This window comes from Streptomyces sp. NPDC101181, from assembly GCF_044767975.1.
Lineage (GTDB): Bacteria > Actinomycetota > Actinomycetes > Streptomycetales > Streptomycetaceae > Streptomyces.
On record NZ_JBIWOX010000014.1, the window covers coordinates 113,273 to 170,795 of the forward strand.

Annotated in this window: 45 protein-coding genes (2 of these 45 cut by a window edge); 13 read left to right on the forward strand and 32 right to left on the reverse strand. The window is 73.6% G+C overall.

The genetic code is table 11. The features are described 5' to 3' along the window. Nucleotides 1-962, forward strand: partial view of a DUF2254 domain-containing protein gene (locus tag ACIRRU_RS21135; protein ID WP_403682720.1) — the 3' portion only. Its footprint begins 343 nt before the window's first position; the window shows 962 of its 1,305 coding nt (coding positions 344-1,305); the start codon falls outside the window, past its left edge; the stop codon is at nt 960-962. Nucleotides 963-1,048: 86 nt separating this feature from the next. Here the strand turns inward: ACIRRU_RS21135 and ACIRRU_RS21140 are convergent, their stop codons facing one another. The 16 genes from ACIRRU_RS21140 to ACIRRU_RS21215 all read right to left on the reverse strand — a co-directional run bounded on the left by ACIRRU_RS21140 (nt 1,049) and on the right by ACIRRU_RS21215 (nt 22,871). Then, on the reverse strand, nt 1,049-2,116 hold the full coding sequence (locus tag ACIRRU_RS21140; RefSeq protein ID WP_403682722.1) for a sugar phosphate isomerase/epimerase family protein: 1,068 nt from the start codon (nt 2,114-2,116) through the stop codon (nt 1,049-1,051). A gap of 64 nt (nt 2,117-2,180) precedes the next feature. Next, nucleotides 2,181-3,611, reverse strand: coding sequence for a nucleotide pyrophosphatase/phosphodiesterase family protein (locus tag ACIRRU_RS21145; RefSeq protein WP_403682725.1), 1,431 nt, complete (start codon nt 3,609-3,611; stop codon nt 2,181-2,183). After that, nucleotides 3,608-4,783: a metabolite traffic protein EboE gene (gene eboE, locus ACIRRU_RS21150; RefSeq protein WP_403682727.1), complete on the reverse strand. Its 1,176-nt coding sequence runs from the start codon at nt 4,781-4,783 to the stop codon at nt 3,608-3,610. Before eboE ends, ACIRRU_RS21145 begins: the two co-directional genes overlap by 4 nt. A 4-nt stretch (nt 4,784-4,787) precedes the next feature. Continuing rightward, nucleotides 4,788-5,636 (reverse strand): TatD family hydrolase, encoded by an 849-nt coding sequence (locus ACIRRU_RS21155; protein ID WP_363200199.1) that lies wholly within the window; start codon nt 5,634-5,636, stop codon nt 4,788-4,790. Then, complete coding sequence (locus ACIRRU_RS21160) at nt 5,636-6,280, reverse strand: EboA domain-containing protein (RefSeq protein WP_403682729.1); 645 nt, start codon at nt 6,278-6,280, stop codon at nt 5,636-5,638. The genes ACIRRU_RS21155 and ACIRRU_RS21160 overlap by 1 nt, the downstream gene beginning before the upstream one ends. Then, on the reverse strand, nt 6,274-7,161 hold the full coding sequence (locus tag ACIRRU_RS21165) for a sugar phosphate isomerase/epimerase family protein (protein WP_403682731.1): 888 nt from the start codon (nt 7,159-7,161) through the stop codon (nt 6,274-6,276). The genes ACIRRU_RS21160 and ACIRRU_RS21165 overlap by 7 nt, the downstream gene beginning before the upstream one ends. Next, nucleotides 7,158-8,636 carry an SCO3242 family prenyltransferase gene (locus tag ACIRRU_RS21170; RefSeq protein ID WP_403682734.1) on the reverse strand — a complete coding sequence of 493 codons (1,479 nt, stop codon included), beginning with the start codon at nt 8,634-8,636 and terminating at the stop codon, nt 7,158-7,160. Before ACIRRU_RS21170 ends, ACIRRU_RS21165 begins: the two co-directional genes overlap by 4 nt. A 221-nt stretch (nt 8,637-8,857) precedes the next feature. Further along, nucleotides 8,858-10,006, reverse strand: coding sequence for an inositol-3-phosphate synthase (locus ACIRRU_RS21175; RefSeq protein WP_403682737.1), 1,149 nt, complete (start codon nt 10,004-10,006; stop codon nt 8,858-8,860). Between the two features lie 94 nt (nt 10,007-10,100). Further along, entirely contained in the window at nt 10,101-13,820 is a 3,720-nt protein-coding gene (locus ACIRRU_RS21180; RefSeq protein WP_403682741.1) for a ThuA domain-containing protein, read from the reverse strand. A gap of 287 nt (nt 13,821-14,107) precedes the next feature. Next, on the reverse strand, nt 14,108-15,112 hold the full coding sequence (locus tag ACIRRU_RS21185; protein ID WP_363200205.1) for a sugar phosphate isomerase/epimerase family protein: 1,005 nt from the start codon (nt 15,110-15,112) through the stop codon (nt 14,108-14,110). A gap of 13 nt (nt 15,113-15,125) precedes the next feature. Beyond that, on the reverse strand, nt 15,126-16,367 hold the full coding sequence (locus tag ACIRRU_RS21190) for a Gfo/Idh/MocA family protein (protein ID WP_403682744.1): 1,242 nt from the start codon (nt 16,365-16,367) through the stop codon (nt 15,126-15,128). A gap of 71 nt (nt 16,368-16,438) precedes the next feature. After that, entirely contained in the window at nt 16,439-17,473 is a 1,035-nt protein-coding gene (locus ACIRRU_RS21195; RefSeq protein ID WP_363200207.1) for a substrate-binding domain-containing protein, read from the reverse strand. Between the two features lie 64 nt (nt 17,474-17,537). Next, complete coding sequence (locus tag ACIRRU_RS21200) at nt 17,538-18,590, reverse strand: ABC transporter permease (protein ID WP_403682748.1); 1,053 nt, start codon at nt 18,588-18,590, stop codon at nt 17,538-17,540. Further along, the gene (locus tag ACIRRU_RS21205; protein ID WP_403682750.1) at nt 18,587-20,110 is read right to left on the reverse strand and encodes a sugar ABC transporter ATP-binding protein; all 1,524 of its coding nucleotides are present in this window, start codon (nt 20,108-20,110) and stop codon (nt 18,587-18,589) included. The genes ACIRRU_RS21200 and ACIRRU_RS21205 overlap by 4 nt, the downstream gene beginning before the upstream one ends. A gap of 268 nt (nt 20,111-20,378) precedes the next feature. After that, nucleotides 20,379-21,560, reverse strand: coding sequence for an ROK family protein (locus ACIRRU_RS21210; RefSeq protein WP_403682868.1), 1,182 nt, complete (start codon nt 21,558-21,560; stop codon nt 20,379-20,381). Between the two features lie 351 nt (nt 21,561-21,911). Then, entirely contained in the window at nt 21,912-22,871 is a 960-nt protein-coding gene (locus tag ACIRRU_RS21215) for a beta-ketoacyl-ACP synthase III (protein ID WP_403682753.1), read from the reverse strand. A gap of 245 nt (nt 22,872-23,116) precedes the next feature. On the opposite strand from ACIRRU_RS21215, the gene fdhD reads away from it, so the two are divergent. The 4 genes from fdhD to ACIRRU_RS21235 all read left to right on the forward strand — a co-directional run bounded on the left by fdhD (nt 23,117) and on the right by ACIRRU_RS21235 (nt 28,195). After that, nucleotides 23,117-23,971 (forward strand): formate dehydrogenase accessory sulfurtransferase FdhD, encoded by an 855-nt coding sequence (fdhD, locus tag ACIRRU_RS21220; RefSeq protein WP_403682755.1) that lies wholly within the window; start codon nt 23,117-23,119, stop codon nt 23,969-23,971. Nucleotides 23,972-24,246: 275 nt separating this feature from the next. Next, nucleotides 24,247-26,046 (forward strand): AMP-dependent synthetase/ligase, encoded by a 1,800-nt coding sequence (locus tag ACIRRU_RS21225; protein WP_403682758.1) that lies wholly within the window; start codon nt 24,247-24,249, stop codon nt 26,044-26,046. A 154-nt stretch (nt 26,047-26,200) separates the two neighbouring features. Continuing rightward, entirely contained in the window at nt 26,201-27,037 is an 837-nt protein-coding gene (locus ACIRRU_RS21230) for an aldo/keto reductase (protein ID WP_363200213.1), read from the forward strand. A gap of 195 nt (nt 27,038-27,232) precedes the next feature. Next, entirely contained in the window at nt 27,233-28,195 is a 963-nt protein-coding gene (locus ACIRRU_RS21235; RefSeq protein WP_403682760.1) for a LysR substrate-binding domain-containing protein, read from the forward strand. Between the two features lie 82 nt (nt 28,196-28,277). Here ACIRRU_RS21235 and ACIRRU_RS21240 read toward each other — a convergent pair whose 3' ends face one another. The 3 genes from ACIRRU_RS21240 to ACIRRU_RS21250 form a co-directional block, all read right to left on the reverse strand. Next, entirely contained in the window at nt 28,278-28,583 is a 306-nt protein-coding gene (locus tag ACIRRU_RS21240) for a 4a-hydroxytetrahydrobiopterin dehydratase (protein ID WP_403682763.1), read from the reverse strand. Between the two features lie 280 nt (nt 28,584-28,863). Then, the gene (gene secD / locus ACIRRU_RS21245) at nt 28,864-31,158 is read right to left on the reverse strand and encodes a protein translocase subunit SecD (RefSeq protein ID WP_403682766.1); all 2,295 of its coding nucleotides are present in this window, start codon (nt 31,156-31,158) and stop codon (nt 28,864-28,866) included. A 35-nt stretch (nt 31,159-31,193) separates the two neighbouring features. Further along, entirely contained in the window at nt 31,194-31,763 is a 570-nt protein-coding gene (locus ACIRRU_RS21250) for a hypothetical protein (protein WP_403682769.1), read from the reverse strand. A 548-nt stretch (nt 31,764-32,311) separates the two neighbouring features. Between ACIRRU_RS21250 and ACIRRU_RS21255 the strand changes: the two genes are divergently transcribed. Continuing rightward, the gene (locus ACIRRU_RS21255; RefSeq protein WP_403682772.1) at nt 32,312-33,364 is read left to right on the forward strand and encodes a LacI family DNA-binding transcriptional regulator; all 1,053 of its coding nucleotides are present in this window, start codon (nt 32,312-32,314) and stop codon (nt 33,362-33,364) included. 54 nt (nt 33,365-33,418) lie between these two features. Here the strand turns inward: ACIRRU_RS21255 and ACIRRU_RS21260 are convergent, their stop codons facing one another. Continuing rightward, nucleotides 33,419-35,686 carry a phage holin family protein gene (locus tag ACIRRU_RS21260; RefSeq protein WP_403682775.1) on the reverse strand — a complete coding sequence of 756 codons (2,268 nt, stop codon included), beginning with the start codon at nt 35,684-35,686 and terminating at the stop codon, nt 33,419-33,421. A gap of 230 nt (nt 35,687-35,916) precedes the next feature. Here ACIRRU_RS21260 and ACIRRU_RS21265 point away from each other — a divergent pair, with 230 nt between their 5' ends. After that, entirely contained in the window at nt 35,917-36,699 is a 783-nt protein-coding gene (locus tag ACIRRU_RS21265; protein WP_403682778.1) for an MBL fold metallo-hydrolase, read from the forward strand. Continuing rightward, the gene (locus ACIRRU_RS21270) at nt 36,696-37,352 is read left to right on the forward strand and encodes a VTT domain-containing protein (RefSeq protein ID WP_363200220.1); all 657 of its coding nucleotides are present in this window, start codon (nt 36,696-36,698) and stop codon (nt 37,350-37,352) included. The genes ACIRRU_RS21265 and ACIRRU_RS21270 overlap by 4 nt, the downstream gene beginning before the upstream one ends. A 69-nt stretch (nt 37,353-37,421) precedes the next feature. Here ACIRRU_RS21270 and ACIRRU_RS21275 read toward each other — a convergent pair whose 3' ends face one another. Beyond that, nucleotides 37,422-38,789, reverse strand: coding sequence for an aminotransferase class I/II-fold pyridoxal phosphate-dependent enzyme (locus ACIRRU_RS21275; RefSeq protein WP_403682781.1), 1,368 nt, complete (start codon nt 38,787-38,789; stop codon nt 37,422-37,424). A gap of 219 nt (nt 38,790-39,008) precedes the next feature. Here ACIRRU_RS21275 and ACIRRU_RS21280 point away from each other — a divergent pair, with 219 nt between their 5' ends. Next, nucleotides 39,009-40,517, forward strand: coding sequence for a bifunctional phosphatase PAP2/diacylglycerol kinase family protein (locus ACIRRU_RS21280; protein ID WP_403682784.1), 1,509 nt, complete (start codon nt 39,009-39,011; stop codon nt 40,515-40,517). A gap of 90 nt (nt 40,518-40,607) precedes the next feature. Then, complete coding sequence (locus ACIRRU_RS21285; protein WP_403682786.1) at nt 40,608-40,961, forward strand: VOC family protein; 354 nt, start codon at nt 40,608-40,610, stop codon at nt 40,959-40,961. A 31-nt stretch (nt 40,962-40,992) separates the two neighbouring features. Here the strand turns inward: ACIRRU_RS21285 and ACIRRU_RS21290 are convergent, their stop codons facing one another. From ACIRRU_RS21290 to ACIRRU_RS21320, 7 genes are all read right to left on the reverse strand, one after another. Further along, nucleotides 40,993-41,232 (reverse strand): DUF1049 domain-containing protein, encoded by a 240-nt coding sequence (locus ACIRRU_RS21290; protein WP_403682788.1) that lies wholly within the window; start codon nt 41,230-41,232, stop codon nt 40,993-40,995. Nucleotides 41,233-41,372: 140 nt separating this feature from the next. Next, nucleotides 41,373-43,130 (reverse strand): CocE/NonD family hydrolase, encoded by a 1,758-nt coding sequence (locus tag ACIRRU_RS21295; protein WP_403682791.1) that lies wholly within the window; start codon nt 43,128-43,130, stop codon nt 41,373-41,375. A 219-nt stretch (nt 43,131-43,349) separates the two neighbouring features. Next, nucleotides 43,350-44,312 (reverse strand): LD-carboxypeptidase, encoded by a 963-nt coding sequence (locus ACIRRU_RS21300; protein ID WP_403682794.1) that lies wholly within the window; start codon nt 44,310-44,312, stop codon nt 43,350-43,352. Further along, nucleotides 44,302-46,329, reverse strand: a complete 2,028-nt coding sequence (locus ACIRRU_RS21305) for a S9 family peptidase (protein WP_403682797.1) — start codon at nt 46,327-46,329, stop codon at nt 44,302-44,304. Before ACIRRU_RS21305 ends, ACIRRU_RS21300 begins: the two co-directional genes overlap by 11 nt. A gap of 23 nt (nt 46,330-46,352) precedes the next feature. Next, nucleotides 46,353-47,696 carry a M20/M25/M40 family metallo-hydrolase gene (locus ACIRRU_RS21310; RefSeq protein WP_403682799.1) on the reverse strand — a complete coding sequence of 448 codons (1,344 nt, stop codon included), beginning with the start codon at nt 47,694-47,696 and terminating at the stop codon, nt 46,353-46,355. Beyond that, a complete protein-coding gene (locus ACIRRU_RS21315) occupies nt 47,689-48,522 on the reverse strand; it encodes a M55 family metallopeptidase (protein WP_403682801.1) in 834 nt (277 codons plus the stop codon). Before ACIRRU_RS21315 ends, ACIRRU_RS21310 begins: the two co-directional genes overlap by 8 nt. A 58-nt stretch (nt 48,523-48,580) precedes the next feature. After that, nucleotides 48,581-49,483, reverse strand: coding sequence for a GNAT family N-acetyltransferase (locus tag ACIRRU_RS21320; protein ID WP_403682804.1), 903 nt, complete (start codon nt 49,481-49,483; stop codon nt 48,581-48,583). 160 nt (nt 49,484-49,643) lie between these two features. Here ACIRRU_RS21320 and ACIRRU_RS21325 point away from each other — a divergent pair, with 160 nt between their 5' ends. Continuing rightward, entirely contained in the window at nt 49,644-51,119 is a 1,476-nt protein-coding gene (locus ACIRRU_RS21325) for a DUF6351 family protein (protein WP_403682805.1), read from the forward strand. Nucleotides 51,120-51,151: 32 nt separating this feature from the next. Here the strand turns inward: ACIRRU_RS21325 and ACIRRU_RS21330 are convergent, their stop codons facing one another. Then, nucleotides 51,152-52,156 carry an aldo/keto reductase gene (locus ACIRRU_RS21330; RefSeq protein WP_403682807.1) on the reverse strand — a complete coding sequence of 335 codons (1,005 nt, stop codon included), beginning with the start codon at nt 52,154-52,156 and terminating at the stop codon, nt 51,152-51,154. Between the two features lie 137 nt (nt 52,157-52,293). On the opposite strand from ACIRRU_RS21330, the gene ACIRRU_RS21335 reads away from it, so the two are divergent. After that, a complete protein-coding gene (locus ACIRRU_RS21335; protein ID WP_403682810.1) occupies nt 52,294-53,187 on the forward strand; it encodes a LysR family transcriptional regulator in 894 nt (297 codons plus the stop codon). Nucleotides 53,188-53,244: 57 nt separating this feature from the next. Here ACIRRU_RS21335 and ACIRRU_RS21340 read toward each other — a convergent pair whose 3' ends face one another. The 3 genes from ACIRRU_RS21340 to ACIRRU_RS21350 all read right to left on the reverse strand — a co-directional run bounded on the left by ACIRRU_RS21340 (nt 53,245) and on the right by ACIRRU_RS21350 (nt 56,913). Then, nucleotides 53,245-55,743: an MFS transporter gene (locus ACIRRU_RS21340; RefSeq protein ID WP_403682811.1), complete on the reverse strand. Its 2,499-nt coding sequence runs from the start codon at nt 55,741-55,743 to the stop codon at nt 53,245-53,247. Between the two features lie 254 nt (nt 55,744-55,997). Then, nucleotides 55,998-56,441, reverse strand: coding sequence for an SRPBCC family protein (locus ACIRRU_RS21345; RefSeq protein WP_403682814.1), 444 nt, complete (start codon nt 56,439-56,441; stop codon nt 55,998-56,000). An 88-nt stretch (nt 56,442-56,529) separates the two neighbouring features. Next, on the reverse strand, nt 56,530-56,913 hold the full coding sequence (locus tag ACIRRU_RS21350; RefSeq protein WP_403682817.1) for a VOC family protein: 384 nt from the start codon (nt 56,911-56,913) through the stop codon (nt 56,530-56,532). A gap of 170 nt (nt 56,914-57,083) precedes the next feature. On the opposite strand from ACIRRU_RS21350, the gene ACIRRU_RS21355 reads away from it, so the two are divergent. Beyond that, a protein-coding gene (locus tag ACIRRU_RS21355; protein ID WP_403682820.1) for an Rv2578c family radical SAM protein crosses the window boundary here: on the forward strand, nt 57,084-57,523 show its 5' end (the start). It continues 598 nt past the right edge of the window; only the first 440 of its 1,038 coding nucleotides appear in the window; its start codon is at nt 57,084-57,086; the stop codon falls past the right edge of the window.

Below are 57,523 nucleotides of genomic sequence, written 5' to 3' on the forward strand. Positions count from 1 at the left end.
GCCGGATCAGCAAACTGACGCTGACGGTGTTCCTGGCGACGTTCCTGTTCTCGCTGCTGGTGCTGTCCTCGTACGAGGGCGAGACGGACCCGCGGCGGGTGACGTCGGTGCCGCTGTTGCAGAGCCTGCTGATCCTGCTGCTGGTCGCGGCGAGTCTGCTGCTCTTCGTCATGTACGTCAGCTCGACGCTGCGGCTGATGCAGGTCGGGCCGGTCGTCGACCGGATCGCGCGGGACTCCTTCCGGGTGCTCGGCAGGATGCCGTGGGGGCCGGAGGGCGACGACGACCCGGGGCCGGAGACCGCGCGGGTGATGTACGAGGGACCGGCCGGGGTGCTGCGGGACGTGAACACGGCGCGACTGGTGCGGGCCGCGCGACGGCAGGGCGTCGTGCTGCGGCTCATCCCCCGGATCGGCGACTTCGTGGTGGCGGGGACGCCGATGTTCGCCGTCCACGGCGGGGACGCACCCCCGCGGCACCGGCTGCGGTCCGCGGTCTCCGTGTCGGTGGAGCGCACCCTGCACCAGGACCTGGCGTTCGGGCTGCGTCAGCTCACCGACATCGCCCTGCGGGCCCTGTCGACGTCCGTGAACGACCCGACCACCGCCGTCCAGTGCCTGGACCGGATCGTTCAGTTCCTCGCCGTCGTGGTGCGGCTGCCGCTCGGGACGGTCCACCACCGGGACCGGGCCGGGCGGGTGCGGCTGGTGCAGGAGGGGCCGGGGTGGGCGGATCTGGTCGATCTGGGCTTCGAGGAGATCCGCTGGTGCGTGGCGGGCAGTCCGCAGGTGACGCGGCGGCTGATGGCGGGGCTGGACGATCTGCTGCTGCTCGCCCCTGCGGGACGCAGGCAGCCGCTGCTCCGGCATCGCGCGCTGCTGGTCCAGACCGTGGAGCGCGCGGTTCCGGTGCCCGCCGACCGGACGTTCGCCCTCCTCCCGGACCGGCAGGGCATCGGGTAGCGGCCAGGGCTTCTCTCAAGGGGTATCGGCTGCGGACGCGGGCCCGCGCCGCCGGTGGGTTCCGGCGACCCGGGCCCGCGGGGGTGTCAGCCGCAGCGGCCCTCGCGCAGCGAGTGCAGGTGCTCGCTGGACTTGCGGGCGAAGGCGAGCGAGTCCACCGGGTTGTCGTGCTCGGCCTGCCAGTGGTGGTAGCTGCGGCCGTGGTGGGTGCGCTTGGTGACCTTGGACAGGAACGTCTTGTAGTCGATGTCCCCGTCGCCCACGTCCGACATGCGGTAGCCGTCGCGGGTCGTCTCGTCGCGGACCCCGTCCTTCACGTGGAAGAGCGGGTAGCGGTGGGGGTGCTTGAGGACGTACTTCAGCGGGTCGAGCGGGGCCGGGGTGCCGTCGACGCGCTTGCTGAACCGGAACTGGGCGCAGTAGGCCCAGTAGATGTCCATCTCCAGGTAGACCAGGTCCGGGTCGGTCTCGGCCAGCAGCACGTCGTACAGGCGCACGTTGGGCTTGTCGGTCGCGAAGGAGAACTCCTCGGCGTGGTTGTGCTGGTAGAACTTCATGCCCCGCTTGCGGGCGGCGGCCCCGTAGGTGTTGAAGTCCTCGGCGGCCCGCTTCCAGCCGTCGACGGTGGAGCCGTAGCGGAAGGGGCCCGCGGCCGTTCCGATGTGCTTGAGGCCGAGGGCTTGGGCGTCGTCGAGGACCTTCTCCAGGTTCTGGGCGAAGGTGTAGGCGCCGGGGTTGTTGTCGTCGTAGTAGCCGACGTGACTGCCGATCGGGTTCAGGCCGTGGTCCTTGGCCAGCCGCTTGAGCTGGGCCAGGGTGATCGGGCCGGCCGAGCCCTGGGTGTAGCCCGCGAGCTCGATCTCGTCGTACCCGTACTTCTCCAGCTCGGCGAAGACGGGGGCGAAACCGAGCGTGGAGATCTTGTCGCGGAGGCTGTAGAGCTGGATGCCGAGGCGGCCGGGCGGCAGGACGGGCTTGCCCTTGCCGTGCCCGTGGTCATGCCCGTGTCCGTGGCCGTGTCCCTGGCCGCGGTCGGCGGCCTGCGCGCTCGTGGCGCCGATGATCGTGGCCGCGGTGGCTCCGGCGGCGACGCCGAGGACGTTGCGGCGGCTCAGTCTGCGGGCGAGTTCGGTGTCCTTGGAGGTGCGGCTCATGTTCGCGTGACTCCCTTGGGTGACATGGGTGTGCGGTGCGGTACCGGACGCGTGACGGGGAATGTCAGTGCAGTCCGGCAAGCTGGAGGAGCAGGGACTTCACTTCGGTGGCCCTGACCCGGTCGGTGAACGCGTGGGGGGTGGAGCAGAGGATGAGCGGACCTTCGTCGTCGCTCTCGGGGAGGCGGCCGTGGCTGCCGCGAATAGGTGAGGGGTCCAGCGGGACGACCGCCATGCGGTAGCGCATCCCGAGCTTCTTGCGGGCGACCGCCGAGACGGCCTTGACCCGGACGTAGGGGTCCTCGGGGTCCATGAACAGCTCGACGGGGTCGTAGCCGGGCTTGCGGTGGATCTCGACGAGCTGGGCGAAGTCGGGCGCGCGGGCGTCGTCGAGCCAGTAGTAGTAGGTGAACCAGGCGTCCTTCTCCGCCACGGCGACCAGCTCCCCGGAGCGGGGGTGGTCCAGGTGGTGCGCCTTCTTGCCCTCGTCGTCCAGGAGCTGGTCGATACCGGGCAGGTCCGCGAGGGCGGCCCGGGTCGCTTCCAGGTCCTCGGGGCGGCGTACGTAGACGTGGGCGAGCTGGTGGTCGGCGACCGCGAAGGCCCGGGAGGCCATCGGGTCCAGGTACTCCATGCCGTCCTGGGTGTGGACCTCCAGCAGGCCCGCCCGGCGCAGGGCGCGGTTGATGTCGACGGGGCGGTTCACCCGGGTGATGCCGTATTCGGAGAGCGCGACCACGGTCCTGCCCTCGGCGCGGGCGTCGGCCAGCAGCGGGGCGATCGCCCGGTCCAGTTCGGCGGCGGCCCGGTGGGAGCGCGGGTCGTCGGGGCCGAAGCGCTGGAGGTCGTAGTCGAGGTGCGGCAGATAGCAGAGCGCGAGGTCGGGGGTGCGGGTGGCGATGATGTGCCGGGTGGCGTCGATGATCCACTGGGAGGAGACGAGGTCGGCGCCGGGCCCCCAGAAGTGGAAGAGGGGGAACGTGCCGAGTTTGTCGGTCAGTTCGTCGTGCAGGGCGGGCGGACGGGTGTAGCAGTCGGGTTCCTTGCGGCCGTCGGCGTAGTAGACGGGGCGCGGGGTGACCGTCCAGTCGGTGTCGGCGCCCATCGCGTACCACCAGCAGATGTTGGCGACGGTGTAGCCGGGGTGGGCGCGGCGGGCGGCGTCCCAGAGTTTGTCGCCCTCGACGAGTCCGTTGTGCTGCCGCCACAGCAGCACGTCGCCCAGCTCGCGGAAGTACCAGCCGTTGGCGACGATGCCGTGTTCGGCGGGCATGGTTCCGGTGAGGAAGGTGGACTGGGCGGCGCAGGTGACGGCCGGCAGCACGGTGGACAGGGGGGCCTGCGCGCCCTGGCGGCCGAGCGCCGCGAGGTGGGGCATGTGGGCCAGGAGCTGCGGGGTGAGGCCGACGACGTCGAGGACGAGGAGGGGGGTGGGGCCGCCGCCGTCCTCCGCGCGCCGCGAGTGGGCCGTGCTGTCCGTGCTGTCCGTGCTCATGGCAGTTCCTTGAGACCGAGGTCGACCAGGAGGTCGCGGGCGAGGGTGAGTTCGGCGGCGATGCCGTCGGCGAGCTGGGTGCGGGTGCGGGGCCGCAGCTCGGGCGGGAGCGCCTGCCAGGTGTACGTCTCCACCTCCAGGTGGCGGGTCAGCGGCACGGGTCCGCCGACGAGCCGGGCGAGCGTGGTGCGGAGCACGGGCAGGGTGGAGGTGAGCGGCGGCGCGGGGGGCGCGTGCAGCGGTACGTGGAAGTGGGCGCGCCAGGGGGTGGAGTCGGGCAGCGCCCGGCCGCCGATCGCCTCGTCGAGGTCGTCGGTGCCGCGCAGCCCGGCGGCGGTGCTGGTGCGGGTCTGGTGCAGGAAGCGCGGTTCGGCGAAGGCGCCGAGCGCGGTGCGGACCTCCGGCAGGTGGGGGTGCTCGGCGTGCAGGGCCGCGGAGAGCTGGGACTTGACGACCCGGACCCCGGCGGCGTTGAGGGCGTCGAGCGCGGTGCCGGGGTCCTCGAAGGAGGTGGCGAGGTGGCAGGTGTCGACACAGATGCCGATGCGGTCGTGGGCCACGTCGGTGAGCGGGGCGATGGCGTCGGCGGTGGTCTCGACCGTGCAGCCCGGTTCCGGTTCGAGGCCGATCCGGATGGACTTCCCGGTCAGTTCGGAGAGGGCGTCCAGGCGCTGGGCGAGGGTGGTGAGGGCGGCGCGCGCGGTGCGGGCGGCCTCGGGGTCGCCGTCGTAGGGGGTGCGCCAGGCGAGCGGCAGGGTGGAGATGCTGCCCTCGGTGACGTCGTCCGGGAGCAGGGCGGCGAGGAGGCGGGCGAGGTCGGTGGTGTGGGCGAGCCGGTCCGGTTCGGTCCAGTCCGGGCGGTAGACCCGGTACTTGACCTCGTCGGCGCCGAATCCCTCGTACGGGAAGCCGTTGAGGGTGACCACTTCCAGGCCGCGGCTGTCGAGTTCGGCGCGCAGGGCGCGGAGTTCGGCGGGGTCGTTGATCAGGGTGCGGGCGGCGTCCCGGGCGAGCCACAGGCCGATGCCGAGCCGGTCCCGGCCGAGCCGTCGGCGTACGGGTTCGCAGTGGTCGCGGAGCTGGGCGCGGACGCCGGCCAGACTTTCGGCGGGGTGGACGTTGGTGCAATAGGCGAGGTGGACGGTGGAGCCGTCCGGGTGGCGGAAGCGCATCGCCTCACTCCCCGCCGCGCAGGATGGAGTTGCCCTCGTGGAGCGTGTCGGGGGCGGGGACGTCGAGCTGGAGGCGGCCGCTCTGGCCGTAGAAGGCGACGGGGTTGCGCCACAGGACCTGGTCGACGTCGTCCTCGGTGAATCCGGCCTTCAGCATGGCGTCGGCGACCTTGCGGGTCTTCAGCGGGTCGCTCTTGCCCCAGTCGGCGGCCGAGTTCACCAGGACCTTCTCCGTGCCGTGGTTCTGGAGAATGGTGACCATCCGGTCCTCGTCCATCTTGGTGTCCGGGTAGATGGAGAACCCGGCCCAGCAGCCGCTGTCGGCGGCGGCCCGCACGGTGGTCTCGTTGAGGTGGTCGAGCAGGACGAACTCCGGGGGGAGGTTCGATTCGCGGATGACGTCGATGGTGCGGTGCAGACCGGCCAGCTTGTCGCGGTGCGGGGTGTGGACGAGGGCGGGCAGCCCGTGGTCGGCGGCGAGCTGGAGCTGGGCGGCGAGGGCGTGGTCCTCGGCGGGGGTCATCGAGTCGTAGCCGATCTCGCCGACGGCGACGACGGAGTCCTTGACGAGATAGCGGGGCAGGGCGTCCAGGACGGGGGTGCAGCGCGGGTCGTTCGCCTCCTTGGGGTTGAGGGCGAGCGTGCAGTGGTGCGCTATGCCGTACTGGGAGGCGCGGAAGGGCTCCCAGCCGAGCAGCGCGTCGAAGTAGTCGTAGAAGCTGGCGGGCGAGGTGCGGGGCTGGCCGAGCCAGAAGGAGGGTTCCACGAGGGCGCGGACGCCCGCGTCGTACATCGCCTGATAGTCGTCCGTGGTCCTGGACGTCATGTGGATGTGGGGGTCGAAGATGCGCATCAGGACTCCTCCGTGGGGGCGGCGGGGGCGGTGAGGGCGAGGACGGTGCGCAGGTCTTCGGGGACGGCGCGTCCCGCGGCGGTGCGTTCGGCGGCGAAGTCGCTGAGCATCCGGGCGAGTTCGGCGTCTCCCCGGGCGCGTTCGCCGAGCCGGGCGACAGCCGCCACCGGCACCTCGGTGAACAGGCACTTCAGCACGGCGTGCCGCCAGGCGTGCTGGTCCAGGTGGGCGGCGGCGTAGGGGCCGACGGCCGCGGCGACCAGCAGGGTGTCGTTGGTGCGCAGGGCGTCCTCGACGAGCGGGAGGGCGGTGTCCCCGAGGTCGAGGAGGTGCAGGGTGAGCAGGACGGCGCGGCGTTCGGCGGCGGTGCCCTGTTCGTAGAGCCGGACGACGTCGGTGCGGGAGGGACGGGCCTCGATCAGGAGGAGCGCGCGTACGGAGTCGGCGTTTCGCTGACCGCAGTGCCGGCCCGCCGCGGCGTACCGCAGTTCCCACACCGGGGTGGCGGACCCCGCGGTGGCGGGCGCACCTGTCCCGGGCTCGGCGGGCGTGGCGTGGTCCGCGGCGGCGGCGAGGGCGTCGGCGAGCCAGGCGCGGGCGGGGGCGTCGAGGTCGGCGTCGAGGTCTTCCCTGGAGGTCAGCACGGGGCGCCTCCCGCCGTCGCGGCGCGGTGCGGGGCGGTGTCGCGGGTCATCGCGTCGCGGAGGAACGCGATGGATTCGCGGGCGAGTTCGGGGCCCGCGTGGGAGTGGCGGGGCAGTTCCACGACGGTGAGGCCCCGGTAGTCGGAGGCGGCGAGGGCGGCGAGCACGGGCGGGAAGTCGATCTCCCCGTCCCCGAACGGGAGGTGCTCGTGGACCCCGCGCCGCATGTCCTCGATCTGGACGTGGCGCAGCCAGGGGGCGGAGGCCCGGACGCACTCCACGGGGGTGGCGTCCTCCAGGCACTGGCAGTGCCCGATGTCGAGCGTGAGGCCGAGGGTCCCGGGGTCGTGCAGGAGGCCCCTGAGGTGGTGGAAGTCGGCGAGGGTGGCGAGGAGGTGGCCGGGTTCCGGTTCGATCGCGAGGGGGATGCCGGAGCGGTCGGCGGCTTCGAGGACGGGGGTGAGCGCTTCGGTGAGGCGCTTCCACGCGGTGTCCGTCGAGGTGCCGGGCGGGGTGATGCCGCTGAAGCAGTGCACGGCGTGGGCCCCGAGTTCGGCGGCCACGTCGACGGCCCGGACGAGCAGGGCGGTCCGGGCGGCCCTGGCATCGGGGTCCGGATCGAGCAGGGACGGCCCGTGTTTGCGGCGCGGGTCCAGGACGTAGCGGGCGCCGGTCTCCACGGTGACCCGCAGACCGAGGGAGGTGAGCCGGCGCCGGACCTGGCGGGTGCGTTCGGCGAGGTCCGGGGCCATGGGGTCTAGGTGCATGTGGTCGAGGGTCAGTCCGACGCCCTCGTAGCCGAGGTCGGCGAGGAGGCCCAGCGCGTCGTCGAGGCGCAGGTCGGTCAGCCCGTTGGTGCCGTAGCCGAGGTGGAGGGTCATGTGAGGCTCACCTTCCGGGCGAGGGTGCGGGCGAGGGGGACGAGCCCCATGACGGCGAGACCGGTGAGCGGCGACCCCGAGCGGGCGGCGAGCGCGGCTTGGAGCGGGATCATGGCCCGGATGCCCCCGCCGACCGCCCGCTGGGTCAGCGGCGGGGACGGGTTGAGCGCGGCGTGCAGGAGGGGCGGCCCGGCGGTCCGGAGGTAGGCCCCGGTGAAGGCGAGGGGCAGCAGGCGGACGAGGTCGTGGACCCCGCTCAGCAGGTCTCCGAGGCGCGGCACGGCGAACGCGCCGGAAGCGGCGGAGCCCGCGAACGCGCCGGATGCGGTGGGCTTCGCGGGGTGACCGCCCCAGGGTCCGGCCGCAGGGTGACCGCCCCAGGGTCCGGCCATGGGGTGGCCGTCCCAGGGTGCGGTGTCGGCCGTCGCCGTGCCGGGAGCGCCGAGGCCGCCGAACACCGCGCGGCCGCCGGTAACGCCGGGCGCACCGGGGCGCTCGGCTCCTCGTCCCAGCCACTCCCCCGCGACGGCCGCCGCCAGCCCCGTGGTGGTGGCCAGCACCGCCAGCGGCGTTCCGGTGGAGCCGCCCTGCGTCTCGTGGCGTGACACGGCGGTCACCCCGTAGGTGTGGGCGCCGAGCACCAGGGCGGCGGGAAGCGCGGGCAGACCGGCCGCCAGTCCGCCGCGCGGCCGTGCCGCGGGCTCGGGCGGCATGGCCGGGCCGGGTGTCACGGCAACGTTGTCGGGAGCTCCGCGCCGACCGTGTGCCACCGCAGCGGTGGCCGACCTCCCGGGCGCCGCGGCCGCGACCGCACCCAGCAGCAGGTCCAGGGAGCGGGCGGCCGCCATCGCCGCCGGGCCCGCCTTCGTGTGCTTGAGGCGCAGGTCGTACGCCCAGACGGTGGCGGCCAGGCCCGTGGCGACTCTCAGCGCGGGGCGTCCGGCCCGAGCGGCCAGGGCCAGGCCCGCCGCCGTCAGCGCTCCGGCCGCGCCCAGAGCCGCGGCCGGGCTGATCCGGCCCGAGGGGATGGGGCGGTGCGGGCGGTCCACCGCGTCCTCGTCGCGGTCGGCCCAGTCGTTGAGGGCCATCCCCGCCTCGTACAGGCACAGCGACGCGCCGATCGCCAGCGCGGTGCCCCGGCCGGGCCGACGGCCCACCGCCGCCGCGCCCGCCAGGGCGTCGCCGGGCACGGAGAACAGCGCCGACACGCGCAGCAGTTCCGCCCAGGCGCGCAGTCGCTGCCGGGGTGTGCCCCGCTCGGCGACCGCGCCCCCGTCGGTGTCCACGGCCCGGCCGGCGTCTGTGCCCCGGGGGGCGGACGAGGCCGGTCGACCGCTGACGCCGGCACCCACACCGACGCCAGTGCCGGAACCGGAATCGGAACCGGAGGGATCGACGCCGGTGTTCCGGTCGGGGCCGGCGCCCCTGCCCGTACCCGCGTCCGTCGCGCCGTTCCGTCCTGCGCTCCGGTCCATGGGGCGGGGTCCGGGCCTGTCCGGTGCGGGCGCAGTCCCGCCCGGACCGGACAGGCTGTCCTGGGTGGCGGGGATCGGGACCCCGCCGTGTGCGTAACCGTTCCTGCGCCCGGCCGGGAGCGCCGAGAGAGCCAGGACTCCCGCGAGCACGACGGGAAGCGCGGGAAGGGCGGTCAGGGCCGGAAGAGCGGTCAGCGCGGGCAGGACCCGGCGCCGCCGCCTCACGCCTGGCCCCGCAGCCGTTCGGCGAAGGTGAGCAGGGTGGTGTACTGCTCGGCAAGGGCGGCCGAGGTGCCGCCGTCGGGGTCCTTGAAGTAGAAGCCCAGCTCCGGCAGGGGGCCGCTGACGCCCACCTCGTGGGCGCGGGCCAGCAGTCGGGCGAGGTCCAGGACCAGGGGGGCGGCGAGGGCCGAGTCGCAGCCCTGCCAGATGGTCTGGAGGACCATGCGGGAGCCGAGGAAGCCGTCGAAGGCGATGTGGTCCCAGGCGGTCTTCCAGTCGCCCATCGCGGGGACGTCGTCGATGTGCACCTCGCCCTCGGGGGCGGTGCCGAAGGTGTCGGCCAGCACGCGTTCCTTGCCCGCGTTCTTGGCGGCGGCCGCGGCCGGATCGGCCAGCGCCGCCCCGTCCCCGCCGCCCAGCAGGTTCGACCCGGACCAGGCCCGTACGGCCAGGGCGCGCTGGAGGAACATCGGGGCGAGTACGGAACGCAGCAGCGTCTGGCCGGTCTTGCCGTCGCGTCCGGCGTGGGGAAGTCCGCTGGAGGCGACGGTGTCGGCGAGCGCGGGGGCGCGCAGTCCGGTCGACGGGGTGAAGTTGGCGTAGGCGCAGCCCGCTCGCAGGGCCGCCGCGGCGTACAGCGAGCTGGCGGGCAGCCGGGTGTCGTCGGGGCCGGGGGCGGGTTCGGTGGAGGCGACGTTGACGACGACGGTGCGCGCCAGGCCGTGGCGGTGGGAGAAGTCGGTGAGGTCGGCGGCGAACGCGGCGATGAGTTCCGCGTCGGTGCGCCGGTCGCCGGGGAGGGGTCCGCCGGGGCGTATCTCCGCGTCGGCGGCGTCGAGTTCGGCGCGTACGGCGGAGGGCAGCGAGTGCGGGAGCACGCCGCCATCGGCCAGCGCCTCGGCCCGCTTGGACAGCGGGCAGTCGAGGGTGTCGTGGCCGCCGAAGACCAGGTCGGTCAGGGCGGGAAGGCCGCTGTCGGCGAAGGGGGGCGTCTCGGTGACCATGCCGGTCGGCGGGTGGAGTCCCGCCGCGATGGCGGCGCAGCCCGCGGTGGCGGTGGTCGCGACGGAGCCACGTGCTCCGATGAACCAGACACCGGTACGGCCTGGTGCGTCGCTACGGCCTTCACGATCGGCGAATGCGGTCACGGGCTGCCTCCCTGGGCGAATGTCGGGGTGGAGGACGGCGGGCGGGGGAAGGCGTGTGCGCTCCCCCCGCCCGTCGTCGGCAGAGGTGGCCGCCCTACGTGGAGGGCAGCTCCTTCAGGTGGATGTTGCGGAACGACACCTGGTCGTCGGCTCCGTGGTTCTGGAGGCCGATGTAGCCGTCCTTCAGGCTACGGACCGGGTCGGTGTTGGTGAAGTCGTTGATCTTCGTTCCGTTGAGGAAGAGCTGGAGACGCTCGCCCTGGACCTTGATCTCGTAGCTGTTCCACTGGCCCGGCGGCCGCAGGACGCGGTCACGGGCCTTGATGTTGGCCGACTTGAAGCCGTAGACGGCGCCCGTGGTGCGGTCCGCGGCGTCCGTGGCGTCGATCTGGATCTCGTAGCCCTTGTTCACCGCCGACCAGGGGTCGTCGGACTCCGGGAAGCCCACGAAGACACCGGAGTTGTCGTCGCCAGCCATCTTCCAGTCCAGCTTCAGGGAGTAGGACTTCAGCTCCTTGGCCTGGTAGTAGAGCAGGCCCATGCCGCCCTCGGAGTGCAGGGCGCCGTCACTGACGGAGAACTTCCCCGGGCCCGCCTGCTTCCAGCCTTCCAGCGTCTTGCCGTTGAAGATCGAGCGGTAGTCCTTGCTCGGCTTGCAGTCGGCCTTGACCTGACCGGTGGCGTAGCGCAGTCCGCCCGACAGGTGCTGACGGAAGGCCGGTTCGGCGTAGGACTCCTTGGTGTGGCCGAGTCCGGTGTAGAAGGAGCGGCCGCCCTGGTAGGTCTGGCACCAGGAGACCGGGTGGTCGCCCTTCATGTTCCCGCCGGTGTAGGTGGTCTCGTCCAGGGTGGCGAGGACCTTGGCCTTGTCCCGGGGGTTGGTGCGGTAGTTATACCACTCGTCGGTACGCTCCCACTCCTCGTCCAGGTGGGCGGTGGCGGGGTGGTCGTGGTCCTCGACGCGGACGGTGGCGGGCTGGATCTGCGGGTGGGAGTCGAAGTAGGCGCCGACGAGGCCGCCGTAGAACTCCCAGTCGTACTCCGTGTCGGCGGCCGCGTGGATGCCGACGTAGCCGCCGCCGGTGGCCACGTAGTTCTCGAACGCCTTCTGCTGGTCGGCGTTGAGGACGTCACCGGTGGTGGAGAGGAACGCGACGGCGTCGTAGCGGGCGAGGTTGCTGGTGGTGAACTGGGCGGCGGACTCGGTGGAGTCGACCGTGATGTTGGTGTCCTTGCCGATCTGCTTCAGGGCCTCGATGCCCGCGGGGATCGAGTCGTGGCGGAAGCCGGCGGTCTTGGAGAAGACCAGGACACGCTTGGCGGTCTTGTCGACGGGGCTGTTGGAGAGTTCGAAGTCGTCGATGTCGTAGAGGGCTCCGTCGCCGCCCTTGAAGACGAGGAAGAGCTCGGTCTGCTTCTTCGACGCTCCGCGCAGCGGGATGTCGACGTCCTGGAAGGTGTCCCAGCTGCCGGTCACCGGGACGGGCCCGGAGCCGAGGATCTTGCCGGTGGGCGATCCGGTGCGCACTTCGAGGAATCCGCCCGAACCGGCCGACGAGACACGGGCGGTGAGCTTCGTGGCGCCCGCCAGGACGTAGGTGTCGAAGGAGATCCAGTCGTCGTTGTGGATGTCGCCGACGGTCTTGCCGCCGTGCGCGCTGTCCTTGCCGGGCGTGGTGATGCCGGAGGAGTCGTCGAAGTGCTCGGCCTGCCGGTGCTTGGGCTGGAGGCGGGCCTGGTCCTTGCCGGTCAGCTTGGCCTGGCCGCCGCCGCCGTTGTCGGTGTAGGAGGCGGAGATGCCGCCGTAGATGTTGGCGTTGGGGTCGTGGCCGCCTTCCATGGCGGTCTTGATGGTGCCTTCGCAGCCGTGTTCGGTGGTGATGTCGTGGCCGTGGCTGTCGTGGCCCAGGGTGAACTTGACCTCGACCTTGGCGCAGTCGATGGTGCCGTCCTCGGGGTCGCTGACGTTGACCTTGAAGGGCACGGCGTCACCGAACTCGAAGAGCTGCCCGTCCTGCGGCAGCACGAGCTCCACGGTCGGGGCGGTGTTGCCGACGGTCACGTGGACGCTGGCCGAGCCGGTGCGGCCGGTCGGGTCCTCGGCGGTGAGCGTCGCGACGTAGGTGCCGTTCTTCTTGTACGTGTACGTGGGGTTGGCCGCGGTGGAGGTGCCGCCGTCGCCGAAGTCCCAGGAGTAGGTCAGGGCGTCGCCGTCGCCGTCGGACGTGCCCTCCGAGGAGAACTTCACCTTCAGGGGCGCGGTGCCCGAGGTCTTGCTGGCCGAGGCCTCCGCGATGGGCGAGCGGCCTCCGGTGGCGTTCTCGATGCGGTAGAGCGCGGAGTTCTCGTCGCCGCCGAACCAGGCCAGGCCGTAGTCCAGGACGTACAGCGCGCCGTCGGGGCCGAAGGCCATGTCCATGATCTGGGTGCCGGACCACGGCACGTCGTTGATGGACTGGACCGCGCCGTCGGCGTCCTGCTCGATGCGCTTGATCCACCGGCGGCCGAACTCACCGGCGAAGAAGTCGCCGTCGTAGGCCTCGGGGAACTTGACCGGGGAGTCGAGGTCGGCGTCGTAGTTGTAGACGGGGCCGCCCATCGGGGACTCCGAGCCGGAGCCGAACTCGGGCAGCGAGCCGCCGTCGTAGGGAATCCAGGCGGCTTCGGCGGGCGGCAGGTCGACGAGGCCGGTGTTGTGCGGCGACTCGTTCTTCGGGGCCGCGCAGTCGAAGGCCGCGCCGGAGGCCTTGGTGGCGAAGTCGTAGTCCTTGTACGGCTCGTTCTCACCGACGCAGTACGGCCAGCCGAAGTTGCCGGCCTTCGTCACCCGGGCGAACTCCACCTTGCCGGAGGGGCCGCGGTTCGGGTCCGCCGCGCCCGCGTCGGGGCCGTAGTCGCCGACGTACACGACGCCGGTGGCCTGGTCCACGGAGAAGCGGAACGGGTTGCGGAAGCCCATCGCGTAGATCTCGGGCCGGGTCTTGTCCGTGCCGGGCTCGAAGAGGTTGCCGTCGGGGACGGTGTACGAGCCGTCCTCGGCGACCTTGATGCGCAGGATCTTGCCGCGCAGGTCGTTGGTGTTGGCCGAGGTGCGCTGCGCGTCGAACGCCGGGTTGCGGTCGGGGCGTTCGTCGATCGGGGTGAAGCCGTCGGAGGCGAAGGGGTTGGTGTCGTCGCCGGTGGACAGGTAGAGGTTCCCGTCCTTGTCGAAGTCGATGTCGCCGCCGACGTGGCAGCAGATGCCGCGCGAGGTCGGGACGTCCAGGACCTTCTTCTCGCTGGCGTTGTCGAGGGTGCCGTCCTCGTTGAGGACGAAGCGGGAGAGCCGGTTGACGCCGTCGAACTTCGCGAAGTCGGCCGCGGTGCCGGTCTCGGGGGCGTCGCCCGACGGGGTGTCCATGGGAGGCGCGTAGAAGAGGTAGATGGCCCGGTTCTCGGCGAAGTCGGGGTCGACGCCGACGCCTTGGAGGCCTTCCTCGTCGTGCGTGTACACGGGGAGGGTGCCGGAGATCCTGGTGTTGCCGGCGCTGTCGGTGATCCGCAGCTCGCCGTTGCGGGAGGTGTGCAGCACGCTGCGGTCGGGGAGGACGGCGAGCGACATGGGCTCACCGGTCTCCTCCGCGCCCTTGGCGAGGGTGACCTGCTGGAAGTCCTCGGCGGCCGGGGCGTCGTGCCCGGGGTGGCCGGGGTGGGCGGTGGCGCCCGGCGCGGAGCTGAGGCTGAGGGTCGCGGCGGCGAGGAGCCCGCCGGTGAACAGCGCGAGGGATTTACGGACGCGGGTCCGGTCCAGGAGCCGCTTTCTGGTTCTGTGCACGAAGGTCCTCCGGAGAGTGCCGGTTGTACGGGCGGGTGGAGCCGTGCCGTGACGCGCGGGGACTGCCGCGCGTGCGCCACAGGGGCCGGGTGCGACCCCGGTGACGCGAGTCATGTCGTGTACACGAGGTGGACGGTAGACCTGTTCGTCCGTGTCCGAAAGCCCTTGCGCAACGGTTGGGCCGAACTTCTGCTTCCGGCAGGACAAAGCAGATCGCGGGCAGGGCGGAGCAGCCCCGGGGGCGGGAGAGCGGTCGGCGCCCCACCCCCGGGGCCTGGCGTGCGGAGCTACTCGCCGCCGCCGAAAGCGGCGTCGAAGGAGGCGGCGGGCGGGTCGAAGTCGAACCGCTTGAGGCTGGCCAGGGCTTCCGGCGCACCGGTCAGCCGGTCCATCCCCGCGTCCTCCCACTCCACGGAGACCGGGCCCTCGTAGCCGATGGACCGCAGCATCCGGAAGACGTCCTCCCAGGGCACGTCGCCGTGGCCCGCCGAGACGAAGTCCCAGCCGCGCCGGGGGTCGCCCCAGGGCAGGTGCGAGCCGAGGCGGCCGTTGCGGCCGTCGAGGCGCTTGCGGGCCTCCTTGCAGTCGACGTGGTAGATGCGGTCCCGGAAGTCGTAGAGGAACCCGACCGGGTCGAGGTCCTGCCAGACGAAGTGGCTCGGGTCGAAGTTCAGCCCGAACGCGGGCCGGTGGTCCACCGCTTCCAGGGCGCGCTTGGTGGTCCAGTAGTCGTACGCGATCTCGCTCGGGTGCACCTCGTGGGCGAAGCGCACCCCCTCGGCGTCGAAGACGTCCAGGACCGGGTTCCACCGTTCGGCGAAGTCCTCGTAACCGCGCTCGATCATGTGCGGCGGGACCGGCGGGAACATCGCGACGAGGTGCCAGATCGAGGAGCCGGTGAACCCGATGACCGTGTCGACCCCGAAGGCGGCGGCCGCCCGCGCGGTGTCGGCGATCTCGGCGGCGGCCCGCTGCCGTACGCCTTCGGGCTCCCCGTCGCCCCAGATGCGGGCGGGCAGGATGCCCTGGTGGCGTTCGTCGATGGGATGGTCGCAGACGGCCTGTCCGACGAGGTGGTTGGAGATCGCGAAGCACTTCAGCCCGTACTTGTCGAGCAGTTGGTGCCTGCTGTCCAGGTAGCCGGGGTCCGCGAGCGCCTTGTCGACCTCGAAGTGGTCTCCCCAGCAGGCGAGTTCGAGGCCGTCGTAGCCGAAGTCCCGGGCGTGGCGGCAGACCTCCTCCAGCGGGAGGTCGGCCCACTGGCCGGTGAAGAGGGTGAAGGGGCGGGGCATGTGCGGCAGCCTCCTAGGACGAGAACGGGACCGGGGTGTGGACGGAGTTCTTGGCGGCGCTCTCCTCCACGGCGGCGAGCACCCGCTGGACCTGGAGGCCGTCCGCGAACGAGGGCCGGGGCTCGGTGCCTTCGGTGATCATGCGGATCACGTCCCGGGCCTGGTGGACGAAGGTGTGCTCGTAGCCGAGGCCGTGGCCCGGCGGCCACCACGCCTCCAGGTAGGGGTGTTCGGGCTCGGTGACCAGGATGCGGCGGAATCCGGCGGTGGCGGCGGGCTCGGTGTGGTCGTGGAAGGACAGCTCGTTGAGCCGTTCCAGGTCGAAGGCGAGCGAGCCCAGCTCCCCGTTGACCTCCAGCCGCAGCGCGTTCTTGCGGCCCGCGGCCATCCGGGTCGCCTCGAAGGAGGCCAGCGCCCCGGAGGCGAGGCGGCCGCTGAAGATCGCCGCGTCGTCCACGGTCACCTCGCCCAGCCGTGTCGGGTCCGCTCCGTTGGAGAGCCCGGCCGGCCCGCCCGCGAGCAGGGGCCGCTCCCGTACGAACGTCTCCGAGACGGCCGAGACCCCGGTCAGCAGCTCCCCGGCCAGATACTGGGCGAGGTCCACGATGTGCGCGCCGAGGTCCCCGAGCGCGCCCGAGCCCGCGTGCTCGCGCTTGAGCCGCCAGGTGAGCGGGGACGCGGGATCGACGAGCCAGTCCTGGAGGTAGTGGGCCCGGACGTGGCGCAGGGTGCCGAGGCGGCCGTCCGCGATGAGCTTGCGGGCGTAGGTGATCGCGGGCACCTTGCGGTAGTTGAAGCCGACGATCGCCACCTGGCCCCGGGCCCTGGCCGCCTCCGCGGCGCGGACCATGGCCTCGGCCTCGGCGACGGTGTTGGCGAGGGGCTTCTCGCACAGCACGTGCTTGCCCGCCTCCAGGGCGGCGATGGCGATCTCCGCATGGCTGTCGCCGGGGGTGCAGATGTCGATGAGCTGGACATCGTCCCGGGCGATCAGCGCCCGCCAGTCGGTCTCCGCGGCCGCCCAGCCGTGCCGGGCCGCCGCGGCGTCGACCTTCGCCCGGTCGCGCCCGCAGATCGCGGCGAGAGCGGGCCGCACCGGCAGGTCGAAGACGTGTCCCGCGGTACGCCACCCCTGGGAGTGGGCGGCGCCCATGAACGCGTAACCGACCATGCCGACCCCGAGCGTCGCAGGCGCCTGCTGCTGCGGCGGCGGTGCCCCGGGGGTCTGCGTTTCCGTCTCTTGACTACGGGCCATGCGGACTTCCTCCTCGTCGGTGTGCGGTAACGGGCCGGGGGATGCGGCGTCCGCATCCCCCGGAGTCCCGGTCAGTTGAAGCCCGTCGGCAGGTACTGGTCGATGTTGTCCTTGGTGACCACCGCCGAGTACAGGGTGAGCGAGGTGGGGATCTCCATCTCGGAGAGCCCGCTGACGCCCTTGCTCTGGCCGAGGGCGCGCGCCAGGTCGATGGCGGACGCGGCCATCGTCGGCGGGTAGAGGACGGTCGCCTTCATCACCGAGTTGTCGGCCTTGATGGCGTCCATGGCGGACTTGGCCCCGGCGCCGCCGACCATGATGAACTCGTCGCGCCCCGCCTGCTTGATGGCGCGCAGCGCCCCGACTCCCTGGTCGTCGTCGTGGTTCCACAGGGCGTCGAACTGCTTCTGCGCCTGGAGGAGCTGGGCCATCTTCGCCTGGCCCGACTCGACGGTGAAGTCGGCTGCCTGACGGGCCACCAGCTCGATGTTGGGGTAGTTCTTGAGCGCGGCGGCGAAGCCCTCGCTGCGCTGCTTGGTCAGCTCCAGGTTGTCGATCCCGGCGAGTTCGACGACCTTGGCGTTCGCCTTGCCCTTGAGCTGTTCGCCGATGTAGGTCCCGGCGTTGAGGCCCATGCCGTAGTTGTCGCCGCCGACCCAGCAGCGGTAGGCCTGCGGGGAGGCGAAGACGCGGTCGAGGTTGACGACGGGGATGCCCGCCTTCATGGCCTCCAGGCCCACCTGGGTGAGGGCCTTGCCGTCGGCGGGGAGGATGACGAGGACGTCGACCTTCTTGTTGATGAGGGTCTTGACCTGGCCGATCTGGGCGGCGGTGTCGTTGGAGCCCTCGGTGATCTCCAGGGTGACGTCCTCGTACGTCTCCGCACGGGACTTGGCGTTCACGTTGATGGCGTTGAGCCAGCCGTGGTCGGCCTGCGGACCGGCGAAGCCGATGGTGACGGCCTTGCCGGGCTTGTCGTCGGCAGGCGCGCTGTTGGCGGCGTTCTCCGACTTCTTGGGCTCGTTGCTGGTGCAGGCGGTCAGGAGCGCGCCCGCGGAGACGGCGGCGGTTCCGAACAGCAGCCCTCTGCGGCTGGTTTCTCGCATGGCTCTCAGGCCCTTCATCCGGTGGGTGGGTACGAGGTGCGGGTGCGGGGGGTCGGTCGGCCGGTCAGGTGTCGGCGCCGCGCAGGGTGCGGCGCTGGACGAGGACGGCGGCGACGATGATGGCTCCCTTGGCGATCTGCTGGACGTCGCTCTGGAGGTTGTTCAGCGCGAAGATGTTGGTGATCGTGGTGAAGATGAGGACACCGAGCACGGAGCCGACGATCGTGCCGCGGCCGCCGCTGAGCAGGGTCCCGCCGATGATCGCGGCGGCGATGGCGTCGAGTTCGTAGAGGTTGCCGTTGGTGTTCTGGCCGGAGCCGGCGAGCACGATCAGCATGAACGCGGCGATGCCGCAGCAGAGCCCGGACAGCACGTAGAGGTAGAGGCGCTGGCGGCGGACGTCGATGCCGGCGAGCCGGGCCGCCTCCGCGTTGCCGCCGATGGCGACGGTGCGGCGGCCGAAGGTGGTGCGGTTGAGGATCAGCCAGCCCACGACCGTGACCACGCCGAACATGATGACGAGCGGCGGGATGCCGAGGAAGTAGGAGTCGGGCAGGCCGAGGTCCAGGACCGACTCGACGGTCACGATCTGGGTCTTGCCGTCGGTGATCAGGAGGGCGAGTCCGCGGGCGGACGCCAGCATGGCCAGCGTCGCGATGAAGGGGACCATCCCCCCGTAGGCGATGAGGACGCCGTTGACGAGTCCGGCGGCGACCCCGACGATCACGGCGGTGAACGCGATGCCCGCGAAGCCGAACTCCTGGGTGGCCAGGGTGGTCGCCCAGACCGAGGCGAGGGCCACCATGGCGCCGACGGAGAGGTCGATGCCGCCGCTGGTGATGACGAAGGTCATACCGACGGTGACGACGCCGATGACGGACGCCTGGGTCAGGATCAGCTGGAGGTTCCCGGTGTCCAGGAAGGCCCCCGGCTCGGTGACGCCGCCGACCAGGATCAGCGCGGCGAGCACCCCGAGCAGGGACAGGGTCCGGGCGTCGAACCGCAGTCCGAGGGCGGGCCGTTGCCCGCCGGTCTTCGACGGGGGCTGGTCCGCGGGGCCGGTGAGGGTCCCCTTGTCCGGCCCGTTGTGCTGCGCCGACGGGGCGGGCTGTGTCATGGCGTCGGGCTCCCTTCCATCACGAGGTCGAGTACGCGGTGCTCGTCGAGCTCCTGGGCGGGGGCGGTGTGGACCACCTGTCCCTCGCGGAGCACCAGCACCCGGTCGGCGAGGCCCAGGACTTCGGGCACTTCGCTGGAGACGAGCAGGACGGCGAGGCCTTCGTCGGCCAGCCGCCGGATCACGGCGTAGAGCTCGGCGCGGGCGCCGACGTCCACACCGCGGGTGGGTTCGTCCAGCAGCAGGACCCGGCAGCCGCGCAGCAGCCAGCGGGCCAGCACGGCTTTCTGCTGGTTGCCGCCGGACAGGGTGCGGACGGCGGCGTCCGGGTTGTCCGGCCGCATCTGGAGTTCGCGGGTCGAGCTCTGCGCGGCCTTCCGCTCGCCGCCCCGGTCGATCCAGCCGAAGCGGGCGAAGCGGGAGAGGGAGGAGACCGAGACGTTACGGGTGACCGACTCGGTCAGCAGCAGGGCCTGCGCCTTGCGCTCCTCGGGAGCCAGCCCGATCCCGGCGGCGATGGCGGCCCGGACGCTGCCGGAGCGGAGCGGCTTGCCGTCGACGGTGACGGTTCCGGTGGTCGCCCGGCGGGCGCCGTAGATCGTCTCCAGGATCTCCGAGCGCCCCGAACCGACGAGCCCGGCCAGGCCGACGATCTCGCCGGGCCGCAGCTCCAGGTCGACGGGGTCGAACTCCCCCTTGCGGGAGAGGCCCTGGACGCGCAGGACGGGTTCGGCCGTGAGCTCCGGGGGCTCCTCGGGGCGCGGCGGGAAGACGTACGCGACGTCCCGGCCGGTCATCATGGCAACGATGTCGCGTGTGGGCGTCTCCGCGGCGGGCAGCCCGACGGCGACGGTCCGGCCGTCCTTGATGACGGTGACCCGGTCACCGATGCGGCGGATCTCCTCCAGGCGGTGGGAGATGTACACGACGGCGACGCCGTCGGCGGTGAGGCCGTCGACGATGCGGAAGAGGTTGTCGACCTCGTCCGGGTCGAGGGCGGCGGACGGCTCGTCCATCACGATCAGCCGGACGTCGTGGGAGAGCGCGCGGGCCATGGAGACGATCTGCTGCTGGGCGGCGGAGAGCTCACCGACCGGCCGGGCGGGGTCGATCTCGGGGTGGCCGAGCCGCGCCAGGAGCGCCTTGGCGGCCTGCCGCCCCTCCCCGATGCGGACGACGAAGCCCGCACTGGTCGGCTCGTGGCCGAGGAAGACGTTCTCGGCGACCGACAGCCCTTGGACCAGGTCGAGTTCCTGGTAGATGGTGGCGATGCCCAGGCGCATGGCGGCGATCGGTGACTTGAGCTGGACGGCCTCGCCGCGCCAGGTGATCTCGCCGTCGTTGGGCTGGTGGGCTCCGGCCAGCACCTTGATGAGGGTGGACTTGCCCGCGCCGTTCTGGCCGAGGAGGCAGTGGACCTCGCCGGCCTGGACCTCCAGGTCGACGCCGTCCAGGGCGCGGACGCCCGGGAAGAGCTTGGTGATGCCGGACATGGTGAGCAGGGGTGGTTCTGGTGCCATGACGAATCCCCTCGGCGAATGAGGTCTCCCCTGCTCGGCGGGGCCGAGGGGGCCGGGAGGGCCGGTGTGCGGACAGGGTGCGGAGCTGGAGGTGCCGTGGAGCCGACGGCGCCGCGAGCGGCCGCGGAGAAGTACCCGGGGACCGTGTACGGGAGTTCCTGACGGGTACCTGACGAATGCGGTGGTGTGCTGGGCGGGTCGGAGGGAACGAGGACAGTAGGGCGGGTACGGCCCCGAGGCCGGGCCGGTGGTGCTGGACGCCCCCGGGTCAGGCCGGGGAGAAGAGGTGGTCGCTGATGAGCCGGGCCGCGCCGGTGACACCGGCGGTGGGCCCCAACTCGCCCAGGACGATGGGGAGGTTGCCGGTGGCCAGCGGCAGGGACTGCTTGTAGACCTGCGTGCGGACACTGGCGAGGAGGTTGTGACCGAGGCCGGTGACACCGCCGCCGATCACCACCAGACCGGGATTGAAGAAGCTGACGAGACTCGCGATGATCTGGCCGAGCCGGTTGCCGCCCTGACGGATCAGTTCGAGGGCGGCGGCGTCCCCCGCGGCCGCGGCGGCCGCCACGTCGGCCGCGGTGAGACGGCCCACCACGTCCAGCCGGACGGCCAGTTCGGGTGAGCGCCCCTCGCGGGCCGCGTCCTCCGCGTCCCGGGCCAGGGCCGCGCCGCTGAAGTGGGCCTCCAGGCAGCCGCGGTTGCCGCAGGCGCAGGGGCGGCCGTCCGGGACGACCTGGATGTGCCCGATGTCGCCCGCGCTGCCGGTCGTACCGCGGTAGACCTCGCCGCCGACGACGATGCCGCAGCCGATACCCGTACCGATCTTGACGCAGAGGAAGTCGGCCACCGAACGGGCGACGCCCGCGTGCTGCTCCCCCATCGCCATGAGGTTCACGTCGTTGTCGACCATGACGGGGCAGCCCAGCTCCTGGCTGAGTGCCTCGCGGACCGGGAAACCGTCCCAGCCGGGCATGATCGGCGGCGCGACCGGTACGCCTTCGGGGAAGCGGACGGGCCCGGGAACCCCGATGCCCGCGCCGTCGAAGCCGTCGGCGAGCCCGGAGGCCCGCAGTTTGGCGGACATCGACAGCACCTGCTCGAAGACCGCGACGGGTCCCTCGCGCACGTCCATCGGATGGTTGAGGTGTCCCAGTACCTCCAACTCGGCGTTGGTGACGGCCACATCGACCGAGGTCGCGCCGATGTCGACCCCGAGGAAACGCAGTTCGGGAGCGAGCCGGATGTTGTGCGAGCGGCGTCCGCCGCGGGATGCGGCGAGTCCGTCGGCCACCACCAGGCCGGTCTCCAGCAGCCGGTCCACCTCGACGGCGAGCTTCGAGCGCGAGAGGTCGACCTGATCGCCGAGCTGCGCACGGGAGTTGGGGCCCCCGTCGCGCAGCAGCCGGAGCAGCCGCGCCTGATGCGCGTTCGCGGGCCGTGCCGTCATACGTCTCACGCGTCCCTCCCCCGCCACATCGGCCAGTCCGTCGGGCTTTCGAGGGGGAACGTAGCAGCGCTTTGCCGGAGGGGGAAGAAGTTGCGCAGGAATCAGCGCCAACTTTCTCCACACCGAGGACAAAGCCGTGTCGAGGACGCACGGGGGCACGGCCCCGCAACGGCGGGTGAACAGCCGCGCGGGGACGCCCGCGGGCCCGCCGACGCGACCGCGCGGAGGTGGACGGACCGCTCGGCGGAGGCGGGTGAACGGCTCACCGGCACGCCCCGGACCCCGGCGCGGCCGGGTGGACGCTCAGCGGCACGGCACGGCACGGTCCGGCGCGGCCGGGCGGGCGGCCCCTCAGGGGCAGCGGATGACCTGGCCCGCGTACGAGAGGTTCCCGCCGAAGCCGAAGAGCAGGACGGGGGCGCCGGAGGCGACCTCGCCGCGCTCGACCAGCTTTGACAGCGCCATCGGGATGGACGCGGCGGAGGTGTTGCCGGAGTCGACCACGTCCCGGGCGATGACGGCGTTGACCGCGCCGATCTTGCGCGCCACGGGCTCGATGATCCGCAGATTGGCCTGGTGCAGGACGACGGCCGCCAGGTCCTCCGGGGCGACGCCCGCCTTCTCGCAGACCTGCCGGGCGATCGGGGGCAGCTGGGTGGTGGCCCAGCGGTAGACGGACTGCCCCTCCTGCGCGAAGCGCGGCGGCGTCCCCTCGATCCGTACGGCGTTGCCCATCTCCGGCACCGACCCCCACAGCACCGGCCCGATGCCGGGGCCGCCCGCGGTGCCGGAGGCGTCCGGGTCGGCGGTGACCACGGCGGCACCCGCGCCGTCGCCGAGCAGGACGCAGGTGGAGCGGTCGGTCCAGTCCGCGATGTCGCCCATCTTGTCGGCGCCGATGACCAGGGCACGGACCGCCGCCCCGGCCCGGATCGCGTGGTCGGCGGTGGCCAGTGCGTGGGTGAATCCGGAGCACACCACGTTGATGTCCAGCACCGCGGGCGATCCCATGCCGAGCCGTGCGGCGACCCGCGCCGACATGCTCGGGGACCGGTCGATGGCCGTGGAGGTGGCGACCAGGACCAGGTCGATGTCCGAGGGCTGGAGACCGGCCGCGGCCAGCGCCTTGGCCGCGGCGTGCGCGGCCAGTTCGTCGACCGGCTCGTCGGGGCCTCCCACGTGCCGGGTCTTGATGCCGACCCGGCTCCTGATCCACTCGTCGCTGGTGTCGACCATGGCCGCCAGGTCGTCGTTGGTGAGCACCTGGGCGGGCTGATAGTGGCCGAGCGCCACGACACGTGAGCCGGTCATACGGGGTTCCCCTCGGGACGTAGGGCAGGAACCATCCAGTCTTGGTCGCTACCGATCGGTACGGGGGCACGTGATCCCACAGGAAACCGGTCCGTACGTTGGAGCATTGACAACAGCCTGGTCAGCGTGGTTTCGGGGCGACGGGGACACACCGGTCGGTGTGTCGGACAATGGCAGGGCCAGGCCGCGGCCCCTCCCCACCGGCGCGGGGCCCTCCGTACACGGACAGAATCGGGTTCAGCTCTATGGGACGGGTCACCGAACGCCGCCGCACCCTCCGTATCCGGGACGGCGCTCTCTCCACCCGCAGCGACACCCTGGTGGCCGAGGAGCCCCTGGAGATCCGGCTGAACGGCAAGCCGCTGGCCATCACCATGCGGACGCCGGGCGACGACTTCGCGCTGGCCGCCGGGTTCCTGGTCAGCGAAGGGGTGGTCGCCCGGGGCGAAGAGGTGCGGTCGATCGTCTACTGCGCCGGGGCGACCGCCGACGGCGTGAACACGTACAACGTGGTGGACGTACAGCTCGCGCCGGGCGTCGCGGTGCCGGACATCACGCTGGAGCGGAACGTCTACACCACCTCCTCCTGCGGCCTGTGCGGCAAGGCCAGCCTCGACGCGGTGCGCACCACCACCCGCCATCCGGTGTCCGACGCTCCCCCGGTCCGGCTGACGCCCGCGCTGCTCTCCGCGCTCCCGGACCGGCTGCGCGCCGCGCAGAAGGTGTTCGACCGGACGGGCGGGCTGCACGCGGCGGCCCTCTTCTCCGAGGAGGGCGATCTGCTCGACATACGGGAGGACGTGGGACGGCACAACGCGGTCGACAAGCTGGTGGGCCGGGCGCTGACGGACGGACGGCTGCCGCTGTCGAGGGCGGTGCTGCTGGTGTCGGGGCGGGCCTCGTTCGAACTGGCCCAGAAGGCGGTGATGGCGGGCATCCCGGTGCTGGCGGCGGTCTCCGCGCCGTCCTCACTGGCGGTGGACCTGGCGGCGGAGAGCGGACTGACGCTGGTCGGTTTTCTGCGGGGGCCGTCGATGAACGTGTACGCGGGCGAGCACCGGATCGCGCTGGAGCCGGCCGGGGCGGCGGAGGCGCCGTAGCCCGCACGCCCGGGGGTCACCGGCCCCGCCGTGGCCGACGGGGGCGGGTTCGGTGGAGATTCCGGCGCGAGCCGCTTACCCCTCCGGCAGAACTGGGCACCGGGGACGCCCGAGCCTTGCCCATCTGGCCGGATTTCGACGGTTGACCCGTACGCGCGCGTCGGTGCACGGAGCGTGTCGGGACCCTCCCGCCCGGCCCCCGCTTGGGGTAGCGTCGCGGCGCTGTGCGGAGCGCCCCGAGGAGCAGGTCATTGCGTGAATTCACCGTCCCCCCCATGGCAGCGGCGCCCCAGGTGGGCGGTCTGGCCGATGTGGTCTTCGGCCACGCCGAGGACGATCCGCACCGGATCGCGTTCGGCCGCAAGGACGCGGACGGGCAGTGGCGGGACGTGACCTCGAAGGCCTTCCGCGACGAGGTGCTGGCCCTGGCGAAAGGCCTGATCGCGCACGGTGTGCGGTTCGGCGACCGGGTCGCGCTGATGGCCCGTACGCGCTACGAGTGGACGCTGTTCGACTTCGCTGTCTGGACCGTCGGGGCCCAGTCCGTGCCGGTCTATCCGACGTCGTCGGCCGAGCAGGTCCTGTGGATGCTGCACGACTCCGAGGCGGTGGCGGTGATGGTCGAGCACGAGGACCACGCGATGACCGTCGGTTCGGTGATCGACCGGCTGCCGCAGCTCAAGCGGCTGTGGCAGCTGGACGCCGGGGCGGTCGACGAACTGTTCGCGGCGGGCACGCAGGTGGACGACGAGGTGGTGCACCGCCACCGGCGCGCGGTGACGCCCGAGTCCGTGGCGACCGTCATCTACACCTCGGGGACCACCGGCCGCCCCAAGGGGTGTGTGATCACGCACGCGAGCTTCATGTTCGAGAGCGACACCATGGTCGGCCGCTGGGAGCCGGTGTTCCACTCCCGGCCCGGCGACGAGGCGGCCACCCTGCTCTTCCTGCCGCTGGCCCATGTCTTCGGCCGCATGGTGGAGATCGCGGCGGTCCGGGGCCGGGTCAAGCTCGGCCACCAGCCGGAGCTGTCGGCGAAGGCCCTGATGCCGGACCTGCTGACGTTCCGGCCGACGTTCATCCTGGCGGTGCCGTACATCTTCGAGAAGGTGTTCAACGGGGCCCGGCGCACGGCGGAGACGGAGGGCCGGGCGGGACCGTTCGACAAGGCGGTGGACGTCGCGGTGAAGTACGCCGAGGCGCTGGAGCAGAAGGCGTTCGGGACCGGCCCGGGACCCTCGCCGGGACTGCGGATGCAGCACCAGTTCTTCGACAAGGTCGTCTACAAGAAGGTCCGCGACGCCATGGGCGGGCGGGTGCGGCACGCCATGTCGGGCGGCTCCGGCATGGACCGGCAGCTCGGCCTGTTCTTCGCGGGCGCCGGGGTGAGCGTCTTCGAGGGGTACGGGCTGACCGAGTCGACCGCGGCGGCGACGGCGAACCCGCCCGAGCGCACCCGGTACGGCACGGTCGGGCAGCCCATCCCCGGGACGTCGGTGCACATCGCGGAGGACGGGGAGGTCTGGGTGCACGGGGCGAACGTGTTCTCCGGGTACCTGGGCAACCCGGACGCCACCCGGGCGGTGCTGCGCGACGGCTGGCTGGCCACCGGTGACCTCGGATCGCTGGACGAGGACGGCTATCTCACGATCACCGGCCGGAAGAAGGAGATCCTGGTGACCTCCGGCGGCAAGAGCGTGTCCCCGGCCGGTCTGGAGGAGCGGGTGCGGGCGCATCCGCTCGTCGCGCAGTGCATCGTCGTCGGCAACGACCGCCCGTACATCGCGGCGCTGGTCACCGTCGACCAGGAGGGGGTGGACCACTGGCTGGCCATGCGGGGCCGCACCCCGCTCGCCCCCGCGGAACTGGTGCGCGACCCGGACCTGGAGATGGAGATCCGCCGGGCGGTGGTGGCGGCCAACACGGCGGTGTCGCAGGCGGAGTCGATCCGTACGTTCCGGATACTGGCCCACCCGTTCACCGAGGAGCACGGGCTGCTGACGCCCTCGCTGAAGCTGAAGCGCAAGGCGATCGAGGCGGCGTACGGGAGGGAGGTGGACGCGCTGTACCACTGAGCCCGGGGCGACGTCACCACTGAGCAGGGCGTCGTCGGACTGCCGCCCGCCGCGCTACGCCCGGGGTCCCGGGGGACGTCGGGGCGGGAATGTGCGGGGCCGCGGGGACGTTGTCGTGGGGAGTACTGACCGACGACGTTAGGATCGACCGCTCGTGAGCAAGGTCCCCTCCATCACCCTCAACAACGGCCTCGACATGCCGCAGCTCGGTTTCGGCGTCTGGCAGGTGCCGGACGACGAGGCGGAGAAGGCGGTCGCCACCGCCCTTGAGACCGGCTACCGCAGCATCGACACCGCCGCGCTCTACGAGAACGAGAGGGGCACCGGCAAGGCGGTCGCCGCCTCCGGCATCGCCCGTGACGAGCTGTTCGTCACCACGAAGCTGTGGAACTCCGAGCAGGGCTACGACCGCACACTGCGGGCCTTCGACGCCTCGCTGGACAAGCTCGGCCTGGACTACGTCGACCTCTACCTGATCCACTGGCCGGTCCCCGCGAAGGACGCGTACACCGAGACGTACCAGGCACTGGAGAAGATCTACGCCGACGGCCGCGCCAAGGCCATCGGGGTGTCGAACTTCCACCCCGAGCACCTGGAGCGGCTGCTGGGCGAGACCTCCGTGGTCCCGGTGCTCAACCAGATCGAACTGCACCCCCACCTCCAGCAGACCGCGTCCCGCGCCTTCCACGCCGAGCACGGCATCGCCACCGAGGCCTGGTCGCCGCTGGGCCAGGGCAAGGGCCTGCTGGAGGTGCCGACGGTCGTCGCCGTCGCCCAGAAGCACGGCCGCACCCCCGCCCAGGCGGTGCTGCGCTGGCACGTGCAGACCGGCAACATCGTGATCCCGAAGTCCGTGACCCCCTCGCGGATCAAGGAGAACCTCGACGTGTTCGGCTTCGAGCTGGACGCCGACGACCTCGCAGCGTTCGCCGCGCTCGACGAGGGCAGGCGCCTGGGCCCGGACCCGGCGGAGTTCAACCGCGGCGCCTGACCCCGCTCCCCCCGCCGTGCTCCTTCCGCGCCCCTGGTCGCGGTCGGGGCCGGTGGCAGGGGGGATGCCCCCTACGGCGCGCCGTCCCGGAAGCGGGTAGGGCCGGAACACCGTCCGAACGGCGGACGAAGCCGCGATGACAGCAAGCGCGGCGCACATATTGCCGGTGCGCCCGTGGGGCCATAACTTGCCCTTATGGAGCTGGAGTTGCGCCATCTGCGAACGGTCCGTGCCATAGCCGACACCGGCAGCCTCACCAAGGCGGCGGCTGCCCTCGGGCTGGCCCAGCCCGCTCTCAGCGCCCAACTTCGCCGGATCGAGAAGGCGTTGGGCGGTTCGCTCTTCGAGCGCGACCACACCGGCGCCCGCGCCACCCCGCTCGGCGAACTGGTCCTGGAGCGGGCCCGGGTGGTGCTCCCCGCGGTGAGCGAACTCCAGGCCGAGGCCGTACGGTTCGCCAACGCCACCGGGGCGCTGGACCGGTTCCGGCTGGGCGGCACGCACGGACCGCTGCTCGGCGGTCTGGTGGACCGGATCGCCGCCGCCCACCCCGTGGCACCCGTGTCCACCTACACCGCCTGGTCGGTTGACGAGATCGCCTCGATGGTGATCGACGGACGGCTGGACTTCGCCCTCATCGGGGCGTGCGGCGAGAGCCCGCCGCCGCTGGCCGAGCGGCTGACGTGGGAGGTCGTGGGGGTGGACCCCGTCTTCGTGATGCTGCCGGAGGGCCACGAGCTGGCCGGGGAGGGCGAGCTGGAGCTGGCCTCACTGGCGGACGAGTCCTGGGCGAACGTGCCGGGCGACGGCTGCTTCGAGGAGTGTTTCGCCACGGCGTGCGCACGGGCCGGCTTCGCCCCGGTGTCGGTGTTCGAGACGGACACCGCCTCCGTCGTCCATCTGGTGCAGGTGGGGCGGGCGATCGGGCTGTGCCGGGCGACCTTCCCGCCGACGCCCGGCCTGGTCACCAGACCCCTGGCCGGCGCGCCGCTCAGCTGGCGCCATCTGGTGGGCTGGCACCCGCGCTCCCCCGCCGCGAGCGCGGCCGCCGTGACGGTGACCGGGGCGACCAGGGCCGCGTACGCGGAGGCGGTGTCCCGCAGCCCCAGCTACGCCCGGTGGCTCACCTCCCACCCCCGGTTCGGCACCGTGGCCTGAGCCGGGCCGCCCACCGCGCCGCGAGAGCCGCCGGGCCACGGAGCACGAGAGGCACCCGGCCACCGGCCGACAGCGGGTCGGGTCACTCCGCCCCGTGGGACGGGGCGGCGGACGCCACCCGGGTGGCGAGCGTGATGTCCTTCTCGGTGACCGCGCCGCCCGCGTCGTGGGTGTGGACGGAGAGCGCCACCGTGTTGTATCCGAGCGTCAGGTCGGAGTGGTGGTTCAGCTCCTCCTGGATTCCCGCGATGTGCATGGTCAGCGCGGCGGCGGCGAAGTGGGAGGGCAGCCGGAAGGTCCGGGTCAACCGGTCCCCCTCCAGCGACCAGCCCGGCAGCGCCTCCAGTCGGCGGGCGATCTCGGCCGGGGTCAGCGGTTCGGCGGTCATGGACGGCTCCAGGGGTCTCGGCGGACCGGCGCACGGTATGCGCCCCGGTGGACCGGGTCCGAGCGTGCCGGTCCCGGTACGCCGGTGACGTTACGGTCTTCCCCCGACAGCTGTCCTGCCCGACACGGACGCGGGGGCGCTGCCGCGGGACCGGCGCGCGGGGACCGGCAGACCGTCCTCGTACGCACGTCGAACCGCGCGCGCTCCGCGACGAGGTGGCCGCCCGTCCGCACGCCCACGCTCCGTCCTGACCCGCACCGGTCCGGCCTCAGGGAACGCGTCAGACCCGGGCCCCGTTGTCGAGCGGATCGCGCCGGACCCTGCCCCCGCGCGCCACGCCCTTCCCTCGTCCCCTTCGCTTGCCCGGTACGGGTGGTGGCGCCTTCGTGGTCCGCTCCAGGAGGAGCGCCCCGGGGACGGCGGTGAAGACCGAGGACCAGGTGCCGACGCAGATGCCGATGAGCAGGGCGAGCGCGAAGTCGGTGAGCGAGTCGCCGCCGAGGACCGCGAGGGCGGCCAGGATGAACAGGGCCCCCATCCCGGTGTTCACCGTGCGGGGGACGGTCTGGAGGACGGCCCGGCGCGCGACGGTGGCGGGCGGTGTCCGCCGGTTGGCGGCCCACAGTTCCCGTACCCGGTCGAACACCACCACCGAGTCGTTGACCGAGTAGCCGATGACGGTGAGGAGGGCCGCCAGGAAGATGCCGTCCACCGGCCGCCCCAGCCAGGCGAAGGCGCCCACCACGAGGATCACGTCGTGGACCAGCGCCGCGACCGAGGCCACGGCGAACGTCCAGCGGAACCGGGCCGCCAGATAGGCGAGTTGGACGAGCACCGCGACCGCCAGGGCGATCAGCGCGTTGCGCCGCAGTTCGTCGCCGAGGCTCGGGCCGATCAGCTCGTCCCGTACCTTCGTGGTCTCACCCCCTTCGGCGGCGAGGGCCGACCGCAGCGCGTGCTCACCGTCGTTGTCGAGCTTCCCGGTGCGCACGGAGAGGTCGCCGTCGCCCGCCGTGGTGACCTCGGCGTCGCCGAACCCGGCTCCGGCGAGCGCGTCGCGGGCGCTCTCCACGTCGACCGGCCGGCTGGTGGAGTACTCGACCAGCCGGCCCCCGGTGAACTCGACGCCGAGGTCCACCCCACGCACCACGATCCCGGCCGCCGCGACGGCGACCAGGGCCACGGAGACGACGAGCCAGCGGACCGGCTTGCGGAAGAGACCGGGGTCCTTCCGGATCAGCCAGGTCCGTACGGCACCGGGCCGGGCGATCCCGTTGACGCCCCGGTAGTCGCTGACGAAGCGGGAGTTGGCGGCGATCTCGGTGAGGGCGCGGGCGATGACCAGCGCGGAGAACATCGAGGCGACGACCCCGACGGCGAGGGTGACCCCGAAGCCCTTGACGGGTCCCGAGCCCAGGAAGAAGAGCAGACCGGCCGCGATCAGGGTGGTGGCGTTGGAGTCGGCGATGGCGCTCCACGCCTGCCGGAAGCCGGTGGTCAGCGCGGAGCGCAGGGAGCGTTTCGGCTGTGCGGCGCATTCCTCTCTGGCCCGTTCGAAGACCAGGACGTTCGCGTCGACCGCCATCCCGATCGCCAGGACGAACCCGGCGAGGCCGGGCAGGGTGAGGGTGACGCCGAGGGCGACGAGCGCGGCGTAGGAGATCACGGCGTACGCGGCCAGCGCCACGGCGGCCAGGGCCCCGAAGAGCCGGTACATCAGGGTGATGAACAGGGCGGTGGCGGCCGCCCCGATGAGGGCGGCCCGCGCGCTCGCGTCGATGGCGGCCGCGCCCAGCGTCGGGCCGACGGTCCGCTGTTCGACGATCTCGACGGGGACGGGAAGGGCGCCGCCCTTGATGAGCAGCGCCAGGTCACGCGCCTCCTCCGCGCCGAACGAGCCGGTGATCCGGGTGGAGCCGGAGGGCAGTCCGGCCCGGCAGCCGACCGAGGGGTCGACCTGCGGCGAGGAGATGATCTTCCGGTCGAGGACGATGGCGACCCTGCGCCGGTCGTCCCCGGCCGGGTGGCAGGCGGCCTCCCCGGTCAGCCGGGTCCAGTCCTTCCCGGCGTCCTCGCGGAAGTCGAGCGCCACGTTCCAGCCCGCGCCGCCCTGGGTGTCGAACGCCGCTCGGGCGTCCTCGACCCCCGCTCCGGACAGCCGGGCCGGTCCGAGGGCCAGCGGGCGGTCCTGCTCGTCGGGGAGAGTCAGCCCGTCCTCCCCTGCGGGCCCCTCGACGGCGTGGAAGGTGAGCTGGGCCGTCCGGCCGAGCACCTCGGTGGCCTGGCGCGGGTCCTGGACGTCGGGCAGTTCGACGATGATCCGGTCCTCGCCGGACCGGGTCAGGGCCGGTTCGGCGACTCCCAGGGAGTCGATGCGCTGACGCAGCACCTCCAGGGTGCGGTCCGTGGTTTCCCGGTCCGCCCGGACGGCAGCGGTGTCCTGGGCCTGGAGCACCATACGGGTGCCGCCCTGGAGATCGAGGCCGAGTCGGGGCGACATGGTCAGGGTGATGAAGACGGAGACGAGCAGGACGGCGGCAGCCAGAACCGCCCGCACCGCGGTGGCGCGAGTCATGGGAATCCTCCGGTGGGGCGCCGGGCGCCCTCACCTCAGCGAGGACGCGGCGCCGGATCGGCAGAGCAGGACGGACGACCGGCCGGGCGACCGGTGGTCCTCTCCGGAGGTCCCCGTACGCCGGGGAGCGCGCCCGTACGCCACCGGGGCGCGCCGAAGGACGCCTCGGCGGCCTCCCGGGCGCCCGCGCGGGGCACGGCCGGTCCCGGGTGGCGGGGTGTCAGGGCGTCGTGCGGCGGCGGGGGCGCGTGGCTCAGCAGAAAAGCCCGGCCGGTACCCGCCCGGGGGGCCTGTGCCGGATCGGCCTCGGCCCGTGGGTGCTCGTGCGTCGCCCGGTCCACGTCGGCCAGGGCGCCGGAGGCGGTCGCGGGCCCGGGGGCCTCGCCGGCCGCCGGGGCGGGGGCACGGTCGGTCACCGCGCCCGCCCGGTCCGTCACGGCCGTCGCCGTAGTGGGCGTCGTCGCGGCAGTCGCGGTGAGTACGGGTGCCGCGCCGTTCGCCGTGGTCGCGCCGCCGAGCACCGCGAGGACGGTGAGGAGCAGCGCGGCCAGGGCACTTCGGGCGCGGTTCGCCGGGCCGCCGCGCCGGACGTCCCGCGGGCTCACGTTCGCCCGGGGCGGCCCCGGGTGCCGGGTCACCGGGCCCGGCCGGAACGCTCGGGCGCCACGGGCCGGTGGCACGGCACGGAGCGCGGGTTCTGTCCGGCCCCGCGGACCGCGGTGGCCGAGGGGCCGTCGGCCGGGCGCACCCGGGTGCCGGGGCACCGGGCGGGACGGTCCGGGCCGCACGGGCGCTCGGACGCGGGTGCGGTCCACCCGGCTCCGGAGCCGGCTCGGGGACGACGGACTTCGCGGCCGTTCCGGCTCGGCGGGAGGCCGACGGGGCCCGGTCGCTGCCCGTCGCGCACCGAACGCATCGTCCCTCACTCCCGGTCGGCCGTTCTCGGCCACCCCACGCACCCGTCGGCCCGCTGATAGCGAGGCACGACCGAGCTCTCACTATGCAATACCGGGTCAGGGAACACCACTTCCTCCCCGATTCGCAGGTGCGCCCGCGCTTCTGCTCCACCGTGGGCGCGGCCGGTGACCGGACGGTCCCCCGGCCGACCGGGGCTGCGGGCCGGGGCCGCCGGGCGACGGGTATAAAGGGCTGCATGACAGCCGAAGTACCGCCGCCCGTACGCCCCACCACCTTGGAGGACGTGGCGGCCGTGGCCGGTGTGTCACGGGCCACGGTGTCCCGGGTGATCAACGGGGTGACCACGGTGGACCCCGCCCTGCGCTCCGTGGTCGAGGAGGCGGTGGCGACCACCGGGTACGTGCCGAACCGGGCGGCGCGGTCGCTGGTGACCCGGCGGACCGACTCGGTGGCCCTGGTGGTCTCCGAGCGGGAACGGCGGCCGGTGGCCGAGCCGTTCGTCGGCCGGATGTTCTCCGACCCCTACTTCGGGCGGGTCGTCAGCGGGCTGCTGGAGGTGCTGCGCCCGGCGGGGATCCAGATGGTGGTGATGCTCGCCGACGACGAGGCGTCCCGCACGCAACTGCTCTCGTACCTGCGCCACGGGCACGTGGACGGCGTCGTGCTCATCACCTCGCACGCCGACGACCCGCTGCCCGGTCTGCTCCACGACACCCGGATGCCCGCCGTTCTCGCGGGCCGTCCGCTCCAGCCGTCGCCGCTGGCGTACGTGGAGGTCGACCAGTACGCCGGGGCCCGGCTGGCGGCCGATCACCTGGCCGCCCTGGGGCGGCGGCGCATCGGCACCGTGTCCGGCCCGCAGGACCGGCCCGCCGGGCAGGTGCGGCTCACCGGTTTCCTGCACGCGGTCGCCGCGCACGGCATCGCGGACGTGACCTGCGCCGAGGGCGACTTCACGCATCTGGGCGGGGCCGCGGCGATGCGCCGCCTGCTGGCGGAACGCCCCGATCTGGACGGGGTGTTCATCGCCTCCGACCTGATGGCCCTGGGGGCGCTGCCGGTCCTGCTGCGGGCCGGGCGCGACGTGCCGTCCGACGTGGCGGTGGTGGGCTTCGACGACAGCAGCGCGGCGGCCGCGTGTGATCCGCCGCTGACCACGGTGCGGCAGCCGGTGGAGGAGATGGCGGCGGAGATGGCCCGGCTGCTGCTGAAGCAGATCGGCGGCCCGGGGGGCCCGTCGCCCTCGGTGCTCTTCCCGCCGACGCTGGTACGACGCCAGTCGGCCTGAACCGCCGGGCGCCCGCACGGATACCGAGGACCGGGGGCTCGAAGTCCGAAGCCCTCAGCCCGCGTCCCGCACGGGCGTCTCGCTCGCGTCCCGTACAGGCGTCTCGTCAGCGTCCCGTACGGGCGTCTCGTCCGCGTCCCGTACGACCGTATCGCCCGGGAACGGCGCGTCCGCCCGGTCGGCCCCGGCGAAGCCCTCGGCGTGCAACGGGACTTGCGGCCCCGAGGCCTCGTGCAGCCAGCGGGCCAGCACCCGGTGGACCGCCTCCGCCCCGACCAGCCCGCCGCCGTGCGGGACGGCGCGCGCCTCGGCGGTCCCGGCCGTCCCGGCTGCCTGGGCGTTGTCGGCCGTCTCGGCGGCGACGATGTCGAGGGGGTCGGTCATGCCGCGCGGCCAGAGCAGGAACGGGCGGGACTGCTCGCCGCCGAGTCCGCCGTGCGAACCTATCTGCTCCTCGAAGGCGTGCACGGTGCCGGTGGCGGGGTCGTACATGGAGTTGACCATGACGTCCGCCACGTGCGGAAAGGTGTCCGTGCGCCGCACGGCTGCGGCGGCTCCGGCCCCGAAGTTCGCCAACGGACCTTCGCCGTCCCGTAGTTCACCGACCGGCACCTCCACTCCGCCCGGCCCCAGCACCACCGATCCCCGCTTCTCGCCGTGGACCAGCAGGAAACCGATCCCCGGGTGGTTGGCGAGGGTGGAGAGCAGCGCCGGGTGGCGGCGGTCGATCTGTTCGCGGGAGGCGCGCCCCTCGATGTCGGGGAAGGAGAGCAGCCCCAGGTTGCCGGAGGCCAGCACGACGGGGTCGGAGGGCTTGGCCGGGTGCTCGGCCTCCTGTCCCTCGACCGGGCGGTGCAGCGCGATCCGCAGGGCGTCGCGCGCCTCGGACGCGCTGCGGGTGCGCTGGGCCCGGCGCGGCACCGGCAGCCCGGAGCCCGCGCGGACGAGGTCCTTGAGGGTGAGGCCGTACTTCCCCGCGAAGGTCTCGCCGGGGCTCTGGCCGTGGTCGGACAGGAGCACGATCCGGTAGGTGCGGGGGGTGTGGTCGGCGATCTTGGCGATCAGCGCGAGGGAGCGGTCCAGCCGGGCCAGGACCTTGTCCGCGTCGCGGCTGTGCGGTCCGGAGTGGTGGGCGACCTCGTCGTAGGCGACGAGGTCGGCGTAGACGGCGGTGCGTCCCGCGAACATGTCGCCGAGCACGGCGGCCACGACCACATCCCGCCCCACGACGGTGGAGAAGGCGCGGATGAACGGGTAGAGCCCGCCGCGCTTGACCCGCGGGGTGCCCTTGCGGGCGCGGGCCCGGGTCGACTGGCCGATCTCGCGGACGACCTCGGCGACGAAGGAGAGGGCGGTACGGGTGGCGTTGGCCGGGTCGGAGAAGTAGGCGAAGTACCCGCCGCGGGAGCGACGGCCCTTGCCGCGCCGGGCGGCCATGGAGAGCACCAGGGCGAGCTGTCCGGCCCCGCCGCTGAAGAGGTTGCCGCGGCTCGCGCCGTCGACGGTGAGCAGGCCGCCGTCGCGGGTGCGTTCGATGGCCCGGCGCTGCATCTCCAGGGCGCTCGCGGGGCGGCTGGAGACCATGACCGTACGGGTCTCCTTCTCGTACCAGCGGAAGGCGGGCACGTCGTGGTTGCTGCCGTGCAGGATGGCGAGCTGGCTGGCGCCGGTCTGGCTGGACCAGTCGGTGCGCCAGGGGGTGAGCCGGTGCCCGGCGGAGTCGGCGAGCCAGCCCGCGACGGTCGGCATCAGCCCTTCGGCGGCGGCCCTGACGAGCACGTCGTGGCCGACGCCGTCGAGCTGGAGGAAGACCGTGCCGGGCGGGCCGTCGCGGCCCGGGTCGTGGTGGTCCGGGAAGCGTCTGCGGCGGCGGTCGGCGAGCCGGGAGAGGCGGCGGCGGTAGGCCTCGTCGTCCCGGACGGTCAGGGCGGTGGAGGTGGCGGAGGCGACGGCGGACATCACGGCCGCGACGACGACCGCGGTCTCCGGGGCGGCGTCGCCCCGCCCGTCCGGGATCAGCCGCACGGCTATCAGCAGCAGCGAGCCGTTGAGGAAGAAGACCAGCGCGCCGAGGACGAGGGCGGGGACGATGAGCAGGGCCCGGACCAGGACGGGCCAGACCAGGGCGGAGAGCAGGCCGAAGGCGCCCGCGCCCCAGGCCGCGGTGAACGCGGTCCTGGTGACGGTGTCCCCGTCGTCGGACTGGAGCTGGAAGTCGGGGAGGATACCGGCGAGCGCCAGCATGGTGAGGGTGGACACCGCCCACACCACGATGACCCGCAGCAGGGCCGCGCCCGCCGTCCGCCATCTGCCGTCGCCCACGCCGGTCACCTCGTGCCCTCTCCGCCTCGGGCCCGGTCATCGGAAACCCGTTCCCCAGCTTTTCACAGCGCCGGTGCCGGTCGGCGGCTTGCCGGCGGCGGCACGGCGGTACCGGGGGGCGCTTAGGCTCGTACGCACAGCGCTCCCCGCTACGGGGGGCGCGGACCCGCCCGGCCCGCCACGTGGCCGGGGCGGGGCGGGGACGGACGAGGACAGGCGAGGAGGCCGAGGTGCCGGTGGAGGTCACCTGGTGGGGTCATGCCACCTGCACGATCGAGGACTCGGGGGTGCGGGTGCTGACCGACCCGCTGTTCGTGCGGCGGTTCGCGCATCTGCGCCGCCGCCGGGGCGAGGTGCCGCCGCCGCGGGCCTCGGTCGCCGAGGTGGTGCTGGTCTCGCACCTGCACTCCGACCACCTCCATCTGCCCTCACTGACCAGGCTGGCCCCCGGCACCCGGCTGATCGTGCCGAGCGGCGCGACGGCGGCCGTGCCGGGCCTGCGGGTGCTGCGGAGGATGCGGCAGCTGCGCGTCACCGAGGTGCGGCCGGGCGACGAGGTGCGGGTCGGCGCGGTGCGGGTGCGGGCGGTTCCGGCCGCCCATGACGGGCGGCGGCTGCCGGTGGGCCCGCGCCGGGTGCCCGCGCTGGGGTATGTCGTCGAAGGCGAGGCCCGGACGTACTTCGCCGGGGACACCGGGCTCTTCGACGGGATGGCGGACGCGGTGGGGCCGGTGGACGTGGCGCTGCTCCCGGTGGGCGGCTGGGGCCCCTACCTCGGACACGGCCACCTGAACCCGGCGCGGGCCGCCGAGGCGCTGGTCCGGCTGGGGCCGCGGGCGGCGGTTCCGGTGCACTACGGCACGTACTGGCCGGTCGGCCTGGACGCGGTGCGGCCGCACGAGTTCCACGCGCCGGGCGACGACTTCGTCCGGCACGCGGCGAAGCGGGCACCCGAGGTGACGGTGCACCTGCTGGGGCACGGCGAACGGGTGCGGCCGGAGGCCGGCCGGTGATCGACGAGATCCAGACGGTGGTCCGGGACCTGCCGACCGAGTCGACCCAGCAGGCGATCGGTTATCCGACCTTGTTCCTGCTGGTGGCGCTGGGGGCACTGGTGCCGGTGGTGCCGACGGGGGCGCTGGTGAGTTCGGCGGCGGTGGTGGCGTTCCACCAGACCTCCCCGTTCTCCCTGCTCCTCCTGTTCGTGGTGGCGTCGGGCGCGGCGTTCCTCGGGGACGTCTGCCTGTACTGGCTGGGACAGCGCGGGGTGCGGTCGAATCACGGGTCGAAGTGGCTGGGGGCCATCACCCGCCGGGCCGCGCCGGAGCGGCTGGCCCAGGCGCAGGCGAAGCTGGAGGAGCACGGCGCGACGGTGCTGGTGCTGTCCCGGCTGGTGCCCGCCGGGCGTATCCCGGTGATGCTGGCGTGCCTGCTCGGCCGGATGCCCCTGCGGCGGTTCGCCCGGGGCGATGTCCCGGCGTGCCTGGCCTGGGCGGCGACGTACCAGCTGATCGGGATTCTCGGCGGTTCGCTGTTCGCCGAGCCGTGGCAGGGGGTGCTCGCGGCGGTCGCGCTGACGTTGCTGATCAGCGGCGCTCCGGCGGTGTGGCGCAGGCTCCGGGCGCGCTTCGGCCACGGTACGGGCACGGGGGACGCGACGGGGTGAGCCGTACGGCGGGCCGGGTGGTGGCGGACCGCGACGCACCGGCCCGGGGGCCGTGAACGTACGGGCGGGTCAGCGCAGTGCGCCGAGGGTCCTCGCGAGCAGGCTCAGCGCCCGCGCCACGTGCGGCAGCTCCAGGGGCGCCGCCGAGGCGAGGGAGGCGGCCTGCTGCCCCTCGGCCGTCCCGAGCAGCGGTCCGGTGCTCAGGCGGACGCGCAGCGCGCCCAGTTCGTCGCCGAAGCGGTGGCCGCCCGGAGTGGGGACGCCGAGCCGTCGGGTCAGGTACTCCTCCAGCTCCGGGGAGTCGGTGACGCCACGGCCGGCCAGTCCGGCGCGGAGCGGGCCGAGGTCCGCGTAGAGGTGGCGGCCCGCCTGCGGGGGCCGGGCCAGTGCCCCGGCGGCGAGGACCGCGCGGTGGGCGGCCGCGGCGACCTCGCCGTGCAGGGCGGCGGCCCGCGCCGTCCGCTCCCGTACGGACGGCGGCTCGCCCAGGGCGTGAGCGGCCGCGGGGGCGACGGGTCCGGCGACGAGGGCACCGAGCGCGGTGAGGATGTCGAGGGTACGGGCGTGGCGTCCGGCGGCCTCGGCGGTGTCCGGGAAGCGGGCGACGGCGACCGGCCAGGCGGCGGGGGTGAGGGCCCCGGACAGGTCGGTGAGCACGGTGACGTCGTCCGGGCACATCTCGGCGGGGCTGAGCAGGACGGTGTCGCGGGGCCGGTGCACGGTGTCGCGCCAGGTCTCGTCGCTGACGATGTGCAGCCCTTCGCCGACGGCGGCCTCGCAGGCCTCGCGGACCAGCTCGGGCGGGGCGACAGTGGCGGTGGGGTCGTCGACGACGGACAGCACCAGCAGCTTCGGCGTGCCGCCCTCGGCGCGGACCCGGCGGACGGTCTCCAGGAGGGCGTACGGGTCGGGAATGCCACCGCACTCGGCCGGGGTCGGCACCTGGTAGGCGGGCCGCCCCAGCAGTCTGGCCTGCGGCATCCAGGAGGCCGGGCAGGGGCGCGGCAGGAGGACGTCGCCGCCGTGCGCGCCGACGAGGGCCAGCAGGAGCGGCTGGGCCCCGGGGGCGGCGGCGATCGCGCCCGCCGTGCCGTGCAGCCCGCGCCGGTCCCAGTACCCCTGGGCCGCCTCCCGCAGCGCGGCTCCTCCGCCGGGCGGCTCGGGGCGGGTGCGTGCGGAGGCGGCGGCGAGGCGGGCGGCCAGCTCGGGCAGGACGGGCAGCCCCGGGTCGAGCGCGGGCGGCCCGAACCGGACGGGACCGTGGTCCTCGCGCCGGGCCGGGTGCGTGCCCTCGGCGGCAGGCGCGCGGCGCGGCTCGTCGCCGTGTCCGGGGCGTGGCTCCCCGTGCCGCCCCGGGCGGTCGGCGCCGGTCGCGGCGCGGAGCCGTCCGGGTGCTCCGGGAGCCCGGGGCCGGTCGGTGTCCTCGGTTCCGCTCATCGGTGTCCGGCCCTCCTCCGCCGCTCGCCGTGGGGCCTGCCTCCCGCCGCACGCCCCGGGGCGGGGCGGTGACCCCAGGGCCCTTTATACGGAGGTTCCGGGCGGGCCGCCCGTCCGGAACCTCCGGCCGCCGCGGGGTCGGCCGGCGGGGGCACTACGTGGCGCGGGTCTCAGCGCGCCTGCTGGTTCAGGGCGGCCCGGACGGGTATTCGCTGTGCCATGTCGTCACCGCGCACCTCACCCCACGTCGCCCCCGCCACCGCCCGGCTGCGGAGCTGGCTGCAGGGGCGGGACCTGGCCGTTTTCCGCAGCGTCGCCGACCGGCACTGGCCGGGCGCCGACCCGCTGCTGCCCCGGCTGAGCCGGAGCGCCAACCACGGTCTGCTCTGGTTCGGGACGGCGGCCGGGATCGCCGCGCTCGGCAGCAGCGCGCGCTCCCGCCGCGCCGCGCTGCGCGGGGTCGCGTCACTGGCCGTGGCGTCGGCGGCGATCAACACCGTCGGCAAGGGCGCGGTCCGCCGTGACCGGCCGATACTGGACGCCGTGCCGATGGTCCGGCAGCTCAAGCGCCAGCCGGTCACCACCTCCTTCCCCTCCGGACACGCGGCGTCGGCCGCCGCGTTCGCCACCGGGGTGGCCCTGGAGTCCAAGGCCTGGGGCGCGGTCGTGGCCCCGGTCGCGGTGGCGGTGGCGGCCTCCCGGGTCTACACGGGGGTCCACTATCCGAGCGATGTGCTGGCGGGGGCGGCGCTGGGCATAGGAGCCGCGTTCGCGCTGCGCGGGGTCGTGCCGACCCGGGGCCAGCTGCCCGCTCCCGGCCGCCCGCCGGGCGAGGCCCCGGCGCTGCCCGCCGGGAAGGGCCTCGTGGTGGTGGTGAACCAGCGGTCGGGCACCGCCACCGCGACGGCGGCGCTCGTGCGCGAGGCGCTGCCCGCGGCGGAGGTCCTGGAGGTCGCCCCGAGCGAGCTGTCGACCGCGCTGGACAAGGCGGCGGGCCGGGGCCGGGCGCTGGGGGTCTGCGGGGGCGACGGCACGGTGAACCAGGCGGCCTCCGTCGCGGCGACGCACGGTATGCCGCTCGCCGTCTTCCCCGGCGGGACGCTCAACCACTTCGCCTACGACCTGGGCATCGAGACCGTCCACGACACCGCGACCGCGCTCACCGCGGGCGACGCGATCCGGGTGGACCTGGGCCGCTTCCGCCCCGGGCCGAACGGGGAGGACGGGGCGGACGGCTACTTCCTCAACGCGTTCTCCCTGGGCGTCTACCCGGAGCTGGTGCGTACCCGGGAGCAGTGGTCGTCCCGGATCGGCGGTTGGCCGGCCGGGGTGCTCGCCGCCTGCCATGTGCTGCGCGGCGGGCGGCCGCTGGAGGCCGAACTCCAGGGCCGCAGGCGGCCGTTGTGGCTGCTCTTCGTCGGCAACGGCCTCTTCCAGCGGGTGGGCCCCGCCCCGGGCCGTCGGCACAACCTGGCGGACGGGCTGCTGGACGTCCGGGTGGTGCACGGTGGCCGGGGGCCCGCGCTGCGGCTGCTCGCGGCGGCGGTCGCGGGACCGCTCACCCGCTCCCCCGCCCACGCAGCGGTACGGCGGCGGCGGGTGCGGATCGCCGGTCTGGCGCCGGGCACTCCGTACGCGTACGACGGTGAGGTGGCGCAGTCGGGGCCCGAGCTGATGGTCGACAAGCTGCCCGAGGCGCTGACCGTGTACTGCCCGATGCCGCTCTGATCCGTCCCCCGCCGTTCCGCATGATGAGGCACCGATCTCATCATCCGCCATCGATCACGCTTGCGGCGGCCGCCAACTACCCTCGTTCGTATGGAGATCCTCGGAACCACGCTGCGTATCTGCGTCGACGACCTGGAGGCCGCGGTGGCCTTCTACGAAGGACTGACGGGCACATCGGCCCAGCGCTTCGACCGCGAAGGGGTGTCGGTCGCCGCGATCGGCTGCTTCCTGCTGATGAGCGGTCCCGCGGCGGAGCTGGAGGTGCTGCGCAAGGTGGGCGCGACCATCGCCGTCCGGGACGTCGACGAGGCGAACGCGGCGCTGACCCGTGCGGGCGCGCACATCGTCGCGGGGCCGGTGCCCACCCCGGCGGGCCGCAACCTCATCGCGCTGCATCCGGACGGCTCGGTCTTCGAGTACGTGGACCGCAAGGCCGCCGTCTGAGCGGGCCGCCCGGTCGGGGCCGCCCGGGACGTCACCTGGTCCGGCGACGGAAGAGGTAGCCGCCCCACACCCCGCCGATCAGGAACATGGCGAGCAGGGCGAACCAGAGCGGCAGGGTCACCTCGGGGATCAGCACGCGGATGGTGACGTCCTTGGTGTTCACGCAGATGAACACCACGACGAGCACGACCAGCACGGCCATCGCGACGCGGCCGAGGGTGAGGCGGCCCGTGCCGCGCCGGCTGCCGCTCGATACGTCCCTGGGGCTCATGGTCCGGCCCTTCCGCTCGCCCTGCGCCGTCCGGCCCGCCCGTCGTCCGTGCGACCGCCCCCCGGAGCCCAGCATGTCCGTCCACCGGGCCCGGAGGGCGGTCCTGTACCGCCGTCCGGGTGAACGGCGGTCGCGGCCGGTCAGCTCGCCGGGACCACCGGCAGCTCCAGGACGCCCGTGTCCTCGGGCGCGTGGACGACGGTGACGGGCTTGATGCCCCGGTTGCCGAAGTACGCGGTGTCGCTGGCGGCGACCACGAACTCCAGGCGGTGCCCCTTCTCGTACCGGTGGACGATGCCCGGCAGCTCGACCGTGAAGGGCCGGGTGACGTCGGGGACCCGGACCGGCGAGACGAGGCGGTTCACCAGCGTGCGGGAGCCGTCGGGCGCGACGTCGTAGACCTTGGCGAACAGCACGAGCTTGTCCGAGGCGTCGCCGCTGTTCTGGACCCGCTCCGCCGCGGGCGAGCGGACCTTCAGGGTGGCCCTGGCCGCGCCGACGACGTCGAGGGGCTCGGTGAGCGGTTCGCCGCGCCAGCCGAGGTAGGTCCCCTTGGTGTCGTACGGTTCGGGGTCGGGCAGCCCGATCAGCGGGGCGATCGAACTCTCCGAATGACTGGTCGGCACCAGCCAGTTGGTGTACTGGCGGCTGCCGCGCGCCACCTTGGAACGGTTGTCGACCAGCTTGCCGTCACCGGAGAGGTACATCGTCCGGGAGAGCGCCGGGACGTCCTCGGCGGTGCCGTAACCGCTCTGCCAGGAACGGTAGTAGGAGAGGGCGGGCCCGGTGTCGGTGGCGGTGTTCTTCCGCAGATACCGGTCGAACCAGGCGAGGATCCGCTGACCGGTGTGGCTGGTCTCCAGATTGCCCTGCCCCAGGTCGAGTTCGCCGGGCACCTGACCGCCGCTGTGGCCCCAGGACTGCCAGATCATCTTGGTCTCGGTGCCCTGCGCCTTGAGCGTCTTGTAGGTGGCCGTGGCCTCGTTCAGGTTGAACAGGCTGTCGGCCTGGCCCTGGACGACCAGGGTGGGGGCCGTGACCCGGTCCAGGTAGGAGACCGGCGAGACGCCGCGCGCGTAGGCCAGCATCTCCCGCGTCTTCCCGGCGGGGTAGCGGCCGGAGTTGAGGAGGCGGATCGTCTCGCAGGCGCGGGTGGCGAAGTGCAGGCAGTCCAGCCGGTTGATCCGGGACGGGTCCAGGCTCGGGTTGAGGAGCGGCTGTCCCTCGCCGATGAGGTAGAAGCCGTTGGTCCACTGCCACTTGAAGACGCCCGGGGTGTCGGAGGTGACGCCGGCGCGTGCCCCGGTGTTGTTGGGGGCGAGCGCGTAGGCGAGGTCGTTCCAGGTGATGAGCGGCACGAGGGCGTCGAGGCGGGGGTCCACGGCGGCGGTGGCCAGCTGGATCGCCCCGCCGTAGGAGCCGCCGACCATGCCGACGCGCGGGTCGCCCTCGGCGTCCTGGGTGACGAAGTCGGCCCTGGTGCCGTCGTCGGCCGCGCGCAGGCCGCCGAGGAAGTCCAGGAGCGCGCCGGCCGCCCGCCCGTCGACGGCCGGGTCGTCCAGGCTGATCAGGCAGCCGGACTTCCCGAAGCCGAGGCCGGAGTAGACCAGCCCGACGTAACCGCGGGCCGCGAACGCCCTGCCGATGGCGTCGGTCTGGCCGTCGGACTTGCTGCCGCCGAAGCCGTTGGTGGCGAGGACGGCGGGGGCGGGCCGCCGCGCGTCGGCCCCGGCGGGGCGGTAGAGATCGGCGTCCACCGTGCAGGATCGGCCGCCCGCCTCGACGGTGAACGTCAGCGGGGTGACGGTGTACGGCTCGGCCTCGGCGTGAGCCGGACCGGCGAGGACGAGGGGGGCGACGAGGGCCGCCCCGGCGACGGCGACGAACGGGACGCGCATTGCGGACACAGCACCTGACACGAGGACCTCCACACAAAGGCACCTTACCGACCGGTAAGTATTGGGCCGCGCTCATGCTGTGACACAGGTCATACCGGTGTCAACGCCTCTGTCAGCGGTTCTTGACGGATGTTCACATGCGGCGCGCGGAAACACAGCGGTTCCGCGCCCGTGCGCACGGCGGCGCGGGCGCGGGGGCGACGGGGCGGCCGAGGAGGCTCAGAGCAGGGCGGGGACCTCGACGGTGAGCGTGCAACGCCCGCCGTCCGCCGGAGCGTTCAGCACGGCGGGGACGCCGAGCGGAATCGTGCGCGCGGCCGGTCCGTGCCCGAACCCCAGCTCCTCGGCCACGGGTATGCCGAGCGGCCCGAGCCGCTCGGCGAGCACGGCGCGGACCTTCTCGTACGGCCCGCACTCCTGCCAGGACCCGCAGACCACCCCGGCCACTCCCGCCAGGGCACCGGAGCGCAGCAGCCGGGTGAGGATGCCGTCGAGCCGGTAGGGCTCCTCGCCGGTGTCCTCGATCGCCAGCAGACCGCCACGGGCGTGCGTCCGGCCGCCGGGGGCGCCGATGCCTGCCGCGAGCAGGCTGGCGCACCCCCCGTACAGCACTCCCCGGGCCCGGCCAGGAACCAGGGCGGACGCGGTGGGCAGACCGAGCGTGCGCACGGTCTCGGGCTCGAAGAGGGTGGCGCGCAGATGCTCCCGGGCCACCGCGTCCTCGCGGAACGTGTCCGTGGCGGTCATGGGCCCGTGCAGGGTGGCGAACCCGGCCCGCAGGGCGATGGCCTCGTGCAGCGCGGTGACGTCGCTGTAGCCGACGAAGACCTTCGGCCCGGCGGCCCGGACCGCCGCCCAGTCGACCAGGTCCACCATCCGGTGGGCCCCGTAACCGCCGCGGGCGCACAGCACGGCCGCCACGGACGGGTCGCACCAGGCCGCCTGGAAGTCCCCGGCCCGGTCCGCGTCCGCCCCGGCGAGGTGGTCCAGCTCCGGGTGGACGGCCAGGACATGCGGCCCCACGACCGGTTCGAGGCCCCATTCCCGCAGGATGGCGAGCCCGCCCTCCAGCCGCTCGGCGGGGACGGGGCCACTGGGGGCGACGACGGCGACCCGGGAGCCCGGCCGCAGCCGGGAGGGCCGGGTGAGCGGACGTGCCGCGTCGGACCACTCACGCGTCACGGGTCAGCTCCAGCCGGTCCACGTCGGGCCGGTCGATGCCGAAGGTCTGCGCGTACAGGGAGAGTTCGGCCTCCAGCGCGCGGACCAGGGTCGCGGAGCGGCGGAAGCCGTGACCCTCGCCCGTGAAGGCGATGTAGGCGTGCGGGACACCCCGCCCGGCGACGGCGGCGAGGAACCGTTCGCACTGCGCGGGCGGGCAGATCACGTCGTCGAGCCCCTGGAGCAGCAGGAAGGGGGCGTTCAGCCGGTCGGCACGGTGGAGCGGGGAGCGTTCCCGGTAGCGCTCGGGCACCTCGGCGAACGGGCCGACGAGGGACTCCAGATACCGCGACTCGAAGTCGTGGGTCTCGTCCGTGGCCCATCCTTCGAGGTCCAGGACGGGATAGCGCAGCGTCCCGCAGGCGTACAGGTCCGTGCCGGTCAGTGAGGCGGCGGCGGTCCACCCGCCCGCGCTGCCGCCGCGGATCGCCAGCCGGTCGGGGTCGGCGGTCCCCTCAGCCACGAGGGCCGCCGCGACGGCCGCGCAGTCCTCCACGTCGACCACGCCCCACCGGCCGCGCAGCCGTTCGCGGTAGTCGCGTCCGTAGCCGGTGGAGCCGCCGTAGTTGACCTCGGCGACACCGATGCCGCGGGAGGTGAAGTAGGCGATCTCCAGGTCGAGGACGAGCGGGGCGTGCGCGGTGGGGCCGCCGTGCGCCCAGATGACGTAGGGCGGCTTCTCGCCCTCGGGGCCGGTCCGGTCGGGGCTGTGGGGCGGGTAGAGGTGGGCGTGGATCTCGCGGCCGTCCGGCCCGGTGAAGGCGCGCTCCTCGGGCGGCGGGTAGTAGGCGGGGTCCACGGCGTCCCGGTGGGGCGCGCCGATGGTCCGGGGGCGGCCGGTGGCGGTGTCCACCTCGATGACCTCGTAGCCGCTGCGGGCACTTCCCGCCACGCCGACGACCCGGCTGCCGTGGACGGTGAGCGTGGGGGCCCAGGCGGTCCAGGGGCCGGGGACGGTGGCGAGTTCGCCGGTCTCCGGGTCGAGGACGCTCAGGCGGGTGGCGCCCCGGCCGTGCAGCACGGCGATCGGTCCCCCCGGCAGCGGGTGGAACCAGCGCAGCCCGATCTTCCACAGCGGGCCGCCGAACTCCTCGCCCCGGGGCGGCAGGAGACGGCTGCCGGGAACCGCTCCCTGGGCCACCGCGCCGGGGCGGACGCGGTGCAGTTCCCACCAGCCGGAGAGGTCGGAGACGAACAGCAGGCTGCCGTCGTGGCCCCACTCGACCTGGCAGACCGATTCGCCGAGATCCCCGACGAGCGGCCGGGCGCCCGTGAGTTCGCCCGCGCCGGTGATGTCGGCGAGCATGACCACCGTGCCGTCCCAGGGCATCCCCGGGTGGTCCCAGGCGATCCAGGCCGCCCGCAGCCCGTCGTGCGAGATCTTGGGGCCGGTGACGAACCGGTTCCGTCCATCGGAGAGTTCACGGATCCGGGAGCGGTCCTCGGCCGCCGATCCGTCCAGCGGTACGGCGGCGAGGACCCGGCGTACGTCGGTGGGCGCCGGTCCGGTGAACTCCTCCAGCACGCACCACGCCTCGCCCCGCGCCCCGTGCTCCAGGCGCAGCTGCGGGTCCACCCAGCGCAGCCCGCCGCCGACGCCGGAGACCGGGGTGAGCGGCCACGGCTCCCCCATCCCGCCGGGGAGGTAGGCGTACAGCCGCTGGTCGTCGAAGTGGACGAACACCACGAGGAGTTCGCCGTCCGGGCGCACCGCACCGGCCCAGGGCTGCCCGCCGTACTCGATGACCCGGCTGCGGGCGTTCCAGGGGGCGGGCAGCACCGGCGCGGTGGTGCCGTCGGCGCGGCGGCGGACCAGCGCGCGGCGGCCGCCCTCGGCGGGGCGCGGCTCGGTCCACCACACCTCGTCGCCGACGGTGCCCAGGTGGTCGGGCGCCCCGTCGTGCGAGGCGGCCAGGGCCGCGTCGACCGGCGAGGGCCAGGTGCCGTACGGGGCGGCGGTCGCGGGCTCGGTGTTCATCTCGGTCACTCCCCCGGTACGGGTCAGGCGGTGCGCAGGTAGTGGTCGAGGACGCGGACGCCGAAGTGCAGGGCGTCGACGGGGACGCGCTCGTCGACGCCGTGGAAGAGCCGCTGGTAGTCGAAGCCGACGGGCAGCTTCAGCGGGGTGAAGCCGTAGCCGGTGATGCCGAGGCGGGCGAACTGCTTGGCGTCGGTGCCACCGGACATGCAGTACGGCACGGTGTGCGCGCCGGGGTCGAACCGCTCGACGGCGGCGCGCAGCTTGGCGTAGGTCGGGGAGTCGATGGGGGCCTGGAGCGCCCGCTCGCGGTGGTGGAACTCCCAGTCGACGAGGGGGCCGGTGAGCCGGTCCAGGGTGGCGTGGAACTCCTCGTCGCCGCCGGGGACGGTGCGGCCGTCGACGAAGGCGGTGGCGTGGCCGGGGATGACGTTGACCTTGTAACCGGCGTCCAGCATCGTCGGGTTGCTGCTGTTGCGGACGGTGTTCTCGACGAGGGAGGCGGCCGGGCCCAGCTTGGCGAGGAGCTGGGCGACGTCGAGGCCGGGGTCGTCCAGGTCGGCGGTGATGCCGTGCAGGGCGGCGATCTCGGTGATGGCGGCGCGGACGGTGGGGGTGAGGCGGATGGGCCACTCGTGCTCGCCGATCCGGGCGACGGCGGCGGCCACGGCGGTGACCGCGTTCTCCCGGTTGACCTTGGAGCCGTGCCCGGCCCGGCCCGACGCGGTGAGCCGGAGCCAGCCGGTGCCGCGCTCGCCCGCGGCGATGGGGTACAGCGCGAGGCCGTCGCCCGCGTGGAAGGTGAAGGCGCCGGATTCGCTGATGCCCTCCGTGCAGCCTTCGAAGAGCTCCGCGTGGTGGTCGGCGAGGAATCCGGAGCCGTCGGCGGCGCTGTCCTCCTCGTCGGCGGTGTAGGCGATGACGATGTCGCGGGGCGGGCGGAACCCCTCGCGGGCCCAGCCCCGGACGACGGCGAGGATCATCGCGTCCATGTTCTTCATGTCGACGGCCCCGCGTCCCCAGACGACGCCGTCGCGGACCTCGCCGGAGAAGGGGTGCACGGTCCAGTCGGCGGGCTCGGCGGGCACCACGTCGAGGTGGCCGTGGAGGAGCAGGGCGTCGGCCGTCGGGTCGGTGCCGGGGATGCGGGCGACGACGTTGGTGCGGCCGGGGGTGCGCTCCAGCAGGTCCGGCCGCAGTCCCGCGTCGGTGAGCCGTTCGGCGACGTACTCGGCGGCCGGGCGCTCCCGGCAGTCACCGCCGCCCCGGTTGGTGGTGTCGATCCGGATCAGCTCGGAGGTGAACGTCACCACCTCGTCGAGCGCCTGCCGGTCCACCGGGCCGAGCTGGTCGGGCGTCTCACCCATACTGTTCCTCCACGGCGGCCGACACGATCGTCGTGACCGCCTTGAACGTGCGGATCGCTTCGTACATCGTCGCGCTGGTGCAGGCGACACGCCGCTCGCCGCTCGGCGCCACGCCGGGCACCACGGTCGCCGCGGCCGCGAGGTGTTCGGCGTCGAACTCCAGCTCCACGGTGAACGCCGTGCCGGTGACGGGCTCGCCGCGCCCGGCGAGCGCGGCGGCGTCCCGGGCCGCGGCCCGGATGTCGGCGGCGGTCCGGGCGGGGGTGCGGCACACCGCCGCGTACCGCGAGACGTAGTCCTTGACGGCGACCTTCCGGGCGGCGGGGGCGTACCCCTCGGCGTCCACGCAGGTCAGGTCGTCGCCGGTGACGAGGACGACGGGGACGCCGAACTCGGCGGCGACGTGCGCGTTGAGCAGGCCCTCACTGGCGCGGACTCCGTCGAGCCAGACGCCGGTGATGGAGTTGGCGAGGTAGGTGTGGGCGAGCACGCCCTTTGCCCCCGCGCCGGTGTGGTAGCCGACGAAGGCGACCGCGTCGACGTCACCGTGCTGCACGCCCTCCATCATGGACAGCGACTTGTGCTTGCCGGTGAGCATCTGGACCCGATCGTCCAAGTGCTCCAAGAGCAGGTTGCGCATCGACCAGTGGGCCTCGTTGACCAGCACCTCGTCGGCGCCGCCGTCGAGGAAGCCGAGGGCCGCCGCGTTCACGTCGGAGGTGAACATCGACCGGCAGCGCTCCCACTGCGGAGTCCCCGGCAGCACGTCGGCCGGCCAGGTCACTCCGGTGGCGCCCTCCATGTCGGCGCTGATGAGGATCTTCATGCCGTCACACCGTACGCGCCGGGGGCGGCACGGGCCAGGGCGGCACGAGCTGTCGGGGTCAGCGGCTGACGGCGGGCCCGATCCTCTTCTCGAACCAGTGGTGGGCGTAGGGCTCGTCGTTGAAGGCGGGCACCTCCTCGAAGCCGTAGGAGCGGTACAGGCCGCCCGCCGCGGCCAGCTCCGCGCTGGTGTCCAGGCGCAGCAGCTCCCGCCCGCGGTCGGCGGCCCGCTCCTCCAGCTCGGTCAGGAACCGCCGCCCCAGCCCGAGGCCGCGCACCTGGGGCGACACCCACATGCGTTTGATCTCGGCGGGGGCGCCGGGCGGCAGCTTGAGACCCGCACAGCCGACGGGTTCGCCGTGCAGCCGGGCGACCAGGAACAGGCCGCGCGGCGGGCGGAGGGGTGCGGCGTCGGGCAGCAGGCTGCGCCCGGGGTCGAAGCCGGTCGCGAGGAGGGCCGCCAGTTCGGCGTAGTAGGACCGCAGACAGTGCCGGGCGTCGGAGTGGTCGGGGTCCACCGCGTCCAGGGTGACGGTGGCGGCGGTCAGCAGCCGGTCGACCTCGCCCATCGCGGCCACCAGGCGGGAGCGCTGGGCGGGGTTGAGCGGTCTCAGCAGGGAGCCGGCCAGCGCGTCGCTGCGCTCGTCGAGCGCCGCCCGCTCGGCCCGGCCCGCGGCGGTGAGCCGTACGGTGCGCACCCGCCGGTCGTGCTCCGCGGGCTCGACGGTCACCAGGCCCTCGGCCGTCAGGGCGCGCAGCATCCGGCTGAGGTAGCCGGAGTCGAGCCCGAGCCGCTCGCGCAGTACCCGAACGTCCCGGCCGTCCTCGCCGGCCTCCCACAGCAGCCGGGCCTCGCCGAAGGGGCGGCCTTGGCCGAGGTAGCGGTCCTGGAGGACGCCCAGGCGTTCGGTGACGGTGCGGCTGAAGTGCCGCACCAGGCCGGTCTGCTCCGATTCCGTCATTCTCTGACCTTAGTCAGAGAAATCGGCGGCCGCACCCTTCGGGGCGAACACTATGAACGCAATACGCGCGGCTCTTCTCCCCCGCACCCGGCGCTTCCTAGCATCCCGGCAACCCGGCGCACCTCCGCGCCGCAGGCCGACACCCGCCAGGAGCACCTCCGTGAACCACCTCCACGCGACCGCCCGCCCCCGAGGGCTGTACCGCCGCCACCGCCTGCGTTCCGCCGTGCTGGCCGCCACGGTCACGGCGCTCCTCCTCGGCGTGGCGGGCGAGGCGCCCGCGGCCCCGGGCCCGTCCCCGGCGGCGGCCGGCGGCCCGGCCGCCGCCGCCTGTCCGGCGTCCCTGGCGGACGTGGCCCGCTGCTACGCGGGCCGGGACGCGAACGGGGCGCACTACGCGATCGCCGTCCCCGAGCGCTGGAACGGTTCGCTGGTGGTGCACGCCCACGGCGGCCCCGACCTGGGCGAGACCTCGGACCCGGCGCGCGCCCCCGAGGACCTGGGGCGCTGGTCGGTCATGGTGAAGGAGGGGTACGCCTGGGCGGGCTCCTCCTACCGGCGCGGCGGTTACGGCACGCGCATGGCGGCGGCGGACACCGAGCGGGTGCGCCGGGTCTTCCTGGACCGGTTCGGGAAGCCGCGGCGGACCTATCTGCACGGGCAGTCCTGGGGCGGCAACGTGGCCGCCAAGGTCGCGGAGACGTACGGCCGCGCGCCCGGGGCGTACGACGGGGTACTGCTGACCAACGGGGTGCTCGGCGGCGGCTCGCGCGGCTACGACCACCGCGTCGACCTGCGCGTGGTCTACCAGTACTACTGCGGCAACCACCCGCGCCCCACCGAGCCGGACTACCCGCTGTGGCAGGGGTTGCCGGCCGGCTCCGCGATGACGTCCGCCGAGCTGCGGTCCCGGCTGCGCGAGTGCACCGGCTCCGACAGCGAGGCCGCCGGGCGGACTCCGCTCCAGCAGCGCAACCTCGACGACATCCTCGGCGTCACCGGCATCCCGGAGGAGGCCCTGGAGTCGCATCTGCGGTTCGCGACGTTCACCTTCCGCGACATCGTCGCCACCCGGCTGGGCGGCCGCAACCCGTTCTCCAACCGGGGCGTGCGGTACGCCGGTTCGCACGACGACCGGGCGCTCAACGCGGGCGTGGAGCGCTTCTCGGCCGACCCCGGGGCACGCCGGGACCTCTCCTGGGACAGCGATCTCACCGGCCGGGTGTCGCTGCCCGTGCTCACCCTGCACGCGATCGACGACCCGACGGCGTTCGTCGAGCACGAGGCCGCGTACCGGGCGACCCTGCGCGGCGCGGGCCGGGAGCGGCACCTCGTGCAGACCTTCACCCGGGAGAGCGAGCACAGCGGGCTGAGCGACGCCGAGTACGCCAACTCCCTCGCCGGGCTGGACCGCTGGGCGCGCACCGGCCGCAAGCCCGACGCGCGGTCCCTGGCCGCCTCGTGTCCGGCGTTCGACCGCGCCTACGGCACCGGCTGCTTCTACGACCCGGCGTTCCGGCCCTCCTCGTACGCCTCCCGGGTGGAGCCCCGACCGGGCGGCCACCGGTGGCCCGCGATGACCGCCGTCCAGGAGTGGCTCTGGGGCCGGATCGACGGGGTGGGCATCGCGCCCTGAGCCGGTGCGGCCGGACGCCACGACCGCTGCTCTCAGCCGGTCGTGGCGTCCGCCAGCAGCCCCTCGATCCGGGCCAGTTCACCGTCGGTGAAGTCCAGGTTCGCGACGGCCTCGACGCTGTTCTCCAACTGGCCCGTGCTGCTCGCGCCGACGACGGCGGAGGTGAGGCGGCCGCCGCGCAGCACCCAGGCCAGTGCCAGCTGCGCCAGCGACTGGCCGCGGTCCTTCGCCACGGCGTCCAGCGCGCGCAGCCGCTCCAGCAGGCCCGGGGTGAGCGCGTCGGCCGAGAGGAACGGGCTGTCCCCCGCCGCCCGCGACCCCGCCGGGACGCCGTCCAGATAGCGGTCGGTGAGGATGCCCTGCTCCAGCGGGGAGTAGGCGATGGACCCGGCACCCAGCTCGTCCAGGACGTCGGGCAGCCCGTCGGCCTCGATACGCCGGTCGAGCATCGAGTAGCGGGGCTGGTGGATCAGGAGCGGGGTGCCGAGGGCCCGGAGGATCGCGGCGGCCTCGCGGGTCTGCGCGGCGGAGTAGTTGGACAGCCCCACGTAGAGGGCCTTGCCCTGGCGCACGGCGGTGTCGAGCGCCCCCATCGTCTCTTCGAGCGGGGTGTCCGGGTCGGGGCGGTGGGAGTAGAAGATGTCGACGTACTCGCTGCCGAGCCGCTTCAGGCTCTGGTCGAGCGAGGACAGCAGGTACTTGCGCGAGCCCCACTCCCCGTAGGGGCCGTCCCACATGTGGTAGCCCGCCTTGGTGGAGATGACCAGCTCGTCGCGGAGGCGGGCGAAGTCGGTCGCCAGGGCGCGGCCCAGGCTCTCCTCGGCGGAGCCGGGCGGCGGGCCGTAGTTGTTGGCCAGGTCGAAGTGGGTGATGCCGAGGTCGAAGGCGCGGCGCAGGATGGCGCCCTGGGTCTCGGGCGTCCGGTCCCCGCCGAAGTTGTGCCAGAGGCCGAGGGAGAGCGCGGGCAGCTTCAGACCGCTGCGGCCGGCCCGCCGGTAGGGCATGGCGGTGTAGCGGTCGGCGGACGGGAGATACATACGGGGCTCCGCGGGAGGGGTACGGGGGTGGCGCGCCGGGACCGGCGCGGCCAGGGGTGCCGCTCCAGGCTTCCGCAGATCGATCCAGCAGTCCAACAGGAGATTCCGCTCGGATTCATCGCCTAGATTGCTCAGTCATGGAACTGCGTCAGCTGGAGCACTTCGTGGCCGTGGCCCGGGAGCGGCACTTCACCCGCGCCGCCGAGCGCCTCGCCGTCTCGCAGTCAGGGCTCTCCGCCTCCGTACGGACGCTGGAACAGGAGCTGCGGACCCCGCTGTTCAGCCGCACCACGCGGACGGTCCGGCTCACCGAGGCCGGGCGGGCGCTGCTGGTGGAGGCGGAGCGCACCCTGGCCGGGGCGCGGGCGGCCCGGGACGCGGTCGACGCGGTGCGGGGGCTGCTGCGCGGGACGCTGACGGTGGGCGTCGAGCAGTGCGTGGCGGGGGTGAGCCCCGCCCGGCTGCTGGCGGCGTTCCACCGCGATCATCCGCAGATGGAGCTGCGGCTGCGCCAGGAGGGCACGAGCAGTCTGCTCGACGGGGTGGCGGGCGGGCGGCTCGACCTGGCGTTCGCGGCGACGGTCTCCCCGGTCGAGTGGCGCGGGGAACTGCTGCCGCTCGCCCGGGAGCGCATGGTGCTGCTGTGCGCGGCCGGACACCCCTTCGCGGAGCGGCCGGAGGTGGGGTGGCAGGAGCTGACGGGCGCCCCGTTCATCGACTTCCACCCGGACTGGGGCCCCCGGCGCGCCGCGGACGCGGCGTTCGCGGCGGCGGGGGCGCGCCGGACGGTGGGGCTGGAGGTGAACGACGTGCACAGCCTGCTGGAGCTGGTGCACGAGGGGCTGGGGATCGCGGTGGTGCCGCACCACTTCGCCCGTAAGCCGGAGGCCGCCCGGCTGGTCGCGGTGGAGCTGGCGGGCGGGCACCGGCCGGTGTACGAGAGCGTGGCCGTCCTCCCGGCGGCCGGCAGCGCCAGCCCCGCGGCGCGCGCGCTGATGCGGCTGGTGCGGGAGGCGGCGGGGGTGCGCTGAGCCGCGCCGCGCCGCACGCCGGGTGCGGACCCGGGCCCGTCGCGCACCCCGGGCGGCTCAGTCCTCGTGGCCCAGCTGGAGGTCGCGTTCGGTACGGCCGCCCCCCGCGACCTGGAGCACGGTGGCCACCGGCGGGTATCCGGCGGCGATCACGGTGTACTCCCCCGACGACAGGTCGACGAACCGGAAGGACCCGTCGGGCCCGGTGGTCAGGGTGTCCACCACGTTGCCCGCCGCGTCGAGCAGGGTGACCCGGGCGTCCTCGACGGGGCGGCCGCCGGTCGCCCGGACGACGCCGCGCAGGACCGCCCCGCCCGCCAGCTCGACGTCCTGCCGGGTCTCGCGGGCCGCCTGGACGGAGACCGGGAGGGCGGCGGGGCGGAAGGCCGGGGCACTGGCGGCGAGGGTGTACTCGCCCGCGACCAGTTCGCCGATGACGTAGCCGCCCTCCCGTCCCGTACGGGTGGAGGCGACGACCTCGCCGCGTACGTCGGTGAGGGTGACGGCCGCGTCGCGGACCGGGGCGCCGTCCGCCGTGAGGACCGACCCGGCGAGGCGTCCGGCTCCGCCGAGCACCACGTCCAGCTCCACGGGGCGCTCGCCCACGGTGACGCTGACGGCCTGCGGCTGGTGCCCGCCCGCAGCGGCGATCAGGACGTAGGAGCCCGCCCCGGGGACGCTCAGCGCGTACCGCCCGTCCTCCCCGCTGGCCCCGCGCCCGACCTGCTGCCCCTGGACGTCGATGAGGGTGAGGGCGGCCCGGGGCACCGTGCCGCCGTCGGGGTGCTGGACGCGGCCGTGGACCGGGACGCCGGGGAGGCGGTCGGCGGCCGGGCGGGCGGGTTCGGTGCGGGCGGCGGGGATCGGCGAGGTCTCGGCGGCTGCTTCGGGCGTGGAGTGGGACACCAGCGGTTTCTCCTTGAGGAAGAAGGCGAGGATCAGGCCGAGGGCGAGCACCGGCACGAGGTAGAGGAAGATGCGCGGCATGGCGTCGACGTACGCCTGGATGTACGCGTCCCGCAGCGCAGGTTCCATGGCGTGCACGATCTCGGGGGTGATCGACTCCGGGGAGGGCAGCGCGGCCCCGGTGGGCAGGCGCACCCCGAGGGCGTCGGAGAGCCGTCCGGCGAACAGCGTGCCGAAGATGGCCGCGCCGACGCTGCCGCCGATCTGCCGGAAGTAGTTGTTGGCGCTGGTGGCGGTCCCGAGGTCGGCGGGGCGTACGGAGTTCTGCACGGCGAGCACGAGGACGGACATGACCAGTCCGATGCCGATACCGAGGACGGCCTGGTAGAAGCTGTACGCGAGGCGGGAGGTGTCCGCCTCCAGCAGCGAGAGCAGCCACATCCCGACGACCGAGACGGCGCCGCCGACGATGGGGTAGATCCGGTAGCGGCCGGTGCGGGTGATGAGCTGCCCGGAGACGATGGAGCCGCCGACGATGCCCATCATCATCGGGAGCATCAGCAGCCCGGACTCGGTGGCACTGGCCCCGTCGACCATCTGGAGGTAGGTGGGGATGTAGCTGGCCGCCCCGAAGAGCGCGACCCCGACGACCGCGCCGATGAGGCCGGTGACGTTGAAGACGGAGTCGCGGAACAGCCGCAGCGGGATGATCGGTTCCGCGGCGCGGTGCTCGACGAGGACGAAGAGCGCCGTCGTGAGGACCGCGCCGGCCGCGAGCCCGAGGATGGTGCGCGAGCCCCAGGCGTACTCGGTGCCACCCCAGCTGGTGACCAGCACCAGACAGGTGGAGGCGGCGGCCAGCAGCACCGCGCCGAGGACGTCGAGCCGGGGGCGGACGGCGGGCCGGGGCAGCTTGAGGACGACCGCGATGACGGCGAGGGTGACCAGGCCGAAGGGGACGTTGATGTAGAAGCACCAGCGCCAGGAGGCGTGGTCGGTGAAGAACCCGCCGAGCAGGGGTCCGGCGACCGAGGCGAGGCCGAAGACCGCGCCGATCATGCCCATGTAGCGGCCGCGCTCCCGGGCCGGGACGATGTCCGCGATGATCGCCTGGACGCCGATCATGAGCCCGCCGCCGCCGATGCCCTGGAGGGCGCGGAAGGCGATCAGCTCGTCCATGGTGCGCGACCAGCCCGCGAGGGCGGAGCCGATGACGAAGACGACGATGGCGAACTGGAAGACGCCCTTGCGGCCGAAGAGGTCGCCGAGCTTGCCGTAGAGCGGCAGGACGATGGTGGAGGCGAGGAGGTAGGCGGTGACCGCCCAGGACATCTTCTCCAGACCGTGCAGCTCGCCGACGATCCTGGGCAGGGCGGTGGCCACGATCATCTGGTCGAGCGCGGCGAGCAGCAGGGTGAGCATCAGCCCGAGGAAGACCATGCGGACCTTGCGGGGGCTGATGTCCGCCTCGGCGAAGCCCGTGGGGACCGGTGGCGGCGGGGGTGGCGCGGAGGCGGTGTCCGTCGCGGTGCCGCCGCCCGCCGTCCCGGCGCCCGCGGTTCTGCCGTCCGCCGTCCCGGCGCCTGCCGTGCCGCCGTCCGGACCCGTGCCGTCCGGGTCGTCCTTCACCAGCGTGATCCCGCCCGCCACGTACCGCTCCCCTCGTCGCACCTGCGCCGCCCATTTGTCGCATCGCGCGGTAAGGCGGGGCAAATGAGACGAGGGGCGTACAGGGCGCGTACGGAGGGCTTATGCGCCGGTGAGAGGCGCTACGGCGCACAACCGGCCGTCCGGGAAAACCACTCGTTCCGGTGAGGCCGGGAGGCGCGCGCCGGGGACCGGGAAGGGCGCGCGCCGGAGGCCGGGAGGCGGCCTCCAGCGCGGGGCCGAGGGAGCTCCCGGAGTTACTTCTCGACCTCGGTGGCGAGGTTCTGGAGCAGTTCGTCGTAGATCCTGCCGAGCCCCTTGGGGGCGAAGGTCCGCTCGAAGAAGCCGCCGATGCCGCCGGCGCCGTCCCAGACGGTGGTGACGCGCGCCGTGGAGCGCCCCTCGCCGGCCGGGGTGACGGTCCAGGTGGTGACCATCGAGGAGTTGCGGTCCTTCTCGACGAGCTGCCCGTCGGTGGGCTCGGTGACCTCCAGCAGGCAGTCCCGGACACGCTTGCTGGTGGCCTGGAGCTTCCAGTGGACGAGGGTGCCCTCGCCGTCGCCGCCCTCGCGGACCTCGTACTCGCTGAAGTGCCCGGTCAGCACCTTGCCGCGGACGTCCTTGTAGTCGGCCAGCGCGTCGAACACGGTCTCCGCGTCCGCCGCGATGATCCGCTCCGTCTGGGCCTCGACCTGCGCCATGGCTGTTCCTCCAGCTGTCCGTGGTTCGGGGGGTGGGCTGAGCCAACCACCTCCGGTGCGGCGGCTCAAAATCGGGGCGGGGAGCGGGTCAGGGGCGGCGGGTGGCGAGGACGCAGAACTCGTTGCCCTCGGGGTCGGTGAGGACCACCCAGCTCGCCCCGCCCTGGCCGACGTCGGCGCTCCGGGCCCCCAGCGCGAGGAGCCTGCCCACCTCCTCGTCCTGCGCCCGGTCGGAGGGGCTGACGTCGATGTGGAGCCGGTTCTTGACGGACTTGCCCTCGGGCACCCGCGCGAAGGTCAGCACCGGTGGCACGGGGCCGGTGCTCTCCCCGTCCCCGGGCGGGCCGATGGTGACGACGCCGTCGCCCCGGTCCTCGCGCACCACCGCGTAGTCGAGCACCGCGCACCAGAAGCCGGCGAGGCCGGTGGGGTCGGCACAGTCGATCGCCAGCTCGGTGAACTTGGCTGCCATGGCGGGACCTCCGGGTCGGACGGCGGGGTTCACGAAGCCCCCACGGTAGGGCCTGCGGGCGGAGCGGCGGCGCTGTCCGGAGCGCGGCCGACACCGGTCCCGGGGTTCACCCCGCACGATCAAGGGAACATGTGTTCTATTCTGCGGGGAGAGCAACCGAGGAGGCGTCCATGCGCTGGGACAATCTGGTCGAGAACGGCTCGACGACCGGGAACAGCGCGCTCTTCGCCGCGGACGCGGTGACCACGCGCACGTTCGACACCCCGGAATTCCGGGGCATCACCTTCCACGAGATCCGGGCCCGTTCGATCCTGAACCGGGTGCCCGGCGCCTCGCGGATGCCGTTCGAATGGACGGTGAACCCGTACCGCGGCTGTACACACGCCTGTGTCTACTGTTTCGCGCGCAAGACCCACAGCTATCTGGACCTGGACACCGGCGTCGGCTTCGACTCCCAGATCGTCGTCAAGACCAACGCCCCCGAACTGCTCCGGCGGGAGCTGGGCTCCCGGCACTGGCGCGGCGAACACGTCGCGATGGGGACCAACGTCGACTGCTACCAGCGTGCGGAGGGCCGCTACCGGCTGATGCCCGGCATCATCGCCGCCCT

Bases quoted from the DNA above. Each gene is read 5' to 3' on its own strand.
- ACIRRU_RS21195 (WP_363200207.1), bottom strand. From the start codon at position 17,473: ATGCGAGAAACCAGCCGCAGAGGGCTGCTGTTCGGAACCGCCGCCGTC.
- ACIRRU_RS21350 (WP_403682817.1), bottom strand. From the start codon at position 56,913: ATGGCAGCCAAGTTCACCGAGCTGGCGATCGACTGTGCCGACCCCACC.
- ACIRRU_RS21295 (WP_403682791.1), bottom strand. From the start codon at position 43,130: ATGCGCGTCCCGTTCGTCGCCGTCGCCGGGGCGGCCCTCGTCGCCCCC.
- ACIRRU_RS21315 (WP_403682801.1), bottom strand. From the start codon at position 48,522: ATGAAGATCCTCATCAGCGCCGACATGGAGGGCGCCACCGGAGTGACC.
- ACIRRU_RS21345 (WP_403682814.1), bottom strand. From the start codon at position 56,441: ATGGCGCAGGTCGAGGCCCAGACGGAGCGGATCATCGCGGCGGACGCG.
- ACIRRU_RS21205 (WP_403682750.1), bottom strand. From the start codon at position 20,110: ATGGCACCAGAACCACCCCTGCTCACCATGTCCGGCATCACCAAGCTC.
- ACIRRU_RS21170 (WP_403682734.1), bottom strand. From the start codon at position 8,636: ATGGACCGGAGCGCAGGACGGAACGGCGCGACGGACGCGGGTACGGGC.
- ACIRRU_RS21275 (WP_403682781.1), bottom strand. From the start codon at position 38,789: ATGAGCGGAACCGAGGACACCGACCGGCCCCGGGCTCCCGGAGCACCC.
- ACIRRU_RS21190 (WP_403682744.1), bottom strand. From the start codon at position 16,367: ATGGCCCGTAGTCAAGAGACGGAAACGCAGACCCCCGGGGCACCGCCG.
- ACIRRU_RS21210 (WP_403682868.1), bottom strand. From the start codon at position 21,560: ATGACGGCACGGCCCGCGAACGCGCATCAGGCGCGGCTGCTCCGGCTG.
- ACIRRU_RS21290 (WP_403682788.1), bottom strand. From the start codon at position 41,232: ATGAGCCCCAGGGACGTATCGAGCGGCAGCCGGCGCGGCACGGGCCGC.
- fdhD (WP_403682755.1), top strand. From the start codon at position 23,117: ATGGGACGGGTCACCGAACGCCGCCGCACCCTCCGTATCCGGGACGGC.
- ACIRRU_RS21235 (WP_403682760.1), top strand. From the start codon at position 27,233: ATGGAGCTGGAGTTGCGCCATCTGCGAACGGTCCGTGCCATAGCCGAC.
- ACIRRU_RS21215 (WP_403682753.1), bottom strand. From the start codon at position 22,871: ATGACCGGCTCACGTGTCGTGGCGCTCGGCCACTATCAGCCCGCCCAG.
- ACIRRU_RS21185 (WP_363200205.1), bottom strand. From the start codon at position 15,112: ATGCCCCGCCCCTTCACCCTCTTCACCGGCCAGTGGGCCGACCTCCCG.
- ACIRRU_RS21165 (WP_403682731.1), bottom strand. From the start codon at position 7,161: ATGACCCTCCACCTCGGCTACGGCACCAACGGGCTGACCGACCTGCGC.
- ACIRRU_RS21320 (WP_403682804.1), bottom strand. From the start codon at position 49,483: ATGACGGAATCGGAGCAGACCGGCCTGGTGCGGCACTTCAGCCGCACC.
- ACIRRU_RS21145 (WP_403682725.1), bottom strand. From the start codon at position 3,611: ATGAGCACGGACAGCACGGACAGCACGGCCCACTCGCGGCGCGCGGAG.
- ACIRRU_RS21140 (WP_403682722.1), bottom strand. From the start codon at position 2,116: ATGAGCCGCACCTCCAAGGACACCGAACTCGCCCGCAGACTGAGCCGC.
- ACIRRU_RS21330 (WP_403682807.1), bottom strand. From the start codon at position 52,156: ATGTATCTCCCGTCCGCCGACCGCTACACCGCCATGCCCTACCGGCGG.
- ACIRRU_RS21335 (WP_403682810.1), top strand. From the start codon at position 52,294: ATGGAACTGCGTCAGCTGGAGCACTTCGTGGCCGTGGCCCGGGAGCGG.
- ACIRRU_RS21200 (WP_403682748.1), bottom strand. From the start codon at position 18,590: ATGACACAGCCCGCCCCGTCGGCGCAGCACAACGGGCCGGACAAGGGG.
- ACIRRU_RS21155 (WP_363200199.1), bottom strand. From the start codon at position 5,636: ATGCGCATCTTCGACCCCCACATCCACATGACGTCCAGGACCACGGAC.
- ACIRRU_RS21310 (WP_403682799.1), bottom strand. From the start codon at position 47,696: ATGGGTGAGACGCCCGACCAGCTCGGCCCGGTGGACCGGCAGGCGCTC.
- ACIRRU_RS21225 (WP_403682758.1), top strand. From the start codon at position 24,247: ATGGCAGCGGCGCCCCAGGTGGGCGGTCTGGCCGATGTGGTCTTCGGC.
- ACIRRU_RS21240 (WP_403682763.1), bottom strand. From the start codon at position 28,583: ATGACCGCCGAACCGCTGACCCCGGCCGAGATCGCCCGCCGACTGGAG.
- eboE (WP_403682727.1), bottom strand. From the start codon at position 4,783: ATGCGCTTCCGCCACCCGGACGGCTCCACCGTCCACCTCGCCTATTGC.
- ACIRRU_RS21285 (WP_403682786.1), top strand. From the start codon at position 40,608: ATGGAGATCCTCGGAACCACGCTGCGTATCTGCGTCGACGACCTGGAG.
- ACIRRU_RS21280 (WP_403682784.1), top strand. From the start codon at position 39,009: ATGTCGTCACCGCGCACCTCACCCCACGTCGCCCCCGCCACCGCCCGG.
- ACIRRU_RS21305 (WP_403682797.1), bottom strand. From the start codon at position 46,329: ATGAACACCGAGCCCGCGACCGCCGCCCCGTACGGCACCTGGCCCTCG.
- ACIRRU_RS21255 (WP_403682772.1), top strand. From the start codon at position 32,312: ATGACAGCCGAAGTACCGCCGCCCGTACGCCCCACCACCTTGGAGGAC.
- secD (WP_403682766.1), bottom strand. From the start codon at position 31,158: ATGACTCGCGCCACCGCGGTGCGGGCGGTTCTGGCTGCCGCCGTCCTG.